We start from the raw sequence: 57671 nt of genomic DNA, 5'->3' as shown, positions 1-57671 counted from the left end.
AAAGTTGGCCTTTTTTGGGATATATTTCCGAATAAGCTTGTTTGCATTCTCAATGGCTCCTTTCTGCCAGGCTGAATAAGCATCCGTAAAATAAACCTTAACTGGCGGCCTACCTTTGAGGCTGAGTTGTTTGGTTATCTCCTGATGTGCTGCAAATTCACAACCGTTGTCGGTGGTAATCGTATGTATCGTTTGCCTATATGGGAACAGCAGGCGGATGACCGCCCGGGCCGTCGGTAGGGCTTTCCGTCCCTGAGGCAACTTTTCCATGAGTATGAAATTGGTCGAACGTTCGGTTAGGGTGACGATGGCATGACCGCAGGAGTCGATGATGGTGTCCATTTCCCAATCGCCGAATCGGGTTCCGTCTGCCTCCTTGGGGCGCTCGTGTATGCTTGTGCGGTTGGGTATATTGGTCGCTTTTGTCGGACACAGGATTTTGCCTCGCTTTTTGTATTTGAGCCCATGAGGCATATGCAGAGCCAGTTTCCCGGTCGTATCGGCATGGACATGGTTGTAGATGGTCTGCTTGGCGATGTGGATACCTTCTTTCCTGAGTACTCCCGCTATCTGGGCCGGAGACCATTCCTCCTCTTCGATCATGCGCTCAATTCGCCACCATAGATCTTCCGGTTTCCTGTGATGGCCCTTAAATCCGTGCTTGCGGCTATCACACTGCCTCTGAGCATATTTCCATATATACTCTCCTTCCGGCTTTGAGTTGCGCCTGATTTCCCGACTGACTGTCGATTTTGATACTCCTATTTCCTCTGCTATGCGAGAACGGCTCCATTTCCTTTTCAGACCAAGATATATTTCATATCTTTGGGCTTCGATTAGTTGATTTGACATGGCAATACAAAATTAATTAATCGTAGGGAGATTTCGGTCTCCCTTTTTTGTATTGCTGTTGGACGCTCTCAGGGGCTTTGCGCCCCCGCCGCTATGGCTTCCCCCGCAGTGTTTTTCATAGTTCTTGTTCCTTCCTTACTCGAAAAACGTTGCGTTTTGATTTGGATTCTTCAGGCATAAAAAAACCGCTGCCTTTTTGTGCAAAAGGTAGCGGCCTTGCTGGGGATTGCTCCCGAAATTGTTTACTTAACTTCGATCGATTTTCTTACACCGGCATTGTTTTCAACAGGCAGTTTGGGAAGTTCGACCGACAAAACGCCATGTTCGACATGAGCCGAAATTTTGTTTTTGTCGACATCGTCGGGCAGAATCATGGTCTGCTGGAATTTCGAATAAGAGAATTCGCGACGCAGATAGTGCTCTTTCTTCTTTTCGTCTTTGTTTTCGATTTTCTTCTCCATCGTGATTACGAGGTTGTCGTTCTCATCGACGTGAACTTGGAAATCGTCTTTCGTCATACCCGGAGCAGCCACTTCTACGCAGTAGTCGTTTTCATGTTCGATCACATTGATAGCAGGTGCTGTAGCATTGGCTTTTTCCATCCATTCATTATCAAAGAAATCATTGAAAATGTCGGGCAACCAACCTTGGTTTTTTCTCATGGGTACCATAATTATAATCTCCTATCTTTAAGTTGTTTATTATCTGTTTTGCTTTCGGCTCTCTTTCGATTACCGAAATCACCTATCTACTTGCAAAGGGTGTGCCAATACCCTTTGGCACCTGTTTTGCCCCGGATGTAGTGACAAGAGTGCGCCGAAGTGGACAGACTTGCGCCGAAGTGGCCTATTTGTCACATCGGGTGCGAGGCTTGTAAGGTTCGGGTGCGAGGCCTCGGACGGCAGAGTCTCACCGCCTTCTCCGGCGATACAGGCACATGCCGTAGATGATTGTCGAGGTAAGTGCTTCGGTCACCGGCATGGCCAGCCACATACCAGTGGTTCCCCACACGGCGGGGAGCAGGTAGAAGCATGGAATGAGGAGGATTACACCGCGCATCAGCACAAACAGAATCGACTCTCTTATCCGTTCCAGACTCTGGAAGTAGCCGATGACAGCCACGTTGGCAATGAAAAAGACGGTGCCTGTGCCCAGGTAGGGAAATCCCGCCGTAGCTATTCTTCCGGCTTGGCTCTGGGTGTCGACAAACAGCCCTACCAGTTCTCGTGGAAACAGAATAAACAGCAGCGACAGGCACACGCCGAACAGGGTTGCCGTGCGCAACAGCAGGCGGCGGGTCTCTCTCACTTTGTGCCAGAGGCCGGTGCCGTAGTTGTAGCTGATGATGGGTTGGGCCGACTGGGCTATGGCATTCCCGATCATGAAGAAGAAGGGGGCATAGTAGCAGGCAATGCCAAAGGCGCCTACGCCCGAATCGCCCAGATAGTGCATAAATTGCCAGTTGCCTATGTAGATAAAGATGGCCATTGTCAGTTCGCCCAGCAGCGACGACAAGCCTATCTTGCACTGGTAGCCGAGGTTTCGGCCGGCCAGGCGGAGGCTCTTGACGCTTGTTTTCAAGGCGATTATGCGTAGCGACCGGCCCATGAATAGCAGATAGTACAAGGCCATGACACCGCCGGCCACAATGCTGAGGGTAGTGGCTATTGCCGCCCCTTTTACTCCCATGCCAAGGGGGAAGATGAAGAGCCAGTCGAGCACGATATTCAGCAGGGCCGGCACAATGTTGCACCACATGGCAAAGCGGGGTGAGCCATCGAGGCGGATAATGAAGAGCCCTATCAGCATCCAGGTCTGGAAGACAAAGGCCGGCATAATCCATTGCAGGTAGTCGAGAACTTGCGGCATCAGGCTCTCCGACGAGCCCAGCAGCCGGGCCGTCTCGGCCGGGAATATCAGTACCAGCACCGTGAGTACGGTTATAAACAAGGTAGTCGCCAGCAGGGCTTGGGAAATGTTGAGCCGGGCAGTCTTCACCTTTTTATAAGAGAGGTGAATGGACGATACTACCGAGCAGCCGGAGCCGATCATGAGCCCCAGGCCGGCTACGAATTGGTAGATGGGAACGACCAGGTTTACGGCGGCAACCCCGTCGGCACCGGTGCCGTGCCCTACAAAGATACCGTCGATAGTACATACAGCCGACATGGCGAACGAACCCAGCAGGGTGGGAATCAGTAGTTTGCGGAAGAGTGTGGCGACAGGCTCTTTCTGAAAGTCGATAGCGTCTCGGTTCATACAAGCAGAGTTGTGTTTGTGGGTCTTTTACGAGGGGCAAAGGTAGTGAGATGTATCTTCCCGGAGGGGAGCAGAACCCCGACAAGTAGGGTACTTTTCCGAACAAAATGGGGCGTAAGTTGGGGAAATACCCTATTTTTGCATCTCAGAAAGGTATTTTTCAATATATGAAGTCGTTCAAGTACAGGCTCTCGCCCGAGGGCAGCGAATGCAGCTACGGCACAACCGACCTTCGCCCCTGTCTGGGGTGTCCTATCGAGGTCGAGGGGTGTGTGGTGCTGATGTGTACCGAGGGGGTAGCGCTTTTCTCCATCGACTTTCACAACTACACCTTCCGTCGGGGCGATTTGCTGGTGGTCATGTATGACCGCACGGTAATCCCGCTCAAGGTCTCGGCCGGATTCCGGGTCGAATGGGTATCGCTGTCGCTTTCGGTTTGCAACGATACCTTCTATAAAATCTCTTCGGTAAAGTTTTGGGACCGCTTCTATTTCTACCCGGTTTGCCGTCTGGAGCCTGAGCATCCACGGCTGGTCGAGTCTTGGCTGTTGCAGGTGAAGTGGATTGCCCGACACACGGAGGATACCTACCGCACCGAACTGTTGCAAAGTGTATTCTATCAGCTCATGCTCTCGCTCTGCTGCGAAATGGAGAGGCTGTCGCTGGCTTCGGGCAAGAGCGAGAAACGAAGTCATGCCTGGGTGGTCGCCAATGACTTTATGGTGCTGGTGGGTCGCCACTATGTCAAGCACCGCGACGTGGCCTATTATGCCACCCGCCTTTGTGTCAGTCCCGATTACCTCAATAAACTGTCGCTCAAATATATCTTGATGACCCCCAAGGAGTATATCAACCGGCAGTGTATTATGGCTATCAAGACCTATTTGAGTAGTACCGACCTGTCGGTCAAGAATATTGCCAACGAACTTAACTACGAGGATGCCTCGTATTTGTGCCGTTTCTTTCGTCGAATGACGGGTATGTCGCCTCTGGAATACCGCGAGCGGTTGGGCAAGCCGTGAGCGACCGGGGCCGGAAAAAGTCCGGGCGAGCTTGTTTCTCTGCATTCACCTTTCAGTATCTTTTACTAAGACAGGAGGCGGTTTGGCATAGTCAAATTTGAAAACGTGGTTTTCATTTGCCTTTGCAATCTTCTTTCGCTATCTTTGTTACACGAAGACAGGAGGCGGCTCGGCATGGTCAAATTTGAAAACAAAGTTTTCATTTGCCACTGCTCTCGCCTTTCACTATCTTTGAAGAAGACAGGATGCGGCTCGGCCCAGGCAAAGTTGAAAACTGCGTTTTCCATTTGCCTCTGCTCTCACCTTTCACTATCTTTGTATTTACATTATACATAAATGAGATGAAAACCATACGGGAAATATATCGCATAGGGTATGGCCCTTCGAGCAGCCATACGATGGGGCCGCGCAAGGCTTCGGAAATGTTTTTGGAACGCCATCGCGATGCGGCGGCATTCGAAGTGACGTTATACGGCAGTCTGGCCGCTACGGGGCGGGGCCACTTGACCGACGTGGCTATCCTCGACACGTTGCGTCCCCATGCGCCGGTCGAGATTGTGTGGAAGCCTTCGGTATTTCTGCCTTTTCACCCCAATGGCATGACCTTCCGCTCGAAGAACAGCCGGGGCGAGGTGACCGACGAATGGACGGTCTTCAGCATCGGAGGCGGTGCTTTGGCCGAAGAGGGGAAGGCTCTCGACGAGTCGCCCGAGCTGTATGAAATGAATCACATGACCGAGATACTCAACTGGTGCGAGCGCACGGGGCGCAGCTATTGGGAGTATGTGCAGGAGTGCGAGGACGATGACCTCTGGAACTACCTGGCCGAGGTGTGGGCGGTAATGCGCCAGGCCATCGAGCGGGGTCTCGACCAAGAGGGCGTGTTGCCGGGGCCGTTGAACCTGCGGCGCAAAGCCTCTTCCTACTATATAAAGGCCAAGGGGTATAAGGATAGCTTGAAGAGCCGTGGGCTGGTCTTTGCCTATGCCCTGGCCGTGAGCGAAGAGAATGCCTCGGGTGGCCGTATTGTCACGGCACCTACCTGCGGCTCGTGCGGGGTGGTACCTGCCGTGCTGTATCATTTGCAGAAGAGCCGCGACTTCAGCGACATGCGCATCCTGCGGGCGTTGGCTACGGCCGGTTTGGTGGGTAATATCGTGAAACAGAATGCCTCGATTTCGGGGGCCGAGGTGGGCTGCCAGGGCGAGGTAGGCGTGGCGTGTGCCATGGCTTCGGCGGCAGCCAGCCAACTGTTCGGGGGCAGCCCGGCACAGATCGAGTATGCCGCCGAGATGGGTCTCGAGCATCACCTGGGCATGACGTGCGACCCGGTGTGCGGCCTGGTGCAGATTCCCTGCATCGAGCGGAATGCCTATGCCGCGGCCCGGGCTCTCGATGCCAATATCTATTCGGCCTTTACCGATGGCAACCACCGGGTTTCGTTCGACAAGGTGGTGGCGGTAATGAAGCAGACCGGGCACGACCTGCCGTCGCTCTACAAGGAGACGGGCGAAGGTGGCTTGGCCAAGGATTACGAGCAGATGTAGCACCGGGAGGGCCGCGCTCGGCAACTGTCTTTATCCGATTGATTCGGGTAGATGGGGCCGGTGGCGATGGTTTGATGGAAAAAAATAATAGCCTCTTTTTCGCCGATAGTGAGCAAAAAGGAGGCTAAATTTGTTTTTGTAGCAAAGTTGAGTTATTTTTGTAGTTGTTTAAGCAATGATTCGTATATGAACTTTTCGGAATTAAATATAGAGATGCTCTTTGCTCTGATGAGCGGTAAGTTGTCGGCAGCCATCAATCGGAAGTTGCACCGCAGTTTTCGCAAGTTGTCAATCGACATTACACCCGAGCAATGGACGGTGCTCTACTATTTGTGGTCGCGCGACGGGGTAACTCAGCAAGAGTTGTGTAATGTCACTTTCAAAGACAAGCCGAGTATGACCCGGTTGATTGACAATCTGGAGAAACAGCAGCTGGTGGTTCGTTCGCCGGGTGTGAAAGATCGCCGTATCAACCTCATTCATCTCACGGACAAGGGGCGTGAACTCGAGGATGCTACCAAGCCGTTGGTAACGGCCATCATGCGTACCGCTCTCGAGGGATTTTCCGACAGCGAGGTCGAGATGGCCGGTGCGATGCTGGCCAAGGTCTTCGGCAATTTGAAAAACTCGTTGAACGACTAATCTTTAAAAAGACGATAGCGATGATCAAGTATGCCAAACTGTTTGTGGCGGTTTTGCTGTGTGGGCTGGCCGCAACCACATCATTCACCTTTGCACAGTACCAACCCGATCGCCTGGGCGAGGGGTTCGAATCGAAAACACTCGTCATGCCCGACGATTACAGCGGTCGGGTGGTGACTACGCTCGTGCGCAGTCTGTCGCCTTGCCCCAATGTGCATCGGGCCGTGCTCTACGTACACGGGTATAACGACTATTTTTTCCAAAAGGAGATGGCCCGGACCTTTACCGACTCGTGTTTCAACTTCTACGCCGTGGACCTGCGCAAGTATGGGCGTTCGCTTCTGCCGGAGCAAACCCCTTTCGAGGTGCGCGACTTGAGCGAGTATTTTGCCGATCTCGACACGGCGTTGACACTTGTCCGGCAGGAGGGCAATACCGAGGTTGTGCTGATGGGGCACTCGACCGGAGGGCTCATCACCTCGCTCTATTGCGAGGCGCATCGCGACTCCCTGCCGGTGCAGGGGCTTATCCTCAACAGCCCGTTCCTCGACATGAACATGAGCGGCTTTTACGAAAAGGTATTGGTGCCTTTGGTTTCGGCCTGGGGCGGTTGTTTCAAGAATACGAAAATCAGCCAGGGCAACTCCACTGCCTATGCCGAGAGTCTGTTGAAACAGTATCACGGCGAGTGGGACTACGACACCAACCTGAAGTTTATGGCCTCGCGGCCGGTCACCGCGGCCTGGGTACGGGCCATACATCGGGGGCATAACCAGGTGCACAAGGGGTTGCACATACCGTGTCCCATCCTGTTGATGTATTCGAGCCAGTCGGTGCAGGGCGACGAGTGGACCCCGCAGCACCAGTCGGGCGACGCGGTGCTCGATGTGAAAGATATAGCCCGCTACGGGCGTACGCTGGGGCCGCATGTCACCGAGTTTGAGGTGAAGGAGGGGTTGCACGACCTCGTGTTGTCGAAGCCGGCTGCACGGGCATCGGTCTATGCCGAGATATTCCGGTGGTTGCGCAGCAACGGGTTGGAGCGTTGAACTGCAGGAAATAAAAACTTATTATAAGAAGAACGGCCGGAGGTGTTTGCCCCGGCCGTTCTTCTTTTCGTCGTGATACGACTGTTATTGTTTCTTTGATTTCTGTTGTTTCTCCAGTTGCATTACCTGCTTGTCGGCCAGTTCGAGGGTACGGATGTTGAGCTGATATTCCCGGGTGAGGTCATCGACATTACGCATCAGAGTGTAGAGGTTGCGGGTCTCTTTCACCGCTTCGCGAGTCGTCCGGTCGAGAGCGAGCGTGTAACGGTTTCCGCCCAGATAGGTGAGGGTGATGGCCTTGTCGGTGTTGTCGGCAATAAGCGAAGCGACGGCCGAACATTGTCCATCCTTGTAGGTGACGATTTCGGTATACTTGCCGTTGTCGGTAAACCGGTAGTTGTTGGCTCCGTCGTATCCGATAGCCAGGGTCTCGGCCTTGCTCTTGTCGGGTAGGGTGACCCGTATCGAACTATGCTTCAGCGGGGTGCTGCCGTAGTATACGCTGGCCAGCTGCATCTGACCGTTTTCGGTAACCTGCACCTTCAGCTGGCTGCGGGTGATGGCGTTTTGTTTGGGCAGTTTGTTGTACACGTAGTTGCCTTCGGTCTGATATTTGGCATCTTTCTCGAAGCGGAATTTCTTTTTGGCTGCCTCGAGTTCGGCCTGTCTTACCTTGAGTACGCTGTCGATATAGAGCAGGTTTCGCTCGCTCTCTTTCTGCTTGACCCGGCACATGAGCAACATGCCCTCTCTGATCTGTTTGAAGGCTTTGGGGTATAGCTGCTCGATACTGTCTATCGCATTTCGGGCGCTTTCGTACTGTCCCGCCTCGAAGAGTTTCAAGGCTTTTTCGTATTGTTCGCCGGCTTCGTGGCTACCGTCGCCGCAGGCCGGAAAAAGAAGAATACAGGAGCATATCCAAAGGTAGAGGTATTTTGTCATATTCATATTGTGTTTTTAATGGGTCATTAACAGTTTATCGAACTCCGTTGTACATCTTTTACCCCTTTCACGGTCTTGAGCTTCTTGATGAGGCTGTTGAGGCTCGAGGTGTCGTCGACCATGACGGTGATGTGTCCCTGGAAGAGTCCGTCGTTCGAGTCGATCGAGATGTTGCGCATGTAGATGTTTTTCTCTTTCGAGATGATTGAGGTAATGTTGGTGACGATGCCGATGTCGTCGTTGCCCACGACACGCAGCACACAGACATATTTTGAGCCCATCTTTCCCGACCACCGGGCATTGACCACCCGATAGCGGTAGCGGCTGTAGATGTGGCGGGCATTGGGGCAGTCCTTGCGGTGTATCTTGATGGTCCCCTCGGTTGATACGAACCCGAAGATGTCGTCGCCGAAAATGGGGTTGCAACACTTGGCCAGCTTGTAGTCGATACCCTTCACGTCGCCGCCGATGATGAGCTCGTCCTCTTTCGAGTCGTCGTGCTCGCTGGGTTGCAGCGTGAACTCTTCGGCCGTGCGGGCTTCGTATTGCTCGTTGTTCTCTTTGTGTTCGATTTCGAGGTAGAGGTCGATGACTCGGTTCACGTCGATGCGCTCGGCGGCCAGCTCGTTGTAGAAGTCGGTCACGGTCTTGTAGCCCATCTTTTTGATGAGCTTCATCATGATGCCGTCTTCCATCTCCATCTTGCGATTCTTGAACCGGCGTTGCAGCAGCTCCTTGCCATACTCGGCATCTTTGTTCTGCTGTTCGTTGAGGGCCTGTTTTATCTTGACGCGCCCTTTCGAAGTGGAGGCAATGTTAAGCCAGTCTTGCTTGGGGGTCTGGTTGGGCGAGGTGAGTACCTCGATGGTATCGCCGCTTTTGAGCTTGTATTTGATGGTCTCTATCTTTCCGTTCACTCGGCCGCCCACGCATTTGCACCCCAGTCCCGTGTGGATGAGAAAGGCAAAGTCGAGCAGGGTAGCCCCCAGTGGCAGCTTGTAGAGGTCGCCCTTGGGAGTAAAGACAAACACCTCTTTGTCGTAGAGGTCCATCTTGAAGTCGCGCATCAGTTCCAGAGCACCGCCATGTTCGGCCGCTTCGAGCACTTCGCGCACGTTGTTCATCCAGTCGTCGAGCCCCGATTCGCTCTTGATACCCTTGTATTTCCAGTGGGCTGCCAGTCCGCGTTCGGCGATTTCGTCCATGCGTCGGGTACGTATCTGCACCTCGACCCATCGTTGTCCGGGCCCCAGCACGGTGATGTGCAGCGACTCGTACCCGTTCGACTTGGGTATCGACAGCCAGTCTTTCATTCGCTTGGGGTTGGGCTGGTACATGTCGGTCACAATCGAGTAGACTTTCCAGCAGTCGGCCTTCTCCTGGTCGAGCGGAGTCTCCAGAATCACCCGTATGGCAAACAGGTCGTAGATGTCTTCGAGGTCGGCCTTCTGTTTCTTCATCTTGTTCCAGATGGAGAAGATCGACTTCGTGCGACCCTTGATTTCGAAGTTGAGCCCCTCGGCCTCGAGTTTCTGTTTGACCGGCTCGATAAACTCGGTGATGTACTTGTCGCGGTTGCGCTTCGTTTCGTTGAGCTTGTGGGCTATCTGGTCGTAGATTTCGCGATTGGTATATTTGAGCGAGAGGTCCTCGAGCTCCGATTTGATGGAGTAGAGGCCCAGCCGGTGGGCCAGCGGTGCGTAGAGGTACGACGCCTCGCAGGCTACGTCGTAGCGATACTTCTCGTTGGGGTGGTGGTTGATCATCTTCATCACGCACAGACGGTCGGCAATCATGATGATAATCACCCGTATGTCTTCGGCAAAAGAGAGCAACAGCTTGCGGAAGTTCTCGCTCTCGACAGCCGCCTGCTTGGCATAGAGGCTGTTCGATTTGATAAGTCCCCGAATGAGTTGGGCAATGTCGTCGCCAAACTCTTTCTGTACAGTTTCGATAGTGAGAAATTCGCTCACTACCAGATTGAAAAGCAATACCGAGATGAGCATGCTGCGCTCCAGTCCCACCCGGTCGCACAGGATAAGCGCCGTATTCAAGTTGCGAACGACCGGATTGATGCCCTGTTTGTTGCGCTGGTAATGTCCTGTTTCTACCGCTTCGGTGATGAGTTTGCGCATGCGGGTGAAGTCGTTGAGCGACATCACCGGCCGGCTGTTGCGCAGAAGTTGCCGATAAACCGATAGGACATTTCCTCTTTCCTCGGGGGTGAAATAGCTTTTTTCGGGCATAAGTTGTGACTGTTATCGAAAAATTATGTCTCAAATATATATTTTTATAGTTAAAAGTGCACTTTTTTTTAGAGCTTTTTGTAGTTTTGGGAACAGAATTAAAATTCATTATTCATTATAGATATGTTTACAACAGAGGATTTAAACTTGTTTGCCGAAAAAGGTATCGATATACGGGTAGTCGAGGACCAGTTGGCATCTTTCAAAAGGGGATTCCCGTTCCTGAAAATCGCCTCCTCGGCATCGGTAGGGAATGGCATTTTGTCGCTCGATGAGCAACAGACGCAATATTACCTGGATCTTTGGGAAGGATACTTGAAAGACAATCACAAAGTGGTGAAGTTTGTTCCCGCATCGGGAGCGGCCAGCCGCATGTTCAAGGATTTGTTCGCTTTTCTGTCGGCCGAGTACACCGAACCGAAAACCGATTTTGAAAAGAAATTTTTCGACTCGATCGAGCACTTTGCCTTCTATGCCGATCTCGATGCCGCCTGTCTGAAAAACGAGGGTATGGGCATTGCCGACCTGGTGGCTGCCGGGCGCTACAAGGCTGTCGTGTCGAATCTGCTCGAGGCCAAGGGGCTCAACTACGGCTCGTTGCCCAAGGGGCTGCTCAAGTTCCACCACTATGCCACGACCAATCGCACGGCCATGGAGGAGCACCTCACCGAGGGGGCTCTCTATGCTGCCAGCTCCGATGGCGAGGTGAATATTCACTTCACGGTTTCGCACGAGCATCTGCCTCACTTCAAAGAGCTGGTCGCCTCGAAGAAGGTCGATTACGAGAAACGCTACGGGGTGCGCTACAACATCAGTTTCTCGGAGCAGAAACCCTCGACCGATACCATTGCCGTGGATATGAACGACGAGCCGTTCCGCGAAGAGAACGGTAAAATCTTGTTCCGTCCCGGTGGTCACGGTGCCCTGATTGAAAACCTCAACGACATCGATGCCGAGGTAATTTTCGTGAAGAATATCGACAATGTGGTGCCCGATCGCCTCAAAGAGCCCACCGTGCGCTACAAGAAAGTGATAGGCGGTGTGCTGGTGGCCTTGCAGGCCGAGGTCAATCGCTACACGGCCATGCTGAAGAGCGGCAAGTACACCATCGACGACTTGCGCGAAATGGTGAAGTTCCTGCAACAGAAGCTCTTTGTGCGAAACGAAGAGACCAAGAATCTCGAGGATGCCGAGTTGGCGCTCTATCTGTTGCGCAAGTTCGACCGTCCTATCCGGGTGTGCGGTATGGTGCGCAATTCGGGCGAGCCGGGTGGTGGTCCGTTTGTGGCATACAATCCCGACGGTACTACCTCGTTGCAGATTCTGGAGAGTTCGCAAATCGATATGGCCAACCCCGAAGCCAAGCGGCAATTCGAGGCCGGTACACACTTCAACCCGGTCGATCTGGTTTGTGCCGTGCGCGACGGTCAGGGTGTCAAGTACGATTTGCCTCGCTATGTCGACAAAAATACCGGATTCATTTCGCATAAGTCGAAAAATGGCCGCGAGTTGAAAGCTCTCGAGTTGCCGGGCTTGTGGAATGGCGCCATGAGCGACTGGAACACCGTGTTTGTCGAGGTTCCCGCCGAGACCTTCAACCCGGTGAAGACCGTGAACGACCTGTTGCGGCCTCAACATCAGTAAGCTATGTAACGGCTTAATAACGAATAGAGGGCGATATGCTGCGGCATATCGCCTTTTTTTTATAACTTTGTCACCGAAAAATTATTACTCGGGAAAATGGAAGCCTCGAGGGCTTGTAATTTCCTGCAAGAGTTAGATAGACGAAAAGAAAAATTTAAGGAAAAAAGATATGACATTTGAAGAATTCGGATTGTCGGAAGAGGTCATGCAAGGACTCGACGCCATGAATTTTCAAGAGGCGACCCCGGTTCAGGAACAGACCATTCCCGTGATATTGCAGAAAAAAGATTTGATTGCTTGTGCCCAGACGGGTACGGGTAAAACAGCTGCCTATATATTGCCTTTGTTGAACTTGCTTACCGAGTTTCCCGGCAGCGGCGACAAGGTGCGCGCGGTGATTGTGGCGCCTACGCGCGAGTTGGCCCAGCAGATTGACATGCAGTTTGCCGGCTTCTCCTATTTCTTGCCCATCTCTACGGCCGTAGTTTCGGGGGGTGGCGACGGTTCGTCGTGGGAGCAGCAGAAGCGGGGCCTGACCATGGGAGCCGATGTGATTATAGCCACGCCGGGCCGGCTCATCTCGCATCTGAATATCTCGAACATCGACTTTTCGGGAGTCGAGTATTTTATCCTCGACGAGGCCGACCGCATGCTCGATATGGGATTCTACGACGATATTATGAAGATAGGCAAGAGCCTGCCGGCCAAGCGACAGACGATTATGTTCTCGGCTACCATGCCGCCCAAGATTCGCCAGCTGGCCAAGAATATCATGGACAATCCCGTGGAGGTGAACGTGGCTATTTCGAAACCCAACGAAGCCATCGACCAGTCGGCCTATGTCTGCTACGAGAATCAGAAGATGGGGATTATAGATTACCTCTTCAGAGAGCCGACCGGAACGAAGACCATCATCTTCTCGTCGTCGAAGCAGAAGGTCAAGGAGCTGGCTTTTGCCTTGAAACGGAAAAAATACAGAGTGGCCGCCATGCACTCCGACCTGGAGCAGCCCGAGCGTGAGGCAGTGATGCTCGATTTCAAAAACAACAAGATAGATATTCTGGTGGCTACCGATGTCATTTCGCGAGGCATCGACATCGATCAGATCGGGTTGGTCATCAACTACGACGTGCCTCACGACCCCGAGGATTACATTCACCGCATCGGTCGTACGGCTCGTGCCAATGCCGAGGGTACTGCCATTACCTTCGTGTCGGAGAAGGAGCAGGGCAAGTTCAACCGCATCGAGACTTTTCTGGGCTATGAAATTGCCAAGCGCGAGATGCCCGAGGGGGTAGGTGAAGGGCCGGTATATGCTCCCAAGCAAGAGAAGGGTGGCCGTCACGGCCGGGGTGGAAACCGGGGAGGCGAGGGGCGTGGCCGCTCGCGCAATCGCCGTCGGGGCGACAAGGGTACCCCCAAAGACAATGCTGCCAAGAATACCGCCCCGAAGGGGGACAAGTCGGCTCCGGCTTCGGAGAAACCGGTTAAGGAGAAGAGCGAGAATACCGCTTCGCAGAATCAGAGTGGTTCGTCGTCGCGTCGTCGCAATCATCGCCGGCGCAAGCCTCGCTCGGGTAATAACGGCAATGGCGGTAACAACTCACCGAGCCAGGAGGCATAACGAATGTGATTTTGTAGACTATGGCTTTAGATTTATTTGTAAATAGTTTGTAAATCAAATACTTTTTTATTTGGATATATAAGTAGCGAATATATGGCGTTTGTTTTATAGCAAACGCCATTCGCGTTACATAGAGGTTTATCGTATGGATATGGATATTTATAAGTGTCTTGTAATCAGTGTGTTGTAGGTTTTACCGATTTTTATTCAAGTGGAGATATAAGTATCATTCATAATAGTACTATAAACCAGTTGATTATAATTTATACAGCTATAAAACCTTGCAAATGGAAAACTTTTGTCGTGTGGGGTATGTTTAGCACATGAAAGATAAAGTAATCATGGAGATTTCGGAGAAGAAAGCCCGTATTCGGGAGTTGTGGCAACTCTGTTTTCACGACGACGAGCAATTTGTCGACCTCTTGTTCGGCCACTTGTATCGCGATGAAAATGCCCTTTGTTTCGAGGAGCGGGGCGTGTTGACGTCGGCCTTGCAAATGCTCCCTTACCGCATGACCTATGGGGAGTCGGTGTTGGAGGTAAGTTATATTTCGGGAGCGGCTACTCGTCCCGAGTATCGCAACCGGGGATTGATGGGCCGGTTGTTGCGGGAGTCGTTCGAGACGATGCGGTCGCGTGCCATTCCGCTGTCGGCGCTCATCCCGGCCGAGCCGTGGTTGTATGGCTATTATGCCACCAAGGGGTATGCCCCGGTATTCTTTCGGCGCAAGAGTCACTTCACGGCCGTGCATCGTTTCGAGGGTGCCGGGTATCGGCGGGTGGCTCCGTCGCCCGATCGGCTTTACTCCTTTTTCGATACCCAGATGCGCCGCCGGCCTTGCTGCATGTTGCATGCGCGGAACGACTTTGAGGTGATTTGCGGCGACAACCGTCTCGACGGGGGCGAGGTGATTGCCTTGGCCGATGAGGCGGGTGAGCTTTCGGCGCTGGCTTTTGCCGTGCCATACGACGATGGCACACGGGTAAAAGAACTCTTGGCAGTCGACGACCAGGCTCGCGAAGCGGCCCTGCACGAGGTCGAACGCACGTTCCCCGGCCTGCCGGTTACGGTGGCGCTGCCACCCGATAGCGGGGAGGGGGTGTTGCAGCGCATGGGCATGATGCGCATCGTGGATGTGCCGGCCATGCTCTCGACTGTAGCGCAGAACCATCCTTCGCTGCAGGTGGTCGTGCGGGTGTCCGACCCGCTGTTGCCTGCGAATAACGGCGTTTATCGAATTGCCGATGGTGCGTGTGGTCGTGTAGAGGCCGATACGTGCGACTTCGATGTCGACGTGGCCGAGTTGGCACTTCTGGTATTTGGCGATTCCCGTCAGGATTCGCTCGTCGATTTCCCGGCCATGCCTCCCTATATGAGTCTCATGCTCGACTGAACCGGTGTGGAGCGGGGCTGCTTTTATCTCTCTTTATAGGGTTGAGGTCAGCCCCTTGATGGGTTTACAAAAAGAAGCGATACCCCACCGAGATGCCTATGTGGCGACTCTCGAAGGCACTCTCTGCGTCGCGAATGGAGTGGGTGAGCCCCCAGGTATAGCGGGCATCGACAAAGAGACCGGAATCAAATTCGTATCCCAGTCCGGCGACCACGCCCAGTTCGGCTCCTGCCGGTTGCTGAAAAGCCTCCACCCCTTTCCACGAATCGGTAGCGGCACACCCGATACTCAGTTGCGGACCGGCCTGAATGTTGAAACCGGCTACGGGGAAAAACTTGACCAGCAGCGGAATATCGATGTAGTGGATGCGGTACGAATACCCCTTGTACATCGTGTCGCCTCGCTCGTCGTTGAAGATAAGAGTCTTGTCTTTGTAGCCGTGTGTGGCGTAGAGCAGCTCGAGTTGCAGGTCGAAATAGGTATTGCATGTGTAGGTCGCTACTACTCCCGCTTGACCGCCCACGATATAGCTGGCCTTGTCGTTGAGTACGTTTTTGGGGTATCTCACCGTCGACCAGTTGATACCCGCTTTACCGCCTACACTCCATTGGGCCCGTGCCGGGATGGCGACCAGGCAAAGCAACAACAGTCCGACAACGTATTTGCGACAGAAATTAGAGGGGGTTAGGTAGGGTGTTTTCATGTGGCACATCTTGTTTTGACAGGTAGACAAATATAGTCGATTTCTTTGGTTTGGTAAAATTATTTTCGTTTCTTTACACGGGTGACTTTAATCAGAATCTAAACGCTTATAGCTATGACTACACTGGAATTTGTCTTGATCAGTATCCTCATTCCCGGGTTATTGGGCGGAATCTTTGCCCCTATGGTGGTGAAAGGGTGTAAAAGGCTCTATGCCAAGTGGTGCAACAGTCGTAAGCCATCTCGAGAATAAGTCTTGAGGAAAGTCCGGTATACTTGCAGACGGGGTGTGTATTTCCTGCTTTTTTTGTTTTTTACCTTTGAGGTGAGCAGAGATTGAGCAAACGGGAAAAACGGAGTTTTTCGTTTGCCTCTATGTCCATTTTCACTACCTTTGCGGCCGATATGCGTGAGCATGGTTTTCAAGAAAGGTAAAAAGATGAAACAGGAAGAGGAAGACAAGATTGTAGGAGATTTGAATTGGGACGGTCTGCACCGCCCGCGTATTTACTACGCCATGGCGACGACCTTTTGCGGGTTGTTCCTGTCGGTGCTCGACGGTTCTATCTGCAACGTGGCGTTGCCCAGTATAGCTCAGCAGCTGCACGTCTCGTCGTCCGATTCCATCTGGATCGTCAACTCTTTCCAGCTGATCATTATGATGACCCTGCTTCCCTTCTCGTCGATGGGCGAGCGTTGGGGCTACAAGCAGGTCTATCTGCGCGGAGTCGTGGTCTTCACCATCGGGTCTCTGCTCTGTGCCCTGTCGCACAACCTGCCGCTGCTGGTGGTCTCGCGGGTGTTTCAGGGATTCGGAGCCGCCATGATTATGAGCGTGAATACCTCTCTCATCAAGCTCATCTATCCCAAACACCGGTTGGGCGAGGGGGTAGGACTCAATGCTACGGTGGTGGCCATCGCTTCGGTCACCGGGCCTACATTGGCGGCCGCCATCCTGTCGTTTGCTTCGTGGCCGTGGCTCTTTGCCATCAATGTGCCGGTAGGTATCGCCACCTTTATCCTGGGACGCAAATATCTGCCCGACAATGCCGTGCGGCGTCTGGGGCATCGCTTCAACTGGAAGGAGGCTCTGCTCAATGCGGCCACCTTCGGGCTCTTCATCGGGTGTATCGAGGCTTATTCGCACGATGTGCCGGTGCGCTGGGTGTTGTGCGGTGTCGTGTTATTGGCCGTGGTGGCTGCCTTCTATGTGCGCATGCAGTTGGGTGAGCGCTATCCCATGCTTCCCTTCGACCTGCTCAAGATACCCATCTTCTCGATGTCGGTGATGACGAGTATTCTCTCCTTTACGGCACAGATGATGAGTCTGGTGGCCATGCCCTTCCTGCTGGTCAATACTTTCCACTACGATGCCGTGGGCACCGGGTTGTTGATGACCTCGTGGCCGCTGGTCATTGTCTTTGTAGCACCGCTGGCCGGTGTGCTCATTGGTAAGATTCACCCCGGAATCCTGGGTGGAGTGGGGTTGATTATCATGAGTATCGGCTGCTTCAGCCTCTCGTTCATTCCTACCGATGCCAATCACTTCGGGATTGTATGGCGGTTGATGCTCTGCGGTATGGGCTTCGGCTTTTTCCAGTCGCCCAACAACCACATGCTGCTCACCTCGGCACCTCCGCAACGTACCGGCAGCGCCAGCGGCATGCTCGCTACCGCCCGACTCACGGGGCAGACTATCGGGGCCGCCCTGGTCGCTCTGCTTTTCCATATCCATGGCGATACCGCACCGCACGATGCCATGCTTCTGGCCGGTATCCTCACCTTGTGCGGCGCGCTCTCTTCGGCCCTCCGTCTGCGGGTAAGTCTGCCGAAGTAGGGTGGTGGACCTGTGTCTTGTTTCGTGAAGAAGTTTATGTCTGAATTTATGGATTTCTCGAGAGGGGGGACCGTTGTCTTCTTGGGGTATCCATCTGAAAAAGGGGTATAAAAAAGAGCAAATCAACCTGCGCGATTTGCTCTTTTTCTGCGGAAAGAGAGGGATTCGAACCCTCGGTACCCGTAAGGGTACAACGGTTTTCGAGACCGTCCCGATCGACCACTCCGGCATCTTTCCAATGGTCTGTCGTTTTTGACGGGGGCAAAGGTACGGAAAAGATTCGATATGCAATGGCTTTAATTGTAAAAAAAAGCTAAATGCGGAAATTATTCTTTCTCCTCCCAGTTTTTATAGGGATTTTGGGCCAGGCAAGAGTTGTAGTAACGCGGGTCGCCGGTCACTTCGCGGCCGATGAACGGGGGCAACTGTACCGCTTCCGACTCCGATTGCAATTCAACTTCGGCCACAATCAGCCCTTCGTTGTCGCCCATAAATTCGTCAATCTCCCATGTGTGCCCGGCATAGGGGTAGAGGTATCGCCTCTTTTCGATGAGGCCCGACTGGCACAACGAGTCGAGCATTCGGGTAGCGTCGGCTACGGGTATGGGGTATTCGTACTCCTGCCGGGAGCAGCCGGTGGTGGTACCCTTGATGGTGATGAAGGCCTGGTCGCCGGCGATGCGTATGCGCACGGTGGCCGCAGGGGCTGCCGACAGGTATCCCTGTTTGTAGTAGGTGCAGCGGGTGGCTTGGGCGCGATACGAGGTATCGGTCACCCGATATTTGCGTTCGATCTCTATATTCATGAATTAACAAAAATAAATAGTGAACCGAATATAATACATTTATTTGGTTTAAGAGATGGAATAAAGATGCGGGCATTATTAAACATTGTTAAACCCGTGAACTGTTGGAGATAAAAGCCCGGTGAGCGGCAGTTTTTTTGTACTTTTGTCACCCGGATATTCGAGTGAATCGAATGGTGGTACCGGTTACTTTGTACAGTATTTGAGACTTTTATGGCAAAAAAGATATATGTGGTATTGGCCCTTTGCTTGTTGTGTGTAGGGCTTCCTGTTTCGGTTAAGGCACAACAGACGACGGTGGTGAAGGGAATCGTAAGGGACTCTATAACCCATGAACCCATATCCTATGCTTCGGTTTTTTTTGTGGGAAGTGACAAAGGTGTCATGACCGATGATGATGGCAAATTTGCTGTGGCCGTGCGCGATAACTTCCTGAATGTGCGTATTGCTACGCTGGGTTACCGTGAGAAGACGGTTTTCGTCAAGAAGGGTGCCGAGAACAATCTGGAGGTCGATTTGGTGCCGTCGGACTATACGCTGCAGGAGGTGGTGGTAAAGCCCAAGAAGGAGAAGTACAGCAAGAAGAATAACCCCGCGGTAGAGTTTGTCAAGAAGCTGATTGAGCGGCGCGACGTGGGCGACCCCAAGCGTCACGACTTTTTCAATTACGAGAAATACGAGAAGATGACTTTTGCCCTCAACGACTTTTCGGAGGAGCAAAAGAAGAAGTGGCTTTTCAAGAAATTCCAGTTTATATTCGACTATGTAGATACGTCGGAGGTGTCGGGAAAGCCTATCCTGACGGTTTCGATCAAGGAGAAGATTGCCGAGAACTACTACCGCCGTAGCCCCGAGACCGAGAAGTCGATTGTGACGGGTATCAAGCGGGCCGGTATCGACGAGATATTCAACGAGGAGAGCGTGCAGATGCTGTGCGACGACCTGTTCCGCGAAATCGATATTTTCAGAAACGACATCACGCTGCTGAACAACCGGTTTGTGAGCCCGTTGTCGAGCATTGGTACTTCGTTTTACAAATACTATCTGCTCGACACCATTCCCGTAGACGGGGTGCGCTGCATCGATTTGGGATTTGTCCCCTTCAACTCCGAGTCGTTTGGCTTCACGGGTCACATCTATGTGCCCGAGGGCGACTCGACCTATTTCATCAAGAAGGTGAAGCTGAACGTCCCCCGCGACATCAACCTCAACTATGTGGAGAACATGTATCTCGAGCAGGATTACAAGCAGCTGGACGACGGAACCCGCATCAAGACAAAGGACGATGCCATCATCGAGTTCAAGGTGATGCCGGCCACGCAGGGACTGTATGCCCGCCGTATGACCACATACGACAAGTTTTCGTTTACGCCGCCCGACGACTTGTCGGTCTACGACTTCGAGGGGCGCGAGCGGGTCGAGGTCGATGCACAGGCCAAGCCCGAGGAGTTTTGGGTCGATAACCGCCATGTGCCGGTGAAGAAGAAGGAGGGGGCGGTCGACAAGCTCCTGGCCCGGTTGCGCGAGGTGCCTGCCTTTTACTATACCGAGAAGGTGTTGGGTATACTCATAGCCGGGTATATCGAGACCAGCGAGGAGAGCAAGTTCGACTTCGGTCCCATGAATACCACCATCAGTGCCAACGAGGTGGAAGGGGCCCGTTTCAGAGTAGGCGGTGTCACTACCGCACAGCTCAATCCGCACTGGTTTGCCCGCGGATACGTGGCCTATGGTACGAAGGACGAGAAGATGAAATATTCGGGCGAGGTGGAATATTCGTTCAACAAGAAGAAGTTCCACTCGCGGGAGTTCCCCATTCACTCCATCAAGTTGAACCACACCTACGACATCGACCAGTTGGGACAGCAGTACATGTATACCAACAAGGATAATGTATTCCTCTCGCTCAAGCGCAAGTCGGACAACAAGGCTACCTATCTGCGCAAGACCGAGCTCTCGTACCTGCAGGAGCGCAAGGGCGGTTTTTCGTTCGGGTTGGGTATCCGCAACGAGATTCAGCAGATGGCAACCGAGCGTATTGCTTTCATCGACGGGTTCGGCAAAGAGACAAAAGATTACATGCAGACCTATTTCGATGTGAAGTTGCGGTTTGCCCCCAACGAGAAGTTCTACCAGACCCGCAGCAACCGCTATCCCATCAACCTCGACGCCCCGGTGCTCACCCTCTCGCACAGCTTTGCCTTCAAGGATGTGCTGGGCAGCCGCTACTCCTACAACCGCACCGAGTTCGGTATCCAGAAACGGTTCTGGTTCTCGGCCTTCGGCTACTTCGACGGTATCGTCAAGGCCGGCAAGGTGTGGGACAAGGTGCCTTTCCCCATGCTGTTGCTCCCCAACGCCAACCTCTCGTACACGATACAACCCGAGTCGTATGCCTTGATGAATGCTCTCGAATTTATCAACGACCAGTACGTGTCGTGGGACTTCACCTACAACGCCAACGGTGCTCTGTTCAACCGCATTCCGCTGCTCAAGTACATGAAGCTGCGCGAGGTCTTCTCGTTCCGAGGTCTCTACGGTTCGCTCAGCAAGAAGAACAACCCGCTCTACAATCAAGACCTCTTCGTCTTCCCCAAAGGTAGTACCGAGATGGACAAGATGCCCTACATGGAGTGCGGCGTGGGACTCGACAACATCTTTACCATCTTGCGGGTCGATTACGTGTGGCGGTTGACCTATCGCGACAGCCCCAACGTGAGCAAGAGCGGCGTGCGCATTTCGCTCCACTTCTCGTTCTAAACCGGGAGTCGCCGGGGGTACAGAAGGATATTTCGATTATCTCAAATCTATACGAAAGGGCTGCTTTGCCGTGAGCAAGGCGGCCCTTGTTGGTATCTCCTTTTACTACTTCTGTGTCGACTGGATTCCGAGTCGTATCGTGGGATAATCGACTTTATGGCGCCTATGCATTCGGTGTGAGTAGTCCAGCGAGGGGGGGGGAGGCAGTTGGCATCAATCCCTTGGCCGAACAAGGGTCTGATACAGGTAAAAAAATAACGGAGCCCGCAGTGTGGCGGACTCCGTCATGTGATGCGTGAGGAGCGATATTATTTGATGATACCGTCGCGGCGCATGAGGGCCTCGATGGTAGGCTCGCTGCCTTTGAAGCGTTTGTAGAGGGTCATGGGGTTCTCGGTACCGCCGCGTTTCAGGATGTTGTCGCGGAACGAAGCTGCGGTAGCCGGGTCGAAGATACCGTGGGCCTTGAACACGGCAAAGGCATCGGCGTCGAGCACCTCGGCCCATTTGTATCCGTAGTATCCGGCAGCATAACCGCCCGAGAAGATGTGACCGAATTGAGGAGCGATGAGGGTTCCCTCCACGTCGGGCAACACGAGGGTTTTGGCGATGGCCTGTTTCTCGAAGGCTACAGCGTCGTCGACAGGAGCTTCGATGGTGTGGTAGGCCATGTCGAGGAAGCCGAAGGTGAGCTGACGTACGCACAGGTAGGCGGCCAGGTATTGGCTCGACTCCTTGATTTTCTCAACCAGTTCGACCGGCATCTTTTCGCCTGTCTTGTAGTGAACGGCAAAACTGTCGAGGAACTCTTTCTCGGCGAGGAAGTTCTCGTTGAACTGCGAGGGCAGCTCTACGAAGTCGCGGTATACGTTGGTACCCGAGAGGGTCGAGTAGGTAACGTCGGAGAGCAGGCCGTGCAGGGCGTGGCCAAACTCGTGCAGGAAGGTCTCCACCTCGTCGTAGGTGAGCAGGGCGGGAGCATCGGCCGTGGGGCGCGAGAAGTTCATCACGATCGTTACCTGCGGACGGCTGTCGGTTCCGTCTTCCTCTTTCCATTGCCCTTTGAATTCGGTCATCCAGGCACCGGCACGTTTGGTCTCGCGGGGGAAGAAGTCGGTGTAGATTACACCCACATAGTTACCGTCGTTGTCGGTTACCTCGAAAGCCTCGACCTCGGGGTGGTATACGGGGATTTTGGGATTTTTCGTGAAGTGCAGGCCGTAGAGGCGGGTAGCCAGACCGAATACTCCCTTGATGGTGTTGTTCACCTCGAAGTAGGGGCGCAGCATCTCGTCGTTGAGGTCGTATTTGATGTGCTTGAGTTGCTCGGAGTAGTAGCTGAAGTCCCAGGGCATGAGCGTCATGTCTTTGCCCTCTTTACCAATGGCGAAACCCTGAATCTCTTTCACCTCTTGCAGGGCGGCCGGCTTGTAGGCGTCGAGCAGTTGGTTCAGCAGATTGTACACGTTGGCGCTGTTGCCGGCCATGGTGGTTTGCAGGTTGTATTCGGCGAAGTTGGGTTTACCGAAGAGCTTGGCAATCTCGAGGCGTACCTCGGCGATACGTTTCAGGATGGGGATGTTGTTGTATTCGCCCGATTGGTTGCGCGTGTTGTAGGCGCGATAGAGTTTCTCGCGCAGGTCGCGACGCGACGAATATTTCATAAAGGCGCTGTAACTGGGGTAGGAGAGGTTGACCATGTAACCCTCTTTGCCTTTGCTCTTGGCCAGAGCGGCAGCAGCGTCGCGGGCGCTTTGGGGCAGACCTTCGAGCTCATCCTCGGTGAGCATCATCGAGAAGAGGTTGGTATCCTTCAATACGTTCTGTCCGAAGTCGAGGGTGAGTTGGCTCAACTCCGACGAGAGTTTGCGATATTTTTCGCGGTCTTCGCCTTGCAATTCGGCTCCGCTCAGGGCAAACGACTCGTAGGTCTCCTTGAGCAGCATCTGTTGCTCGGGGGTGAGGTCGAGCTGGTCGCGACGGTCATACACGAACTTGATGCGTTCGAAGAGCTTCTCGTTCAGGCTGATGTTGTTGCTGTGCTCCGACAGCATGGGTTGTACGCGTTGCGAGATTTCCATCATCTCGTCGTTGCCCTCGGCGCTCAATACGGCAAAAAAGACGTTGGCCACGCGGTTGAGCATACGGCCGCTGCGGTCGAGTGCCTCGATGGTGTTCTCGAATGTGGGGGTCGAGCGCTGGTTCACGATGGCGTCGATCTCCTTTTGATTCTCTTCAATGGCTTTCTTGAAAGCCGGTTCGTAGTGCGACAGTTTTATCTTGTCGAACGGAACTGTTTGATGGGGCGTCTTGTAGGGCCCGAAAAAGGGGTTAGCAGCTTGTGCCATGATTGCAAAAACAGTTAAGGCTGATAATAATAAAATTTTTTTCATTACTACTGTGTTAGGTGATACAAATGGTAATTGTAACAAAGTTCACGATTTATAATCATTCTAACTAATCTTCGACCCTTAATAAATATTAAACAAATCGTTTCACCGGTTTAATTTCGCCCCGAAGGCCATTTTTATATTAGCTTTGCAGCTTATAAACAGTGCCGAATATGAAACGACGATTCTATTTTTTGGTGTGGATATATTGCTGGTTTCTCATCATGTTTGCCGTGCAAAAGCCCCTCTTCATGCTGTATCATTGGAATCTTTACGGCGACGAGCCTCTGTCGCAGTGGCTGGCGGTGATATGGCACGGCCGGGGACTCGACGCCTCGATGGCTGCCTATATTACGGCTTTGCCTGCTCTGCTCACTGCCGTTACCGTCTATTTGCGGGGCGCGTGGTGGAAACCGGTGTTCCGGGCCTACTTCGTGCTGATAGCCGCAGTGATCTCGGCCATCACCTTGAGCGATGCGGTGCTCTACAGCTTCTGGGGATTCCGCATCGATGCTACGCCGCTCTTCTATTTGGCCTCGCCGGCCGATGCCGTGGCCAGTATCCCGGTGTGGCAAACGGTGGTGATTCTGCTTCTTATCGTGGCCTATGCCGCGCTGCTCGTGTGGCCGTTGTGGCGCTGGTCGGGTAGGGTGGCCCAATGGGAGAAACCCCGTCGTCCACACCTTTCGTTTGCGGTCTTGCTGTTGCTCACGACGTCGTTGTTCATCCCCATACGAGGCGGCTTCACGGTCTCGACCATGAATGTGGGCAAGGCCTATTTCAGCGAGCGTATGGAGTTGAACCATGCCGCCATCAACCCGGTATTCAGTCTGATGTCGTCGCTCTCCAAGTCGGAGGATTTCTCGACACAATACCGTTTCTTCGAACCGGCCGAGGCCGATGCTCTGTTCGCACCGTTGCGGGGTGGCGGATCGTCGGTATTCCCGGCCGACTCGGCTCAATGGGTCGAGCCCGGTGCCAACGTGGTGCTGGTGGTGCTCGAGAGTTTCTCGGGAGCGGCCATGGAGAGCCTGGGCGGTCTGTCGGGGGTGATGCCCAATCTCGAGCAGATTGCCTCGGAGGGTATCCTCTTCACCCACTGCTATGCCAACAGTTTCCGTACCGACCGGGGGCTCACCTCGATTTTGAGCGGCTACCCGGCCCAGCCTACGGCCTCGATTATGAAATATCCCGCCAAGTCGCAGTCGCTTCCGGCCATCTCCAAGTCGTTGCGCAATGAGGGGTACGACACCCAGTTTATCTATGGCGGCGATGCCGACTTTACCAACATGCGCTCCTACTTCATCTCGATGGGCATGAACCGTATCGTGTGCGATAGCGACTTCCCGCTGAGCCAGCGGCTGAGCAAATGGGGCGTACCCGACCATGTGACGTTCGACGAGCTCTATCGTCTCATAGCCGAGCAGCCGGCCGATAAACCCTTTATGAAGATGTTTCTCACCCTCAGCAGCCACGAGCCGTTCGATGTGCCCATGCACCGCCTCGAGGACAAGTATCTGAACTCGGTCGCCTATACCGACAGTTGCCTCGGTGCGTTTGTATCGCGACTCAAGCAGCTCCCCGTGTGGAAGAACACCCTGCTGGTGTTCGTGGCCGATCACGCCTTCCGTTACCCCTACAACGTGCAGAATCACGACATCGACTATCACCACATACCGCTGGTGTGGGCCGGTGGAGCCGTACGCTCGCCGCGGGTAGTCGACGACTACATGTCGCAGATTGACCTGGCGGCTACGTTGCTGGCCCAGTTACATATCCCTTACGACGACTTTACCTTCAGCAAGAATCTGGCCGACCCCACGCGGGAGCGTTTTGCCTACTATACCTTCCCCGACGGGTTCGGATATGTCGACCGCGATGGCGCTGCCGTCTACGACTGTGCCGCACAGTCGGTGCTCGTCGAGCAGAACGACAGCAACGCCTTACGGTTGAAGCGGGGGAAAGCCTATTTGCAAAAACTCTACGACGACTTGGCTTCGCGATAAAACCGACACGAAATGGAAATAAGACCCACGACAATCGACGATTTGGAACAGGTGATGCCCGTGTTTGAGCAGGCCAAACGGTTCATGCGGCAGCACGGAAACCTCCACCAATGGACGGGTGGCTACCCCTCGCGCGAAATCATCCAGGCCGATATGGAGGCTGCCAGCAGCTTCGTCTGCCTCGACGACGAGGGGGCGATTGTGGGAACCTTCTGTTTCCGCTACGGTGTGGCGCCCGAGCCCACCTATGCCACCATCTACGACGGGGCCTGGCTCAACGACAAGCCCTACGGCGTGATACATCGCATCGCCTCGGCCGGTCGGGTGGGCGGTATCTTTGCCGCGGCTCTGGATTACTGTTGGGGCCATGTCGACAATATCCGCATCGATACCCATCGCGACAACCGGGTGATGCAGGAGTTGCTCGTGCGCCACGGCTTCAGCCGGTGCGGCATCATCTATCTGGCCAACGGCGACGAGCGCATCGCCTTTCAGCGGGAATTTCTTCGATAGCTTGTAATAAAAAAAGAGAGGGGGCGGAATTTTTTCCGCCCCCTCTCTGTATGGGTGAGACCTGTCGGTTGTGGTTACTTGACGGTCAGTTTGGTCGTGATTTGGTTCTTCTCGCCGGTAATGCGCATGAGGTAGATACCCGGGGCAATACCGTTCAGCGATACGGCCCTCTGTTCGCCGGCCACGACATCGCCAGCATAAAGGTTGAGCACCTGGGCTCCGTTGAGCGAGTAGAGGGCTACGGTTACCTGCTGGTCGTCGCTGGGCAACACGAAGTAGCAGCTCTCTGCAGCCGGGTTGGGATAGACCATCGAGCGGGTAGGAGCTCCGGTCTCTTCAATACCCGAGAGTTCGTTGAGGCAATAGACCAGACCGTTGTAGGCATCGATTTTGCCATAACCCCACTGGTTGTTGCCTACACCGGCAATGCTGCCCGTGTAGCTGTCGGTCTTGGCCGATTTGGCGAATACTTCGCGCACCTGCTCGGGGGTGAGGGTAGGCCGGGCCTGCAACCAGGTGGCCAATACGCCCGTTACCACCGGTGCAGCCATCGAGGTGCCCTCCATCGAACCGTAGTAATAATTGGTACCGTTTACGTAGTATTGGCCTACCACGGTTGCGTAATAGTCGCTGCGGCTGGTGCTGCAGGTCGAACTGTTATACGACGATACGATCATTGTACCCGGTGCGGCTATATCGGGTTTCATACGGCCGTCGGCCGTCGGTCCGTGGCTCGAGAAGGTGGCCAGTTGGTCTACCGTCTGGTAGGATTGGTTGTACATCGAGCTGTTTCTGTGTTCGATATAGTTGCTGCTGGTGTAGGCACCTACCGAGATGATTCGTGAGCCTGTTCCACCGATTTCGCCCATGCTGGAGTCGTTGTCGCCGTTGGTAAATCCGCTTATCCCGAAGTTGGAGAACGCGGTATACGGCGTGTTGGTCCAGGCATTGACGGTACACTCTTCGGTTGTCGATACCTCGAAGCCCACATGGTAATAGTTGCTCATCGGGATTACGTTCATATCGATTGTAATGTTGCCCTTCTGGTTATTGGGGTCGGTAGCCGTGGCGATATAGACTTCGCCGTAGGTACCGGTGGGGCTGGATATCTGTTTGCTGGAGCTGGTTGCTGTCGAAAATTCGCTGGAGGTATAGACCTCTTTCTGGTTGCGGGTATCGTAAACGATTACTTTGACCGATAAGGTCTTGTTGGCATCGCCCCAAATGTCGACGGTCGTATTTTGGTTCTGTCCCAGGTCGACCAGCGTCTTCAGTGAAGAGTCGTCGGTGGTCAGCGTCTTTTTTACGTGTATGTTGGTCTCGGCTTCGTTGCCGGCGGCACCTACCAGCAAGCGGCCTTCGCCTTGCAGCGAGTCACAGATGCGGTCGAAGGTCGAGGTTCCGTCGTGTGGCCCGATGTGGTATCCGAGGCTCATGTTGATGACGCAGGGTTTACCCACCGATTCGGCATAGTCGTAGATGTACTTGATACCGTCGCTGATGCTCGTGTTGCTGCTGCTGGTATCGTAGAGGTTGTAGCTTACAAACACCAGGTCGGCGTCGGGAGCCACGCCGTAGTATTCGTTACCGTGGTAGGCTCCGGCTGCGATACCGGCCACGTGGGTGGCGTGGCAGTCGGTCATATCCTGCTTGGCCGATACGATCGACTCGGAGGTCGTATATTCCCGGCCGTAGTAGTAACCCGAGGGAGGCGTACCCGTAGCGTTTTGGTTCCAGACTCTCTTCACGCGCAGGTTTTCGCCGGCCGTGTCGTAGAAGTTGATGTGGTTGTACTGGAAACCGCCGTCGATGATACCCACCACGACATCTTTACCCGTGTAGGCCTGGGTGAGGCTCGTGCCGGCGTGCAGGGCATCGACATTGGCGAAGGCGGCGCTACGTACCGTGTTCATGAGTTTATGTACCGGACGTCCAATCTCGATATACTCGACCGAGGGCAGTTGCGATACCGCCTCGAGGTTGTCGGCCGGAATGCGTACCGAGAGGATGGTACCGTATTGGGCATTGACGGTTACACCGTTGTCGGCCAGGCCTTCGAGGTCGTTTTCATCGTTAAGGTGGAGGAATGCCGAGACGATGGTCTGGCTATTCTCCTGGTCTACGGCATAGGTCGATTTCAGTTTGGCGCGTTGCATCGTAGGGGTCGATTCGTAACTGCGCAGAAAATTTTGAGTCGATGGCGACATCTTCTCTTCAGCGGTTGCGCCAAATTGACAGGCAAGCGCTAAGAGATAAACTGATAGTAATACTTTTTTCATCGATTTAGTTACTAAAACAATAGATAATTCGTAAAGGTTTAGTTATCGGGGACGTGCAGGCGACGATGCCTCGATATAGGTAATGCCCGGCAGGGTAACGAAGCGGGTAAGGCTTCGCAAGGGTACGGCAAAACTGTACATCGTCTCGTTGTACTTCACGCAATAGCCGCCCAGTTGGGTGAGGGCGTCGGCATCGAATTCGGCATCGGCGTGCAGAAATCCGGTGGCGAGGTATTGGCCGTTCTGGTTGCGCAGGGAGAAGCGTTGTGTCAGCAACGACGAGGGGGTATAGTCGTCGATAGTCTTGCCCGATTGTGCGAGGTCGGCTTGCCAGGCTTCCCAAAACATACGGAACGATGCAGATACGGGTAACTCCTGCGGCAGGGTGTAGTCGGTCGTCACGACCGTGTTTTCAGTCTTCGACATATTCTTGTTGGTGTGGCATCCTGCCAGGGCGATGATTGCCATCGCTGTGCATATAAATCTCCACATGGTGATAAATTTTTTATCATTAGGCGGGCAAATATAGAAATTTTTTCCTCTTCCTATTATTTTTACAACAAAAATATTATCACTTGTAAATTTTTATACACAGAATAGTAGCTATTTGGCAGGGCTGATAAGGGAAAAAGAACCAAATTTTACATTTATTGCCGTTTTAGCCGGGAGGCCAGCAGAGCATTCAGCTCCTCTTCCGAGGGGTTATTGGCCACGATGGTGCCGTCGGGGGCGATGAGGACGAAGTGGGGGATGCCTTGAATCACATACGACAGGATGGCGTCGGAGTCCCACCCCTTGGGGTCGCCCAGTTGCGGCCACGTCATCTGGTTCTCGCGCACATAGGTGAGCCAGGCTTCGCGATCGGTATCGAGCGAGATGCTCACTATCGAGAGTTGTCCGTTGCCGTATCGGCTGTACAACTGTTTCAGATAGGGAGTCTGTCGCTGGCAGGGCGGACACCACGAGGCCCAGAAGTCGAGCAGCACATACCGGCCGTGCCCTACGTATTGCGAGAGCGAGGCCATTGTTCCCTCGGGCGTTTGCAGGGTCAGGTCGGTGTAGGGCATGTCGGGGGCCACGTTTTTCAGGCGCGAGAGCATGTGCGACAGCTTCTGGATGGCCGGATTCTTTTTGAACGAGGTGGCGGCATTGGCGATGAGGCTACGTTGCTCGTCGGGCGAGAAGAGAAAGCTGTTTTGCAGAAACAGGTAGACCGAGGTCACGTTGTCGGTATTGGCCGCGATGTATTTGCGGGTCAGCCGTTCGAGCCCCTGCTGCTCTTTTTCGAAAGCCTGTTTCAGGGTGTTGAAGGTGCTGTCGGTGAGTTGTCCGGCGAGATAGTCCTTCAGGTAAAGTCGGGTAATCTCCTGTATGTGGCTGTCGAAGGTCTGACGTTGCTCCTCGTAGACTTGCAGCCGGTCGTTGAGCGGAGTGCCCGACAGGTGGGTGACCGAGTCGAATGTCACCTCGATGGTGCCGGGTTCGAGGGCGAGCAGCAGCGGGGGATATTGTGACGCCCGCTCGTCGCGGGGTACCAGTATGGCAATAGCCGGTTCTGTCTGGTCTCCTTCGAACGTAAAGGCGCCGTTTCGGACTACGGCGCTGTCGATGATTTCGAATTGTTGTCCGGTCAGCTTTTGCAGAAAGAGCGTAGTTCCGTCGGGGAGCAGTTGGGTGTGTCCCTCTATTTCGTATTTCCCGTTGCAGTTGGCCAGGCTTACCCCGATGGCGATATATCCGATCAGTCGTACTAATTTCATGGTCGTTTCATATTTCCGTTTATCTATAAACAGAAGATAATCAACAAGGTTTAGCCGACGTCGGGGATTAACAATTATCGGTCAGGCTCGACTTCTGCGGGGTGTCGGGGCGAGGGGGTTCGGTGATGAGGATTGTATGTGGAGGCCAGTCTTGGTGCATAATGGTCTCGAAGGAGATAAGGGAGGATTAGCGAAACCGTTTGAACAGACGGAATATTCGTGATACCAGTCGGAATCCCCACATGGCGCTCTCGAGCAGGGTGACACCGCCGAGCAGGTTGCTGCCGATGTATTTGGTAATTGATCGAGCTTCGGTAAAGGGCGAGATGACCTGTCGATAAGCCTCGTCGACACACTTTCGTTGTTCGGCAATAGCCGTTTTCAGGGCTTGTCGTCGAGCGGCAATCTCTTCGAGGGTAAGACCTTTGGATGGGGTTTTCGGTGTATCCATGTTATTGAGGAGTTTTGTCGTTATCTAATAGTACGCGCGAAATGAATCGGGTGATGGGGGCGAGGATGAGTTGCCGTTTGAAGATGACTACAATGGCAATGAGCACCAGGAACAGCGCACCGAGCAGGGCATAGCTGCCCACGATGCCCACGAGCGGTTCCAGCAGATAGACCAGGGCAAACGACAGGTATATGCCGGCCCCTACGGCCAGAACCAGAATGATGATAAAGAGTACCGACATGCCCAGAATGACCGAAATCTTTTCGGTGGCCGTCAGTTTGGCATAGTCGATTTGCAGGGTGAGGTATTTTTTACCTTCGTCGAATAGTCGCTTGAATGAGTTGTCGGGGGTATCGGGCATAATATAGCAGGGTTAGAGGAGATACATAAGGTATAGATACACAATGAGAGTATCAAGACTACCGAAGGTCTGTCTTGATATTCCCATTGTGGTAACGGGCGCAGTCTATTTTACGCCTTTCACTTCTTCGGCAATCTGGTCGACGAGTTGCTCCATCTCTTCTTTCTTTAGGTGGATACCCTTGTCGTGAAGCATTTTACAGATGCGAGCTCTCATGTCCGAGCCCTTTTCGGGGGCAAACAAGATGCCGGCCACAGCACCCACGGCGGCTCCGCCGAGGAATGCAAACAGTAAATTAAGACCTTTCATAATCTTTATCGTTTTTAATGTGACTATACAAAGATAACAAAGTATTTGGATTTTTGTTAGTCTGCGCGCCAAAGATTTTCGCTTTTATGAATTGTTTTACAAAAAAGTATAAAGGATAGAAGCGGGCCGAATCACGAATGGCGAAAGTTCGTATCTTTGCTTGATGCGAAGATAGGATACGGCTCGGCCAAGCAAATTGTGCAAGCATCTTTGCTTGTCTCTCGCCTTTCACTATCTTTCCAGAAGATAGGATGCGGCTCGGCAAAAAAACTCAAACAAGTTTGGCTTTTTTGCTCTCGCCTTTCACTATCTTTGCACTCACTTTGCCGGGCCGGGCGCGACCTCATGGGGCAACGCATCGGGAGGCATGTCGAAAAAGCAACAAAGGAACCAAAAGTTATTTCCGGGAACTATGTCTGAACAGTCAATCTTTATCAAAGGGGCACGCGTCAACAATCTGAAGAATATCGATATAGAGATACCTCGCAACCGCTTTATCGTCATTACGGGCCTGTCGGGCTCGGGCAAGTCGTCGCTGGCGTTCGATACGCTCTATGCCGAGGGGCAGCGGCGCTATGTCGAGAGTCTCTCGGCCTACGCCCGCCAGTTTCTGGGTCGGATGAGCAAGCCCGAGTGTGACTACATCAAGGGCATACCGCCAGCCATCGCTATCGAGCAGAAGGTCAACACCCGCAATCCGCGCTCGACGGTGGGCACCTCGACCGAGATATACGACTACCTGCGGTTGCTCTATGCCCGCATCGGCAAGACCTATTCGCCCATCTCGGGCGAACTGGTCAAGAAGCACCAGGTCGACGATGTGGTGAACTGTGCCCTCGGTTTCCCCGACGGTACCCGCTTTGCCTTGCTTACCAACCTGATTCTCCCCGAGGGGCGCGACCTGAAAACCCAGTTGCAGATATGGCAGAAGGAGGGTTTTCCGCGTGTCGAGGTCGAGGGCCGCTTCGTGGCGATAGAAGATTTGCTGGCCGGCGATACGCTGCCCGATGCGTCGAAGGTGCGCCTGGTAATCGACCGCTTGAGCGTGTCGCACGAGAACGATACCGTGAGCCGACTGGCCGACTCGGTCGAGACCGCCTTCTTCGAAGGGGGTGGGGAGTGCGTCGTACAGATGCACACGGCCGAAGGGGTGAAAGAGTTCCATTTTTCGAAACGGTTCGAGGCCGATGGCATCACCTTCAACGAGCCGAGCGACCTGATGTTCAACTTCAACAACCCCGTGGGCGCTTGTCCCGAGTGCGAAGGCTTCGGGCGGGTAATCGGTATCGACGAAGATCTGGTGGTGCCCAACAAGACCCTCTCGGTCTACGACGATGCGGTGATGTGCTGGCGGGGCGAGAAGATGAGCGAGTGGAAAAACGACCTTATCCGTCGGGCCGATTCGTTGCACTTCCCGATACATCGGCCCTACTACAAACTGACCGATCGCGAGAAAGATATATTGTGGCACGGCTCGGGCGACTTCGAGGGCATCGACGGTTTCTTTGCCATGCTCGAGGCCAATCAGTACAAGATACAATACCGGGTGATGCTCGCCCGCTATCGGGGCAAAACCATCTGTCCGGTGTGCAAGGGCAGCCGGTTGAAACCCGAGGCCGAATATGTGAAGGTGGGTGGCCGCTCTATCACCGAGCTGGTGAATCTGCCGGTAGGCGAACTGAAAGCCTTCTTCGACAACCTGCAGCTCGACGAGCACGACACGGCTATTGCCAAGCGATTGCTCACCGAAATCAAGAACCGTATCCGTTTCTTGCAGGAGGTGGGGCTCGACTACCTCACTCTCAATCGGTTGTCGTCGACTCTCTCGGGTGGTGAAAGCCAACGCATCAATCTGGCTACTTCGCTGGGCAGCAGTCTGGTAGGCTCGCTCTATATCCTCGACGAGCCCAGCATCGGCCTCCATTCGCGCGACACGCACCTGCTCATCAAGGTGCTCCGCGAGTTGCAGGAGCTGGGCAACACGGTGGTTGTGGTCGAACACGACGAGGAGATTATCCGGGCGGCCGACTACATTATCGACATCGGTCCGTTGGCCGGTCGGTTGGGCGGCGAGGTGGTCTATCAGGGCGACCTTTCGCGTCTGCCCAAGGCGACCCGCAGCTACACCATGCGCTACCTGACGGGCGAGTGCAAGATAGAGGTACCGGCCGTACGTCGCAAGTGGAACCAGTATATCGAGGTCGAAGGGGCTGCCCAGAACAACCTGAAGTCGGTCAATGTGCGGTTCCCGCTCCATGTAATGACCGTGGTTACCGGCGTGAGTGGCTCGGGCAAGTCGTCGCTCGTGCGCGATGTATTCTATCGTGGACTCTTGCGCTACTATGGCGAGGGGGGCGAGATGCCGGGAACCTACTCCCGCTTCACGGGCGATATGGACCGCATCAAGGCGGTTGAGTTTGTCGACCAGAATCCTATCGGCAAATCGACCCGTTCCAATCCCGCCACCTATTTGAAGGCGTTCGACGAGATACGCAAGCTCTTTGCCGACCAGCAGGGGGCTAAGCAGATGGGCTTTTCGCCGTCGTACTTCTCGTTCAACTCCGAGGGCGGCCGCTGCGAAGAGTGCAAGGGCGAGGGTACCATCACGGTCGAGATGCAGTTCATGGCCGACATCGTGCTGGAGTGCGAGGCTTGCCATGGCAAACGCTATAAACAAGATGTACTTGAAATCGAGTATCGGGGCAAAAACATAAGCGATGTGCTCGACATGACCATCAACCAGGCCATCGAGTTCTTCTCCGAGGTCGACGGCAGTCAGGAGAAGCGTATCGTCAAACGGCTGAAACCGTTGCAGGATGTGGGGCTGGGGTATATCAAGCTGGGGCAATCGTCATCGACCCTCTCGGGCGGTGAGAACCAGCGTGTGAAGTTGGCTTTCTTCCTCAGCAACGAACGGCAGGAGCCCACGCTCTTCATCTTCGACGAGCCCACTACGGGGCTCCATTTCCACGACATCAACACGCTGCTGAAGTCGTTCAACCAACTGATTGAGCGGGGACACACCGTGGTGATTATCGAGCACAACATGGACGTCATCAAGTGTGCCGACCACATTATCGACCTGGGCCCCGAAGGGGGCAAGGCCGGTGGCTACGTGGTATGTACAGGCACACCCGAAGAGGTGGCCCGTTGCGAGGCCTCCTATACGGGCAGATTCCTGAAAGAGAAGTTGGCGCTTTAGCGGATGCGGTCCATGCTGCGCACCAGTTGCTCGTCTTTGTTGATGGCGCGATAGGCCAGAATGTCGAGCACGAGTGCTACGAACGGCATCACAAGATAGGCCGACCACGACGTGTGCGTAGCGGCAAGGTCGTTCTGGAAGGTGTAACCGCTCAAGAAAATGATGATGTAGAAGGTCACCATAAAGAAGGCGTTGATCATGCAGACGCGAGCCTGGTTGGGCCGGTTCTTGTACAGGAAGATGGCGACGAGCGACAGTACGGTAATGACAGCACCCAATGCCAATACACCCCACGTGGCCGTGAATACCGAGGTTTGGGCAATTGTAGCTTCGGACCCGTCCGTAGCCGGTTCGGCCATTACGGTAGATACCCCTTGCGAGGTGAAGCTGTAAAGTCCGTCGGGGGTATCGAACTGAGCGATGGGACAGAAAAGGAACGTGGCCATCAGGGCAGCGGCCAGCAGCAGGTAAATAGTTTGAATACGTTGTATCATAGCTTGTTTATATGTTTTGTTATTTGTAGAAGACAGGATGCGTCTCGGTATGAAAATCAAGCGAGCTCGTTTTTCGGTTTCCGACTTTCTCTATCTTTATGCAAAGATAATGAAAGGTGAGCGCAGAGGCAAATGGAAAACGAAGTTTTCAACATTTGTCTATGCCGAACCGACTCCTATCTTATCCAAAGATAAAAAAAAGTGAACGCAGAAAGTCAAGTTTACTTGAACTTTATGCTGAACCATATCTTATCTTCTACAAAGATAGTGTAAAGCCATTGTAGAAACAAATTTTGAAAGATTGAGATTTTGCAGATAACTCTCTTTAGGGAGGAAAGTGTATTCGAGCATGCGGGTATGTGCCGCAAGGTAAGGGCAATAGGAAAATGATTTTTCCCGGCACACTATTTGCAAGTTAAGTTTGTTATATTGGAGAAAGCTCCTTAATTTTACTACGGATTTAGAATAGAACAGATGATTACGACCGAGATTGAAAAACAGCGACACGAAATATATGGACTGTTGGCCGAGCGCCGTTTGAAGGATGCCTTTGGCAAGCTGGCCGTTCTGGTGAACGAATTGCAAGATTGGATCAGCCGTGACAAACTCAACGAGATGGAGATGTCGTACAAGTATATGATACAGTACATGCTCGACGGAGTGGAAGACCCTGAGCGCAAACGTATCTACGACCACCTGGTGGTGTCGGCCTATATGCTTACCGACCGCGTGTCCGACGAACTGGTTGCCCGGGTCTCTCCGTCCCAGTATTACGGTTGGCGCCGCTATGTGAAAGCCAGTAGGGCCAACGAGACTCTGGCCTCGCAGTGCGACCGATGCGACCAGGCGCTCAACGACCTGTCGCTGGCCTCGCTGCTGAGCGAGCAGGAACGCGATGCTGCCAAAATCAAATCGTTGAAGCATCGGGTCGAGGATGAAGCCGGCACGCTCTTTATGGATGTGTGGACCAACTATCCGGCACGAGAGGAGGATTATTCCACCTTGCGCGAGGCGCTTTATGCCAATCGTTTCCCCGACGACCTGGTGTCGCTGCTGATTTCGGCCCTGTTGCTGAATCTGCTGCATCGGTTCGACGAGGAGAAACTGCTTCTTCTCCTCGACGGTTATCGGCACATCTCGCCCGAGATACAGTTGCGTTCACTCTGTGCCGCCCTCATGGTGATGTATATCTATCGCGAGCGGTTGCCGCTCTTTCCGAGTGTGCAGCATCGCATCGACGCCTTGAGCGAGGAGCCTCGTTTCAAGAACGACGTGCGCACGGTCTTTCTGCAACTGATTAAAACCCAGGAGACCGAGAAGATTACCCGCAAGATGACCGAGGAGCTGCTCCCCGAGATGATGAAATTGGGCCCGTCGCTCTATAAGAAAATCAAACAGGAGGACTTGATGAACGACATCAATGCGCTCGAGGAGAATCCCGAGTGGCAGGATATGCTCGACAAGACGGGCATTGCCGACAAACTGAAAGAGTTGACCGACCTGCAGATGGAGGGGGCCGATGTCTTTATGAGTACCTTCTCTCATTTGAAGAGCTTCCCCTTCTTCCAGTCGATACAAAACTGGTTCATGCCCTTCAATCCCGACCACACGGCTCTCTCGGGTCTGCTCGAGGGGCAGGGGGGCGCCATGTTCAAGAAGATGCTTTCGGCTTCGTCGCTCTTGTGCAACTCCGACAAGTATTCGTTCTGCCTCAGTCTGTCGCAAGTGCCCGAGTCGCAACGTCAGTTGATGATGGGGCAGTTTGGGGCCGAGAACGCCGCCGTGCAGGAGATGGCCAACCAGGAGCTGATGAAGAAGGAACTGAGTCGCGAGAATATCTCGAACCGGTACATTCAGGATTTGTATCGCTTCTTCAAACTCTATATCCGTCGGTCGGAGTTTACCGACCCCTTTGCCGGACACATCAACCTGCTGCATGTCTCTACGCTCGAGTCGCTGTTGAGCGGGCAGGAGAGCCTGCGGCTCATCGGCGAATATTATTTCCGTCGCGGGTATTACGACGATGCGCTCGAACTCTTCGAACGGCTCTCGGCTACCTATCACTCCGATGCCGAGATATACCAGAAGATAGGGTTCTGCTACCAGAAGCAGGGCGACTATGCCGAGGCGCTCGAGGCCTTCCTCAAGGCCGAGATTATCGCCCCCGACAACTTCTGGACCATCCGGCGCATTGCTACCTGCTACCGTAATCTGAAGAAGCCCGAGATGGCCCTCTCGTATTACCATCGGGCCGAAAAGATACAGCCCGACAATCTGTCGGTGCAGATGAACATAGGCCATTGCTATGTCGAGCAGAAAGATTATGAGGAGGCTCTGAAGTATTACTTCAAGGTCGACTATCTCGACCCCGACGGCGGGAAGGCCTGGCAACCCATTGCCTGGTGCTCGTTCCTGGTGGGGAAGAAGGATCAGGCGCGCCGCTATTACGAGAAGATTCTGGCCGGGAAGCCCACGGCACTCGACTATCTCAATGCCGGGCATGTGGAGTTTTCGCTGGGTCATATCCGGCAGGCCATCGATTACTATCGCCGCAGCATCGAGCTCGACGGGGGCGATACCGCCAAGTTTATGGCCAACTTCAAGCAGGATGTGCCCGATCTCGTAGCCTCGGGCATTGCCGCGAGTGATATACCCATTTTGCTCGACCAGCTGATGTATGGCATTACCGATACCCATTAAAGGTTGTCGGGTAGAAAGAGCTGGGGAATGCTGCCGGTATCTCAGATTGTAGAGTATTCTCTTTTTGATGTATAGCTTGAGAGAAGATGGAGTGTGAAAAGTCCGTTTTCATTTGTCTCTGCTCTCACCTTTTACTATCTTTGAATAAGATAGGGGCGGTTCGGCATAGCCAAAAGATGAAAACTTTGTTTTCTTTTTGTCTCTGCTCTCACCTTTTACTATCTTTGCGCCCTTGTACAGAAGAGAATAAATGGATATGAAACGAATTGTATGTTTGTTGCTTTTCTGGGCTGCCCTTTCGCATCTGCCCATGTGGGGAGCGTCGCTCACCGACTATCGTGAAAAATTGTACAACCTGTTTATCGAGCAGAAGATTCCGCAGTGGAGTGGGGTGTTGTCGCAAATGAGTGCCGACAAATCGTGCGAGACCCTTGACGGGCGGCACGAAATCTTGTGCGGATATTACGGTCTGGTAGGCCATCTGGTCGACAAGAAACGCAAGACCGAAGCCCAATCGAATCTGAAAACGGCCTTGGCTCTGGCCGAGAAGTATCAGAAACTCTACCCGCACGACGCCCGTTTCAAGGCATTGTATGCCAATCTGCTGGGCCTTAAGATAGCGCTTTCGCCCTTGAAGGCTACCACTTTGGCTTCCGATATGTTATCGTCGGCCCGTGAGGCCTACAAGATGGCTCCCGACGACAGTTGGGTCTCCATATTATACGGTAATATTCTTTTTTATATGCCGGGTATGTTTGGTGGCGACAAGGCGCAGGGGTTGAGTTGCTATCAGCACGCTCGCCAGGGGATGGAGAAGAATCTCTCGGCCAACTCTCACAACTGGCTCTATGTGCAACTGCTGGTGACTATCGGTGTCGTCAACGAGAAGAACGAACATTACGAGCAGGCGTTGGCCATGTATAAGAACATCATGAACAAATACCCCAATTATGCCTTTGTGCGCGATGTCCTCTATCCGCGTGCACAGAAAGCTATGCGGGAGAAAAAATAGGCTATGAACGATTATATGCAGGTGCGGCTCGAGGTAGAGCCGTGTAGCGAGGTGGCTACCGATGTGCTGGCCGCCATGTTGGGCGAGATTGGTTACGAGAGTTTTGTTCCCGACGAGACGGGTGTGACGGCTTTTGTTCCGCAGGGTACCTACGACGAGCCACAGCTCGAAGCGGTGCTGGCCCAGTTCCCGCTCGAGGGGGTAAAGGTGACTCGGCAGACAACCTTTGTGCCGGGTCAAGACTGGAACGAAGAGTGGGAGAAACACTACTTCAAACCCATTGTCGTGGGCGACGAGTGTGTGATACACAGCACTTTTCACAAAGATGTGCCCCAGGCTCGCTACGATGTGCTCATCGACCCGAAAATGGCATTCGGCACGGGACATCACGAGACTACGACCCTCATGTTGCAGGCCATATTGGCCACCGACTTTACCGGTTGCTCGGTGCTCGATATGGGGTGTGGAACCGCTGTGTTGGCTATCCTGGCCGGCATGAAGGGGGCTTCGCCGGTGGTCGCTGTCGACATCGACGAGTTTGCCACCGAAAATGCCCAGGAGAATGTGCGCTTGAACGGAGAGCCCGACATCGAGGTGCGTCTGGGTGGTATCGAGGTACTGAAGCAAGAGACCTTCGACTTTATCTTTGCCAACATCAACCGCAACATTCTGCTGTCCGATATGCACGCCTATGCAGAACGAATGAAGAGTGGGTCGCATCTCTTTATGAGTGGATTTTATGTTGAAGATATTCCGGCCATCCGGTCCGAGGCCGAGCGTCTGGGGCTGCGGTTTGCAGGTCATGCCGAGAAAAACCGGTGGGCCCGGGTCGAATGTGTGAAAGATTGACGAGCGATGATGCGTAAGATTTGGCGTTGGACAAAACGGCTTGTGTTGTTTTTCTTTCTCTCGACCATCATTGTCGTGCTGCTGTATCGGTTTGTCCCCGTGTATGTAACCCCTTTGATGGTTATCCGCACGGTCGAGCAACTGGTCGATGGGAAGAAGGTCGAGTGGCACCACCGGTGGGTACCTATCGAGAAGATGTCGCGCTATATGCCCATGGCAGTGATTGCCTCGGAAGACAATCGCTTTATGACCCATCACGGATTCGACTTCGAGGAGCTGCGAAAAGTTATCGAGGAGAACAAGCACCGCAAGCGTCCGCGGGGAGCCAGCACCATCACGCAGCAGACAGCCAAGAATGTGTTCCTCTGGCCCGGTCACTCCTATGTGCGCAAAGGGTTTGAAGCTTATTTCACCGTACTTATCGAGCTCTTCTGGGGGAAGGAGCGTATCATGGAAGTCTATCTCAACTCCATAGAGACCGGCAAGGGCATTTATGGGGTAGAGGCGGTCGCGCAGCAGCATTTCCACAAAACGGCTGCTCGGCTCACTCGGTCGCAATGTGCACTGATTGCCGCTACGTTGCCCAATCCGCGCCGGTTCAATTCGGCTGCGCCGTCGGGGTATATGTTGCGCCGGCAGGCACAAATCGTGTCGTTGATGGGGAAGATAGCACCTGTCGATTTTACACACTAAAATCGGTAGAAGCAAAGATCGTTTTGCAAGTTATAAGTGGATTGGATGGGGGGCTAATAGGAATGGTTTTGTTCCAACTCTTGTTGCAGTATTTCGATTCTTTTCCGGTAATTGTTGATAAGGTTTTGCAGCAGTTCGATCTCTTGCTGTTTCGATTCGTAAATAGCACTCTTTTTGTTTACTGATTTTGTGATGTTTTTATATAATTTAAGGGGTTCGTCGGCGGTTGCAGCCCCGTTCCCTTCGTCGAAGACATACTGGTTAGGACTAATAAAATAGGCCTCCCGGCTCTCGTCGCAATTGATAAAAGTAAAGAAATCGGTGATGGGTAGATTCCAATGATTGGCAATGGTGAGCAATACATTGATGTTCATGTTGCCACCTCTTACGGCTTTGCCTATGGTATTCTTGTCCAGCCCCAGTTCTTTAGCGGCCTCTTTGTAGGTAATCCCTTTCTGGTGCAAGAATTTTCGCAGCAGATCTCCAGTATAAACAAGTTTCTTACCCTCTTTCATATGGACACGGAGTGTAAACAGTTAAATCCTATTCGAACCTATTATGTTGGTTTGTGTTCTACTAATATACAAAAAAAATCGACAACTGCGTGGTGACGGTAGTTCTGGCGGGTAACCAGGGGGTGAGACCGCAATACGAAGCCGGTTTGTCCCAAAGGTAGGGGTGTTCATAAAAATTACAGAAAAAATTCTTTATTTCAAACTATTTGTACTACTTTTGTTCTCAGATGTCTGGTGCAAGTATTTTGTGCCGGGCCTATTTTGTGAATAATCCAATCCAATAGTTTGGCTTAAACAACTTAACTAATAACAACTATGGCAGAAAGTAAAGAAAAACTGTTTGACCAGTTCCCTCCGGTCTCCACACAAGAATGGAAAGACAAGGTTATCGCCGACCTGAAAGGAGCTGATTTTGACAAAAAGCTCGTATGGAGGACAAACGAAGGGTTTAACGTAAACCCCATGTATCGTGCCGAAGACATTGCGAACCTGCACACGACCGATTCGCTTCCCGGTGAATATCCTTACGTGCGTGGCACTCGTACTGACAACAACTGGCTGGTACGTCAGGACATCAAAGTGACCGATGTCAAAGAGGCCAACGCCAAGGCTCTGGACATCCTGACGAAGGGTGTCGAGTCGCTGGGCTTTGAGCTCCCGAAAGATTTGATTTCGGTAGAGAATATGGAAACTTTGCTGCATGGTATCGAGTTGGAGAAAGTCGAGTTGAACTTCTCCTCTTGCATGAAAAGCACAGTGAAACTTGCCGAAACGGTAGCCGCCTATTTGAAAAAGAGTGGAGCCGACCTTTCGAAAGTTTCGGGTTCTATCCGATTCAATCCGTTTAAGCGCATGTTGACCAAAGGCCGCGACTTTGCCGACTATGCCGATGAGGCCGTTGCCGTAATCGAAGCCGTGAAAGAGTTGCCGCTCTTCAGAGTGCTGGCTGTCGATGCCGTGATGCTGAACAATGCCGGTTCGTTCATTTCGCAGGAGCTGGGTTTCGCCCTGGCTTGGGGTAACGAATGGTTGGCCGCTCTTACCGAGAAAGGTCTCTCGGTCGATGAGGTTGCCAATCGAATCAAATTCAACTTCGGCATCTCGTCCAACTACTTCATGGAGTTGGCCAAGTTCCGTGCCGCCCGCATGTTGTGGGCTCAGATTGTAAAACAATACAATCCCGCTTGCGACTGTGCCTGCAAGATGAAGGCTCATGCTCAGACTTCGGAATTCAACCAAACCGTATTCGATGCTTATGTCAATCTGCTCCGCTCGCAAACCGAGACCATGTCGGCTGCTTTGGCTGGTGTAGATTCGATTACGACCACTCCCTTCGATAAAGCCTACAAGGAGCCCGATGAATTTTCGGAGCGTATCGCCCGCAACCAGCAACTGTTGCTCAAGGAGGAGTCGCATATCAACCGCATTACCGACCCGGGAGCCGGCTCGTACTATGTAGAGACCCTCACCGTGTCGATTGCCGAGCAGGCTTGGAAACTCTTCCTCGAAGTAGAGGAGAAGGGCGGTTTCTACAAAGCCGTGAAAGAGGGCTTTGTTCAAAATCAGGTCAACGCTTCGGCCGAGACCCGTCACACCAATGTGGCTCGCCGCAAAGAGATTCTGTTGGGTACCAACCAATATCCCAACTTCAACGAGGTAGCCGGCGACAAGATTGCCAAAGGCGAGGCTTGTGGCTGCGGTTGCAGCAAACACGAAGGCGAGCACCATTGCGAACCCGAATTCCCGGTACTGAATACCAAACGTGCCGCCAGCGATTTCGAAGCCTTGCGCCTGGCTACCGAGCACTCGGGCAAGCGTCCGTCGGTATTCATGCTTACCATCGGCAACCTGGCCATGCGTCTGGCCCGTTCGCAATTCTCTGCCAACTTCTTTGCTTGTGCCGGATACAAGATTATCGACAACCTCGGTTTCGAAACCGTACAAGCCGGTATCGATGCCGCCCTCGAAGCTAAAGCCGATATAGTGGTACTTTGCTCGAGCGACGACGAATATGCCCAATATGCCCCCGAAGCCTTCAAGCTGCTCGACGGCCGTGCGCTCTTCGTCGTAGCCGGTGCCCCCGCTTGTATGGACGATTTGAAAGCTCAGGGTATTACCGAGTTTATCCACGTACGTTCCAACGTGCTCGATACGTTGAGATCGTTTAACGAGAAACTCTCGATTTAAAAGTCGTACAATTTTGTATCACTCAAAGAAAAACAGAAAACTATGAGACCTAATTTCAAGAACATAGATATTACAAAGGATGCTTTCGCTCACTCGGCAGGGAAAGTAGTCAGCGAGGGTGAAAACTGGATAACCCCGGAACAGATCCCCGTAAAACCCATTTATACCAAAGAAGACCTCGAGGGTCTTGAACACCTCAACTACGTAGCCGGTATTCCGCCCTTCCTGCGTGGCCCGTACAGCGGCATGTATGCGATTCGTCCCTGGACTATCCGTCAGTATGCCGGTTTCTCCACCGCCGAAGAATCCAACGCATTCTATCGTCGTAACCTGGCTTCGGGTCAGAAAGGTCTTTCGGTAGCATTCGACCTCCCTACACACCGCGGATACGATGCCGATCACGAGCGTGTAGTAGGCGACGTAGGTAAAGCCGGTGTTTCCATCTGCTCGCTCGAGGATATGAAGGTGCTCTTCGACGGTATCCCCTTGAACAAGATGTCGGTGTCGATGACCATGAACGGCGCCGTGTTGCCCATTCTGGCCTTCTACATCAACGCCGGTCTGGAGCAGGGTGCCAAACTCGAAGAGATGGCCGGTACCATCCAGAACGATATCCTCAAGGAGTTCATGGTGCGTAACACCTATATCTATCCGCCCGAATTTTCGATGCGAATCATTGCCGACATCTTCGAGTTCACGTCGCAATACATGCCCAAGTTCAACTCGATTTCAATTTCGGGTTACCACATGCAAGAGGCCGGTGCCACGGCCGACATCGAGCTGGCCTACACGTTGGCCGACGGTCTCGAGTACCTGCGCGCCGGTATCAATGCCGGTATGGACATCGACTCGTTTGCACCGCGTTTGTCGTTCTTCTGGGCTATCGGCATGAACTTCTTCATGGAGATTGCCAAGATGCGTGCCGCCCGTATGTTGTGGGCTAAGATTGTAAAACAGTTCAATCCCAAGAACCCCAAATCGCTGGCTCTGCGTACGCACTCGCAAACTTCGGGTTGGTCGCTCACCGAGCAAGACCCCTTCAACAACGTAGGCCGTACCTGTATCGAGGCCATGGGCGCCGCTCTGGGTCACACCCAGTCGTTGCACACCAACGCCCTCGACGAGGCCATCGCATTGCCTACCGACTTCTCGGCCCGTATCGCCCGTAATACTCAGATTTATATTCAGGAAGAGACCTACATTACCAAAGAAATCGACCCGTGGGCCGGTTCGTACTATGTAGAGGCTCTGACCAACGAGCTCGCTCACAAGGCTTGGGAACACATTCAGGAAATCGAGAAGCTGGGCGGTATGGCCAAGGCTATCGAGACCGGTATCCCCAAACTCCGTATCGAGGAGGCTGCCGCTCGTACACAGGCTCGTATCGACTCGGGCAAACAGACTATCGTGGGTGTGAACAAATATCGTCTCGAGAAAGAGGCTCCCATCGACATCCTCGAGGTGGACAACACCGCCGTGCGTAAAGAGCAGATCGAGCGCTTGCAATACCTGAAGTCGCACCGCGACAACGAGGCCGTACAAGCTGCCCTCGATGCCATTACCGAGTGCGTGAAGACCAAACAGGGCAACTTGCTCGACTTGGCCGTGAAAGCCGCCAAGGTGCGCGCTACGTTGGGCGAAATCTCCTACGCTTGCGAAAAAGTGGTAGGTCGTTATAAAGCAGTAATCAGAACTATTTCAGGCGTGTATTCTTCAGAAACCAAAAAAGATGCCGATTTCGTTCGGGCAACGGAATTGTGCGAAAAATTTGCCAAGAAAGAGGGCCGTCAACCGCGTATCATGATTGCGAAGATGGGACAGGATGGTCACGACCGTGGTGCCAAGGTGGTAGCTACGGGATATGCCGACTGTGGCTTCGACGTAGATATGGGCCCGTTGTTCCAGACTCCGGCCGAGGCTGCTCGCCAGGCTGTCGAGAACGACGTGCATGTGCTGGGCGTCTCTTCACTGGCTGCCGGTCACAAGACTTTGATTCCGCAGGTAATCGAGGAGTTGAAGAAACTGGGTCGTGAAGATATTGTAGTCATTGCCGGTGGTGTAATTCCTCCCCAGGATTACGACTTCCTTTACAAGGCCGGTGTGGCAGCTATCTTCGGTCCCGGTACTTCGGTAGCCAAGGCTGCTTGTCAGATTCTCGAAATTCTTCTCGACGAATAATTCTTTTGCAGAAGATATTGTTTCAGGGCAAGGCGCACCCGCAATGGGTGTGCCTTGCTTTTTTATTTAAAAAAATAATATAAAATAATTGTATGTAATTCGAAAAATAACCAAATTTACACCATGAAATAACCGCTTAATTGATATATATGAAAAATAGCATCGCACTGGCAGCCTGCCTTTCGCTCGGCTTAGTCGCTCAAGCCGAGAAACCCCAGTGGGGTACCCCCGACACGATAGCACACTATCCCATAGGACCGGGGGCGGTGTATACCCACATCGAGTTTACTCAGAAACCTATCCAGCTCTTTCAGGTTACACTCGACCTGAACGACGAGTATAATGCCGTGGAGGTATATCCGTCGAACGGGAAGACTCCCGATGCCACGCGTGAGACCACCTCGTCGCAGTGTCGTAGCAATTCGTACGAAGGTCACCGGGCCTTCTTCGGTGTGAACCACGATTTGTTCCATTACAGCGGCCAGACTACGGCGGCGGGAATCAACGTGCGCAATGGCGAAATCATCAGCCATTACGGCGATTACGGACGGTCGGTCCTCTCGATCAACAAGGACAAGGTGGCCGAGGTATTTCCGCCCTGCTACGAGGCCAAGGTCATTTGCCCGGACCAGACCGAAATCAAAATCGACAACGTCAACGAGTCGGCCTACGGGATACAGTCTTACCGGAATTGTGTTCTCTTCAATACATACAGCAGCCTCACCCTTACGACCGAGGGACTCTATGCCAAGCTGGAGCCGCAGGGCGAGTGGATTATCAACGGTGAGCCTACCCCTTGCCGGGTGGTCTCGATAGACCACACCCCCATACAGCCCGACGGGAAGAGCCATATTCTCTTCATGCGCAACGATGCCGCTACCCAGTTCGAGAGTCGGGTGCAGGTAGGCGATGTGGTGCAGATCGACCAGCGTTTTGTCAATACCACCTTTCCCAATTCGGGACTGTCGGTTCCGCCGGCCCAGCAGGTGCTGCAGGCCTTCCACGGTTGGCCCAGCGTCATCTTGAACGGCGAGCTGCACGACAAGGAGTATAACGACTTCGTGACTCCGGGGCGTGAATTTCAGGACTATCCCTGCACGCTGGTGGGAATCACCAAAGACGGCAAGAAGCTCTTCATCATCACGGCCGACAAGGGCTCGATGGTCGAGGATGCCTACTATCTGGTAGAGCAGGGGGCTTGGAATGTGGTCAACTTCGACGGTGGCGGATCGGCCACGATGGTGGTATACGACCAGGTGGTCAATTCGCCCACCGATGGCAAGGAGCGTGCCGTGATGGACTCGTTCCAGGGCATCTCGCTGGCTCCCGACGACCCTGTCTTTTCGTTCCTCTCCTTCTCTAAACCCTCGATAAAGACTCACCCCCTGGGGGTAACACCACTGCGATTGCTGGCTCATAACCGCTACGGTATCGTCATCGACGACGACTGCCGCGAGGTCGAGTTCTCGTGCGAGCCCGAGGAGCTGGGCTATGTCAACAGCCGTGGCGAGTTCTGTGCCGGGCCGGTGGCCATGTCGGGTACGATAACGGCCCGCCGGGGCGACTCGACCTGCAAGATGCGGGTAACGATGAGTGGCACTACCGGCGAGCCTCGCCTCTGTATCGACAGTCTTTATATCGACGACATCCGGGAGTATCCCATCGAACTCGAGGCCGAAGCCAGTGGTGAGACCTATCGGGTGAACCCCGAGATATTGACGTGGAGCGTGACCGGCGACGACTGTTGCCAAGTGGTCGAAGGAGCTGTCAAGGGCGTGAAGAGCGGCCGGGCCATGTTGCGAGGCAGCTACGAAGGTACGACCGTCGAGTTTCCCGTGGTGGTCGAAATCGGGGCGGGCGAAATGGTGCACGAAGATTTTGCCGACGTTGCATCGCTGCCGGTAACCGCCAGTTCGGCCGTAGCTCAGATGCGTTTCGATTCGTCGATACTACCGGCCGGGTGGAGCGACGGCAATACCCTCGTCTTCGACCTGAATACGGGGCGGGCACCCAATATCGTGATTGACCACTCGATGCGTTTCTTCGGTTTGCCCGATTCGGTATCGATGCAGATTAAAAACTGGGATTCGATTATCAGCTCCATATCGTGCGAGTTTACCTGCCCGACCGGCTCGTGGATACATACCCTTACTCCCGAGGCCGACAGCGACTCGGTCTATGTAGTACCGTTGTCCGACCGGGGCGTGAGCGATTTCCCCGTGACGCTCGATAATCTCAAGATTTATCTCTCGACCCAGCAGAAGGGGACCGACCGGAAGATTTCGTTCCGCGATTTCAAGGCCTATTATCCGCACGAAGCCACCGACGGCATTGTGGCGCCCGTTCGGGAGCCGGGTCTTACGGTGTTCAAGAGTTCGCCCGAGAGCCTCATGATAGAAGGCCTTGCGACATACGAGGGGAGTGCCAGTGTCACCTTGTCGGACATGAACGGGCGTCGGCTGGTTATGCTCGAGACATCGGTTTCGCCGTCGGGTACCTGCGAGGTGTTGCTTCCGACTACACTCTCTCGAGGTGTTTATCTGGTTGGTGTACAGACTGAGACCGGCTTTCGGGTAGCGAAACTGGTGTGGTAAACTCTCGCGACAAACACATCAGGGCAGGCGCTTCGACACAATAGTTGGAGCGCTTGTCTTTTTTATTTAAATTTATTCGTATATTTACTCACTTTTCTAAACCTGATAATATGAAGAAAGTCTTTATCACCTTGTGCGCGAGTGCCTTTCTGGGCGTATCTTCGCTTTTTGCCTTACCGGCGAGGTCTATCCCCGAGACCGTAACCCAGCCCGACGGGACGGTAGTTACCGTTCGAGTGGTCGGCGATGAGTTTTATCATTATCAAATGACTGCCGATGGTATTCCGGTTGTTCGGGATGCCGATGGTTTTTATCGGTATGCCGAACTGGCTCCCGACGGTACGGCGGTGGCCGGGCAAGTGATAGCCCGCGATGCCCATCTGCGTACGGCTTCGGATAAGGTCTATCTCGAACAGTTGGCTGCCCGGAAGGTGTCGCAGGGTATGGTTGCCCAACGTCAGTTGAAGCGGCAGCAGAAGCTGCGCTCGGTTGCCCGCCGGACTACACAGGCAACTACGGGCGACGATGTACATGGACTGGTGTTGCTGGTCGAGTTTAGCGACAAGAAATTCGACCCGACGAACACCCTTGAAGATTTCAAGGAGATGATGAACAAGGAGGGCTACGACTATCAAGGAGCCATAGGCAGTGCGCGCGATTACTTCATTGCGCAGTCAGACGGACAGTTCCGTCCCACCTTCGACGTGGTGGGCCCCATTACTCTCGACAGGGCGATGGCCTACTACGGAGGAAACGACAAGTATACGGGTAACGACAGCCGCCCCGAAGATATGGTTATCGACGCTTGTCGCAAGGTAGAGTCGACGGTCGATTTCTCCATCTACGACCGCGACAACGACGGCTTTGTCGACTTGGTCTATGTCATTTATGCCGGTTACGGCGAGTCGGCCAACGATAACGCCGGTTCGCTCGACGACACCATCTGGCCCCACGCCTGGTATATCTACCAGGGTGCCGGGAAAGAGGTTTCGGTCGATGGCAAACTGCTCGACGCATACGCCTGTTCGGCCGAGTTGCAGGGTAATACCGGGACCTATCGTGATGGTATCGGTTCGTTCTGCCACGAGTACAGTCACACGTTGGGTTTGCCCGACTTCTACGATACCAGCGGTTCCAACTATGGAATGAGTACCTGGAGCCTGATGGATTATGGTTGCTACAACGGTCCCGATATGAATGACGACGGCCATAGCGACGGTTCTGTCCCCGTAGGCTACACCGCGTATGAACGCGAATTTTGCGGCTGGCTCACCATCGAAGAGCTGACCTCGCCGGCTACCGTTTCGCTCGAAAATCTGGCCGACAGCAAAAAGGCCTACAAGATTGTATCGAGCGACAAGAATCAATACTTCACCCTCGAGAACCGCCAGCAGACGGGGTGGGATACCTACATGGCCTCTTCGGGTCTGATGATTCTGAAGGTCGATTACGACCGGATGATTTGGGATAACAATATCATAAATTGCGAGCTTACCCGCCAGCGCATGACCATCATGCCGGCCGATAACCATCGTAGCTTCTACGACGAGACGGGAGACCTCTATCCCTACAAGAATAACAACTCGTTTACCGACCAGAGCACACCGGCGGCAGTGACCAATACAGGACTGTTGCTGGGTAAGCCGGTAACCAATATTACCCAGACAGACGGGGTGATTACCTTCGATTTCATGGGCGGCTCGGCCATCGATGCTCCTGTGGCCAACGAGGCTACCGGCATAACCGCCACCGGCTTTACGGCCAACTGGTCGCCAGTCGAGGGGGCTGCCAGTTATACGCTCCATGTCGACCGCCGTCAGCCATCGGCCGGGGGAGAGATTCTGTTGTCGGAAGATTTTGCCAAGTGTACGGTTGCAGGTACGGCCAATCTGGGTGGAACCAATGCCTTCCAGACCGTAGACGGCCAATATTTCCAGACTTCGGGCTGGAGCGGCAAATACCTCTATCCCGAGGTGGGTATGATGAAGATGGGCAACTCGTCGAACGGTGGTGCCCTGTGTACCCCGGCTATCGACTTGTCGTCCAACGGAGGGACGTTTACGGTTCAATTTGCGGCTTCGCGTTACGACAACGATAAGGAGAAGAGTGTGATGAAAGTCTATCTCGAGGGCGACGAGGCTCATGCCCAAACGACCGAAATGCTGCCGCTCGATCCCATGAACACCTATACGTTGACCTTTACCGGTGGTACCGAAAGCAGTAAGATTGTATTCGAGTCGACCGCCGACAGCGGCAAGAAGCGGGCCTATATCGACAATATCGTGGTGTACAGCGGCGAGGTTCAGCCCGAAGCCATGGCCAAGCCGGCGGCGGTTGCAGCCGAGTGGCCCCTGGAGATAACGGGAATTACCGAGACCTCCTACACGCTTACCGCTCTCGAGCCGGGCTATCTCTATTCGTATAAGGTAAAGGCCGTGACGGCCGAGAACGAAGAGGGGGCTTACTCCAATGTGGTGAAGGTCGACTTGAGTTCGGGTATCTGCGATATTCTCGAGGTCAACCACCGCATCTATGCCGCCGAGGGTGGTATCGTGATTGAGTGCGAAACCGCTCAACCGGTCGAGATTGTCAACCTGGCCGGTCAGGTGGTTGCGTCGACCGAGGTAAACGGCCGGACCGTAGTGCCGGTGCCGGCAGCCGGGGTTTACATCGTGCGTTGCGGTGCAGCGGCTACCCGCGTGATGGTACGCTAACAAGAATTGTCTCTATATGAAGAAGACCGGGGTCTGTGTTCGACGACCTCGGTCTTCTCTCTTTTTGTGGTTATGTAGAATTGAGAACTCAGATGCTTGCCTTGCGATTGCTCAGGCGGCTCTTCTCGGCCATGAAACCCATGATATGGCTCTCGACCGAAACCTCGATGGGGCTCGACAGGTAGCTGGGGTCGTTGTTGCCCACGGCGTTGATGAAGTCGCGGACCAGGCACAGGTCGCCGCCGCCGTGACCGTGGCCCACATAGGTCTTGACCTCTTCGACCTTGGCATCCCATACCCGCTTTTTCCCGCTGCGGAAATCGGTCACCGTGAAGGCACTCATGTCGCCCTCGATTTCGCCCCGGGTGGCCATGATTCGGGTACGCCGTCCGCCCTTGGCCATGAAGGCCTCCATCGAGAAGTTGGCCGTGACGCCGTTCTGGAACTCCATACTGGTCACGTAGTGGTCGCACTGGTCGTTGTCCATCTGGAATACACAGCGCCCGTAGTTGGTGGTGCGCAGTACCTGCCGGATGGCATCGTCTTGCCGGCTGCGCTCCTTGGGCAGGTCGAAGGCATAGATGTGTTGCCGTTTCTTGATGTAGATATCCAGAGCCGAGTAGGGGCATTCACTCTCGTAAGGACAGTTGTCGATACAGCGTTCGGCGGCCCCTTTGGGCATGTTTTCGCGCTTGAAATAGGTAAGTGAGCCATAGGCGGCAATCGACTTGCAGGGCGAGCCTACCAGCCACCGGATGATGTCGAGGTCGTGGCACGACTTGGCCAGGATAATCGGGGTCGTCTCGCGCGAGTTGTGCCAGTTGCCCCGCACAAACGAGTGAGCCATGTGGGCATACTGTATGGGCTCGAGGTGCTGTATGCTGATGAGTTGCCCGATTTCGCCCGAGTCGATAATCTGTTTCAGGGCAATGAAGTAAGGGGCATAGCGCAGCACGTGGCATACCCCCACGATGGCCTTCTTTTTCAGGGCCAGGTCGCGTATGTCGGTGCACTCTTTTTCGGTGGGGGCAATCGGTTTTTCGAGCAGGATGTGGTAGCCCATTTCGAGAGCCTTCATGCAAGGCTCGTAGTGCAGGTTGTCGGGCAGGCTGAGCACAATGGCATCGGCCATCTTGGGGCGGGCGAGGGCCTCTTTCCAATCGGTGAACCTGTTCTCCTGAGGCACGTTGTGGTCTTCGCTCATGTTCTCCAGCCGCAGCCGGTTGATGTCGGCCACACCCACGATTTTCATACAGTCGGGGTAGCGTTTGGCATAGCCGGCGTAGACGTTTCCGCGGTTGCCGGCACCGAGTACGAGAAAGGTCACCGGTCGGTCGACCGAGGCTTTCAAATCTTTTATCTGGGCATCGATATGTTGTACGTTGTCCGATTTTCCGTTGGCCAGAATCGAAGGCGCAAAGGCCGCACCAACGGCAGTGAGTCCCATAAGTTTTAAGAATTCCGAGCGTTTCATGTGTTAGATTTGTTTGAAAAGTGCTACAAATATAAAAAAGATAAAAATTCGAAACAATGTATTTCTGTTTTATTTTCGATTTATGTATATTTTATTTCGAATTTTATATTGTAACCCTCTTTTCTAATTTTTGTTAGCGCTATTGGGGATAAGGAAATGAATCGCTATATTTACTTATCGAAAACAAACAGACCTCTATGGAGCAGAATGATTGGCATGCGATTGTGGCAAAGCCGAGCCGAAAGGAGTCGATGGCTGCGGCTGTGGCCGAGTTGTTGCAACGGGACCCGAGTCTCGATGCCGTGATGGATATGGCGTTGGGGCAGGGGGCCGAAGCCTTTCGAGCGTCGCGATGTGTGGCGTGGGTTTACGAGTGGGACCGGGCTCTTTTTGCTCCATACAAGAGGCGGTTCGTATCCGATTTCGACCGCGTGGCTCATCCCGGGGTACGGCGCATATACGGCAGCCTCATGCACCATTTGTTGGAGCGGGGTGAGTATCGCCCCGACTGCAAAGCCGCCGAGCATCTGGCCGAGGTGGTGTGTAGCTGGAGCATAGAGCCCGGTGTAAAGGTGTCGACGCTCGTATGGACGCTCGCTGTTCTCGGACTGTTGGCCCGGCAAGTCGAGTGGGCCGACGATATGATAGCCCAACTCGTGGTCTTGAACGATCTGGACCGTTCGCCGGGCATGCGGGCCTTGCTGCGGCGGGTGCGAGCCAATCATTTAAAATAGCTTAAATGTATCTGATTCGCCCCGAGAACACGGGGTTATGAATTACATTTGTAGAGAGAAACCTGTGGTGGAAAGGAGATTTTATGATGAGAAAGTTTTTGTTTTTAATGGCTGCGGTCTCCCTGTTATTGACGGGTTGCCGATCGGTATCGGTCCTTTCGTTCGATGTGTGGCGACCGGCTAAAGTTACCTTCCCGCCGACCATCCAGCGCGTGACGGTCGTGAACAATTCGGCAGAGCCCAATGAAAAGGTAGGGAACAAATATACCGATATGTCGGGGCGTGAGTATACGCTGGTCGTTCCCCACGACAGCACCACCTATCGGTTGGCCGAGTGCATAGCTCTCGACTTGGCCGATGCGCACTACTTCCCCGAAATTACGATTTTCTACGACGACTCCATCACCTTGCCCAAGAGTCTCTATCCGTTGTTGTCGGCCGAACAGTTGGCCGTGATACGGGGTGGAGCCGACCAGACGGCGGTCGTATCGCTAGACCACACCGATATGGCCGTGAACATGGTGGACCAGACGGTGGTGGATGCCATGGGCGAAACCGTGTTCGTGACCGACCTCTCGGTGGCTACGACGTTGGGGGTGCGGGTCTACTGGCCCGATAAGGCCGAGCCTACTACCCAGATGGTGAGCGATACGGTCTACTGGCAATCGTTTGGCTATACGCCCGACGATGCCCACAGTTCGCTGCCTCAGACGGCCGGCTTCATTCAAGAGGCCATGCACCGCGTTTCCAAGCGGGTGCGCGATCTCTTCATCCCGCATGTCGATAATGTAGAGCGGTATATCTACACCTCTACCGAACCGGCCTTGAAAGATGCCTATGACTTCTGGCAGCAGAAGAAATACACCGAGGCTTCGTATCTGTGGGAGTATGTCTACGAGGAGCAGAAGAGCACGACTCACCGGGCTATGGCTGCGGCCAACCTGGCGGTCTATAACGAACTGTTCGACCATTACGACGCTGCTATCGAGTGGGTAGAGAAGGCCATTTCGCTTTTTGAAAAGAGGGCGAACGGCGAGACAGCCGATGTGGCCATGCTGAAAGATTACAAGCGACAACTGCTCGAGCGGAGAAACGACAACTCTACCCTGCAACAGCAGATGTAGTTGTGGGTATGAAAATAGAAAAAGATTGGCGGGAGACCGAGTGTGTGAAACTCTTCTCCCGCCAATCTTTTTTGTGGCGTATCGGGGGCTTCGGTTAGCGTTCGAACAGTACCGTTACCGAGCCCGAACCTACGGCAGATGCCAGTCCGTCCGGGTTGTCTACCCGTCCGATGCGGGTGTAGCTGTATGAGGTCGAGAAGGTTTTGTAGAACAGCACAACGCACGACGAACCGTAGAGCATGATGTCGCCCGTCTGTATGGTACCCGGCGACGAGGCCTGAACAGGCAGGCTCTGGTCGAGGTATACATACTTTTCGTTGTTGTTCAGTTCGCTCATCGACAAGCTCATCGGCAGCATGGCGGCGAAGGCTTGGGCCGTAGCGTTATCGGCCAGTGTGGCCGTGAAGGTAGAGTTTCCTATTTTCAGTGTCATGGTTCGAGTGGTTTCGGGGCTGTCGCCGTTGTTATCGTCATTGTCTTCGTTATCACCGGGTGTATTGCCGGTATTGTCGCTGCTGTTGCTACTGCCTCCCGTCGGGGTATTGATTGTAGTCGTGGGGTCGTCGTTGCGATCGCACGCGGTAAAGGCCGGGCACGCGGTTGCGGCAAAGAGCAGGGCCAATGTCAAAAATAGCGGTCTCATACGCGTTATGCTTTAGATTCCTCTTCGGTTTCGATTACATGGATTAACCGGGCCGGAACACCGCCGACAACCGTGTTGGCTGCCACGTCTTTAGTCACAACGGCACCGGCTGCCACTACGGCATTGTCGCCGATGGTGACCCCTTGCAGGATGGTAGCGTTGGCACCTACCCACACGTTACGTCCCAACACGATAGGGGCGGGGTAGGTGGTTTTGCGGTCCTTGGGGGCGAGCCCATGGTTGAGTGTGGCAAATACGACGCCGTGCCCGATTTGGCAGCCGTCGCCGAGGGTGATGCCGCCGTGGTCCTGGAAGTGGCAACAGTCGTTGATAAAGACCTCTTCGCCCAGGTGTATGTTCTTGCCGAAGTCGGCATAGAGCGGTGGGAATACCCGAACCGTTGCCGGTATGGGTTGGCCGGTAAGTTGGGCAAGCAGTTCGCGTATCTCGTCGGGGGTGTGGTACGAGCCGTTCATCTGGCAGGTAATGCGCCGGGCCTCGTCGCTCATCTCGTTCATAAACTGTCCGATCTCGGGGCCGCAAAGCGGTTTGCGTTCGGCCGTATGTTTCAGAAATTCTTCGAGAGTCATGGCTGTCTCCTTATTTTAAGTATTGACGGAAGAATGCTTCGATTTTGTCGAAGGGAATGATGTCGGTGCGGTCGTACAGGTCGACGTGCGAGGCGCCCGGGATAATCAGCAGTTCCTTGTTGTCTCCGGTCAGTTTCTTGAAGGCATCCTGGCTGAAGTAGAGCGAGTGGGCCTTCTCGCCGTGAATCATGAGCACGGCACTGCGAATCTCGTTGCTGTACGTCAGCAGGGGCGTGTTGATGAACGAGAGGGCCGAGGTGACATTCCAGCCGCCGTTGGAGTTGAGCGAGCGTTTGTGGTATCCCCGCGGAGTTTTGTAATAGGCATAGTAGTCTTTGACAAACTGCGGAGCATCGTCGGGCAGCGGGTCTACCACGCCACCGGCCAAGGCATATGAGCCGTTGCGGGCATCTTCGGTGCGCTGGGCGTTGAGTTTCTGGCGCAGGGCGTAGCGTTGGTCGGCATCCATCGAGTCGAAATAGCCGTTGGCATTGACCCGGCTCATGTCGTACATGGTCGAGGTGACCGTAGCCTTGATGCGGGTATCGATGGCTGCAGCGTTGAGGGCCATGCCGCCCCAGCCGCAAATGCCCAGGATACCGATGCGCTCGGGGTCCACGTCGTCGCGTATCGACAGGAAGTCGACTGCGGCGCTGAAGTCTTCGGTATTGATGTCGGGCGAAGCCACATACCGGGGCTCGCCGCTACTCTCGCCCGTGTAGGAGGGGTCGAATGCCAGGGTGATGAATCCGCGTTCGGCTAGAGTCTGGGCATAGAGACCCGAGGCCTGCTCCTTCACGGCACCGAAGGGGCCCGATATGGCGATGGCCGGCATCTTGCCCTCGGCGTTTTTGGGGATATACATATCGGCGGCCAGTGTGATGCCGAACCGGTTCTTGAACTCTACACGCTCGACCGTTACCCGGTCGCTCGGTGCAAACGTCTTGTCGTTCTCTTGTGCTTGAATCGTAGTCATTGCAAACAGAATTAAAAACAGGGTAATGATAAAATTTTTCGTATTCATTGTCTCTCCATGAGTGAAGGGTGGGTTCGAGTCCCTTTTCTCGAGTACAAAAATAGAGGGTATTTCCCGCTTGGGTTGTATACGATTTACGGTATTTCATACCTGAATCTTGGTTTCCCGAGTGGCCTGTTCCCGGTTGTTGTCGATAAGGAATCTCGGCTTTACCCCTTACCACGAAGAGAGTCCTGTTTCTATCCGGTTTGCCGGTCAATCGAATATGACACCGGGGTTCATCTCGGCCGGTGAGCGCCAGCGGATGCCGTAGTCTTGGAAGAGAATGCGTTGAAGCGTGGGCCAATAGACAAAGCAGAATCCCATGCCGCGAGGTTCGTCGGCCAGCAGGGCGTGAGCTTTCTCGTCGGCTTCCGCAATGACCTCTTCATATTCGGCCGTCCATTCTATGGGGTCTTTGCGCAGGTGGCCGTCCTCCTCAATATCGTCGAAGCGTTTCTGGTCGGCCGCCATGATGTTGAGCGCGTAGCGTGTGATTTCGGCATTGAGTGGGTCGATGCCCATCTCCAGGTCTTCGGCCCGGTCGTCGCCGACTCCTTCGATGGCCTCGCGCTCGAGTTCCATCAGCCGCAGGCTGAGGCGCGGGTGGTCATATAGGGCCATTCGGGCCCGGTGGCATACGTTCCCGGCCATTACCCGCTTCTCTTCGTCCTCGATAATTGCCGGGATGTATTTGGCAATCTCCCGGCACAAAGCGGCGTTTTTCCAAGAGGGGCCGAAATCCATGATGTATTCTTCGCACAGCAGCGCATCGGCACAAACCAGTTCGACGATGGCATCGGCATTGCCGGCATCTTTCTGCAACACGTCGAGTTGTTGGCGTCGTATCTCTTCCAAATCGGCAACCTGGTAAATTTTGCCGTCTATTTCTTGAGCCATGGTTGAGTGTAGTTAGGGAGTTAGCAAATTATATTTCACAATCGTATTGACGGGCAACGGCCTCGTAGCTGGCGATGAGTTCGGGGTCGGCCTGGTCGTCCTTGAGCATGTTCAGATAGGCGATAATCGATAGTCGGTGCCCTCGGTTGGCCGCTAGGCAATATTGCGAGAGGGCTGTCTTGTGGAAATTGTCGGCGCGTTCGTGGTCACCCTCCTTGCTCACGATTTCCGAGGCTATGTCGCAAATCCATCCCATGTAGTAGCGGCACCACAGCGAGCCGGCGTCGAGACCCTTCTGCATGTAGTCTACCAGGTTGTCGTCGAAGAAGCTCATGCCGTTCCTGAGGAAGTAGTTCATCAATACCAACCCGAGAATCTCGTAGCTCTCTTCGGCATCGGAATGCTCGTCGTAATATTTCGACAGCAAGTCGGCATACTCGGCCATCCGGGCATCCTTGTCGGGGTCGTCCATATCGGCCAGCCAGTCGTTGAGCAGGTTCTGTCCCTTGATGAGCAATCCCTCCCACGTACCGTCGGCAATCATCTGCTCGAGCAGTTCGCCGGCCATCTTCTCCTTGTGTCGGAAACCGTAGCGGGCCACGGCATCGAATATGCCCATGTCGGCACCATTCTCGCGGGCTATGGCGGCATAGCGGCA

General features: G+C 53.8%; 44 protein-coding genes and 1 tRNA gene (2 of these 45 only partly in view). 22 read left to right on the top strand and 23 right to left on the bottom strand.

Going from position 1 to position 57671, the window contains the following annotated elements; all coding sequences use genetic code 11:
- The 3 genes from ABGT88_RS08995 to ABGT88_RS08985 form a co-directional block, all read right to left on the bottom strand.
- Positions 1 to 852, bottom strand: partial view of an IS30 family transposase gene (locus ABGT88_RS08995; RefSeq protein ID WP_346699950.1) — the 5' portion only. It extends 114 nt beyond the left edge of the window; 852 of the gene's 966 nt are visible here — the first part of the coding sequence; it begins with the start codon at positions 850 to 852; its stop codon lies off the left edge, out of view.
- 242 nt (positions 853 to 1094) lie between these two features.
- Entirely contained in the window at positions 1095 to 1523 is a 429-nt protein-coding gene (locus ABGT88_RS08990; protein WP_087407287.1) for an Hsp20/alpha crystallin family protein, read from the bottom strand.
- Positions 1524 to 1761: 238 nt separating this feature from the next.
- Positions 1762 to 3111: an MATE family efflux transporter gene (locus tag ABGT88_RS08985; protein ID WP_258327490.1), complete on the bottom strand. Its 1350-nt coding sequence runs from the start codon at positions 3109 to 3111 to the stop codon at positions 1762 to 1764.
- Positions 3112 to 3278: 167 nt separating this feature from the next.
- On the opposite strand from ABGT88_RS08985, the gene ABGT88_RS08980 reads away from it, so the two are divergent.
- The 4 genes from ABGT88_RS08980 to ABGT88_RS08965 all read left to right on the top strand — a co-directional run bounded on the left by ABGT88_RS08980 (position 3279) and on the right by ABGT88_RS08965 (position 7371).
- The gene (locus ABGT88_RS08980; RefSeq protein WP_158096814.1) at positions 3279 to 4133 is read left to right on the top strand and encodes an AraC family transcriptional regulator; all 855 of its coding nucleotides are present in this window, start codon (positions 3279 to 3281) and stop codon (positions 4131 to 4133) included.
- Between the two features lie 341 nt (positions 4134 to 4474).
- Complete coding sequence (locus ABGT88_RS08975) at positions 4475 to 5680, top strand: L-serine ammonia-lyase (protein ID WP_087407749.1); 1206 nt, start codon at positions 4475 to 4477, stop codon at positions 5678 to 5680.
- 186 nt (positions 5681 to 5866) lie between these two features.
- The gene (locus ABGT88_RS08970; RefSeq protein WP_258327488.1) at positions 5867 to 6322 is read left to right on the top strand and encodes a MarR family winged helix-turn-helix transcriptional regulator; all 456 of its coding nucleotides are present in this window, start codon (positions 5867 to 5869) and stop codon (positions 6320 to 6322) included.
- 20 nt (positions 6323 to 6342) lie between these two features.
- Complete coding sequence (locus ABGT88_RS08965) at positions 6343 to 7371, top strand: alpha/beta hydrolase (RefSeq protein ID WP_346701625.1); 1029 nt, start codon at positions 6343 to 6345, stop codon at positions 7369 to 7371.
- Between the two features lie 84 nt (positions 7372 to 7455).
- Here the strand turns inward: ABGT88_RS08965 and ABGT88_RS08960 are convergent, their stop codons facing one another.
- Together ABGT88_RS08960 and ABGT88_RS08955 are read right to left on the bottom strand one after the other, a co-directional pair.
- On the bottom strand, positions 7456 to 8319 hold the full coding sequence (locus tag ABGT88_RS08960) for a hypothetical protein (protein ID WP_087407292.1): 864 nt from the start codon (positions 8317 to 8319) through the stop codon (positions 7456 to 7458).
- Positions 8320 to 8339: 20 nt separating this feature from the next.
- Complete coding sequence (locus tag ABGT88_RS08955) at positions 8340 to 10559, bottom strand: bifunctional (p)ppGpp synthetase/guanosine-3',5'-bis(diphosphate) 3'-pyrophosphohydrolase (protein ID WP_087407293.1); 2220 nt, start codon at positions 10557 to 10559, stop codon at positions 8340 to 8342.
- A 123-nt stretch (positions 10560 to 10682) separates the two neighbouring features.
- Here ABGT88_RS08955 and ABGT88_RS08950 point away from each other — a divergent pair, with 123 nt between their 5' ends.
- From ABGT88_RS08950 to ABGT88_RS08940, 3 genes are all read left to right on the top strand, one after another.
- Positions 10683 to 12203, top strand: coding sequence for a DUF4301 family protein (locus tag ABGT88_RS08950; protein ID WP_298661811.1), 1521 nt, complete (start codon positions 10683 to 10685; stop codon positions 12201 to 12203).
- A gap of 169 nt (positions 12204 to 12372) precedes the next feature.
- On the top strand, positions 12373 to 13827 hold the full coding sequence (locus ABGT88_RS08945) for a DEAD/DEAH box helicase (protein ID WP_346701622.1): 1455 nt from the start codon (positions 12373 to 12375) through the stop codon (positions 13825 to 13827).
- Positions 13828 to 14150: 323 nt separating this feature from the next.
- Positions 14151 to 15221, top strand: a complete 1071-nt coding sequence (locus tag ABGT88_RS08940; protein ID WP_346701620.1) for a GNAT family N-acetyltransferase — start codon at positions 14151 to 14153, stop codon at positions 15219 to 15221.
- 64 nt (positions 15222 to 15285) lie between these two features.
- Here ABGT88_RS08940 and ABGT88_RS08935 read toward each other — a convergent pair whose 3' ends face one another.
- Positions 15286 to 15924 carry a porin family protein gene (locus tag ABGT88_RS08935; RefSeq protein ID WP_258327483.1) on the bottom strand — a complete coding sequence of 213 codons (639 nt, stop codon included), beginning with the start codon at positions 15922 to 15924 and terminating at the stop codon, positions 15286 to 15288.
- Between the two features lie 438 nt (positions 15925 to 16362).
- Between ABGT88_RS08935 and ABGT88_RS08930 the strand changes: the two genes are divergently transcribed.
- Positions 16363 to 17760, top strand: coding sequence for an MFS transporter (locus tag ABGT88_RS08930; protein ID WP_346701618.1), 1398 nt, complete (start codon positions 16363 to 16365; stop codon positions 17758 to 17760).
- Positions 17761 to 17910: 150 nt separating this feature from the next.
- Here ABGT88_RS08930 and ABGT88_RS08925 read toward each other — a convergent pair.
- Both ABGT88_RS08925 and ABGT88_RS08920 read right to left on the bottom strand, forming a co-directional pair.
- A tRNA-Ser gene (locus tag ABGT88_RS08925) sits at positions 17911 to 17997 on the bottom strand.
- An 89-nt stretch (positions 17998 to 18086) separates the two neighbouring features.
- On the bottom strand, positions 18087 to 18566 hold the full coding sequence (locus ABGT88_RS08920; protein ID WP_087407300.1) for a CYTH domain-containing protein: 480 nt from the start codon (positions 18564 to 18566) through the stop codon (positions 18087 to 18089).
- Between the two features lie 213 nt (positions 18567 to 18779).
- Here ABGT88_RS08920 and ABGT88_RS08915 point away from each other — a divergent pair, with 213 nt between their 5' ends.
- On the top strand, positions 18780 to 21326 hold the full coding sequence (locus ABGT88_RS08915; protein ID WP_346701616.1) for a DUF5686 family protein: 2547 nt from the start codon (positions 18780 to 18782) through the stop codon (positions 21324 to 21326).
- Positions 21327 to 21634: 308 nt separating this feature from the next.
- Here the strand turns inward: ABGT88_RS08915 and ABGT88_RS08910 are convergent, their stop codons facing one another.
- Positions 21635 to 23719: a M3 family metallopeptidase gene (locus ABGT88_RS08910; RefSeq protein WP_258327480.1), complete on the bottom strand. Its 2085-nt coding sequence runs from the start codon at positions 23717 to 23719 to the stop codon at positions 21635 to 21637.
- Between the two features lie 170 nt (positions 23720 to 23889).
- Here ABGT88_RS08910 and ABGT88_RS08905 point away from each other — a divergent pair, with 170 nt between their 5' ends.
- Both ABGT88_RS08905 and ABGT88_RS08900 read left to right on the top strand, forming a co-directional pair.
- On the top strand, positions 23890 to 25722 hold the full coding sequence (locus ABGT88_RS08905) for a sulfatase-like hydrolase/transferase (protein ID WP_346701613.1): 1833 nt from the start codon (positions 23890 to 23892) through the stop codon (positions 25720 to 25722).
- 12 nt (positions 25723 to 25734) lie between these two features.
- Positions 25735 to 26235 carry a GNAT family N-acetyltransferase gene (locus ABGT88_RS08900; protein ID WP_087407304.1) on the top strand — a complete coding sequence of 167 codons (501 nt, stop codon included), beginning with the start codon at positions 25735 to 25737 and terminating at the stop codon, positions 26233 to 26235.
- 74 nt (positions 26236 to 26309) lie between these two features.
- On the opposite strand, the gene ABGT88_RS08895 is transcribed toward ABGT88_RS08900, so the two are convergent.
- The 6 genes from ABGT88_RS08895 to ABGT88_RS08870 all read right to left on the bottom strand — a co-directional run bounded on the left by ABGT88_RS08895 (position 26310) and on the right by ABGT88_RS08870 (position 31395).
- The gene (locus ABGT88_RS08895; RefSeq protein WP_346701611.1) at positions 26310 to 28442 is read right to left on the bottom strand and encodes a S8 family peptidase; all 2133 of its coding nucleotides are present in this window, start codon (positions 28440 to 28442) and stop codon (positions 26310 to 26312) included.
- A 114-nt stretch (positions 28443 to 28556) separates the two neighbouring features.
- On the bottom strand, positions 28557 to 29006 hold the full coding sequence (locus tag ABGT88_RS08890) for a hypothetical protein (RefSeq protein ID WP_143240865.1): 450 nt from the start codon (positions 29004 to 29006) through the stop codon (positions 28557 to 28559).
- 155 nt (positions 29007 to 29161) lie between these two features.
- Positions 29162 to 30274: a TlpA disulfide reductase family protein gene (locus ABGT88_RS08885; protein WP_258327478.1), complete on the bottom strand. Its 1113-nt coding sequence runs from the start codon at positions 30272 to 30274 to the stop codon at positions 29162 to 29164.
- Between the two features lie 187 nt (positions 30275 to 30461).
- The gene (locus ABGT88_RS08880; RefSeq protein WP_087407310.1) at positions 30462 to 30725 is read right to left on the bottom strand and encodes a hypothetical protein; all 264 of its coding nucleotides are present in this window, start codon (positions 30723 to 30725) and stop codon (positions 30462 to 30464) included.
- A gap of 1 nt (position 30726) precedes the next feature.
- The gene (locus ABGT88_RS08875) at positions 30727 to 31086 is read right to left on the bottom strand and encodes a phage holin family protein (protein WP_087407311.1); all 360 of its coding nucleotides are present in this window, start codon (positions 31084 to 31086) and stop codon (positions 30727 to 30729) included.
- A 105-nt stretch (positions 31087 to 31191) separates the two neighbouring features.
- Positions 31192 to 31395, bottom strand: a complete 204-nt coding sequence (locus ABGT88_RS08870; protein WP_087407312.1) for a YtxH domain-containing protein — start codon at positions 31393 to 31395, stop codon at positions 31192 to 31194.
- Positions 31396 to 31807: 412 nt separating this feature from the next.
- Between ABGT88_RS08870 and uvrA the strand changes: the two genes are divergently transcribed.
- Positions 31808 to 34597 carry an excinuclease ABC subunit UvrA gene (gene uvrA / locus ABGT88_RS08865; RefSeq protein ID WP_087407314.1) on the top strand — a complete coding sequence of 930 codons (2790 nt, stop codon included), beginning with the start codon at positions 31808 to 31810 and terminating at the stop codon, positions 34595 to 34597.
- Here uvrA and ABGT88_RS08860 read toward each other — a convergent pair.
- On the bottom strand, positions 34594 to 35091 hold the full coding sequence (locus ABGT88_RS08860; RefSeq protein ID WP_087407315.1) for a DUF4293 domain-containing protein: 498 nt from the start codon (positions 35089 to 35091) through the stop codon (positions 34594 to 34596). The two genes, uvrA and ABGT88_RS08860, sit on opposite strands and share 4 nt — an antisense overlap.
- Positions 35092 to 35565: 474 nt before the next feature.
- Here ABGT88_RS08860 and ABGT88_RS08855 point away from each other — a divergent pair, with 474 nt between their 5' ends.
- The 4 genes from ABGT88_RS08855 (at position 35566) to mtgA (ending at position 40345) form a co-directional block, all read left to right on the top strand.
- Positions 35566 to 37791, top strand: a complete 2226-nt coding sequence (locus ABGT88_RS08855; protein WP_087407316.1) for a lipopolysaccharide assembly protein LapB — start codon at positions 35566 to 35568, stop codon at positions 37789 to 37791.
- A gap of 256 nt (positions 37792 to 38047) precedes the next feature.
- On the top strand, positions 38048 to 38803 hold the full coding sequence (locus ABGT88_RS08850; RefSeq protein WP_162611663.1) for a hypothetical protein: 756 nt from the start codon (positions 38048 to 38050) through the stop codon (positions 38801 to 38803).
- Between the two features lie 3 nt (positions 38804 to 38806).
- Complete coding sequence (prmA, locus tag ABGT88_RS08845; RefSeq protein ID WP_087407318.1) at positions 38807 to 39652, top strand: 50S ribosomal protein L11 methyltransferase; 846 nt, start codon at positions 38807 to 38809, stop codon at positions 39650 to 39652.
- A 6-nt stretch (positions 39653 to 39658) separates the two neighbouring features.
- Positions 39659 to 40345 (top strand): monofunctional biosynthetic peptidoglycan transglycosylase, encoded by a 687-nt coding sequence (gene mtgA, locus ABGT88_RS08840; protein WP_087407319.1) that lies wholly within the window; start codon positions 39659 to 39661, stop codon positions 40343 to 40345.
- 53 nt (positions 40346 to 40398) lie between these two features.
- On the opposite strand, the gene ABGT88_RS08835 is transcribed toward mtgA, so the two are convergent.
- Positions 40399 to 40860 (bottom strand): helix-turn-helix domain-containing protein, encoded by a 462-nt coding sequence (locus tag ABGT88_RS08835; RefSeq protein WP_087407320.1) that lies wholly within the window; start codon positions 40858 to 40860, stop codon positions 40399 to 40401.
- Positions 40861 to 41175: 315 nt separating this feature from the next.
- Between ABGT88_RS08835 and mutA the strand changes: the two genes are divergently transcribed.
- The 4 genes from mutA to ABGT88_RS08815 all read left to right on the top strand — a co-directional run bounded on the left by mutA (position 41176) and on the right by ABGT88_RS08815 (position 50533).
- A complete protein-coding gene (gene mutA, locus ABGT88_RS08830; RefSeq protein WP_258327474.1) occupies positions 41176 to 43047 on the top strand; it encodes a methylmalonyl-CoA mutase small subunit in 1872 nt (623 codons plus the stop codon).
- 42 nt (positions 43048 to 43089) lie between these two features.
- Positions 43090 to 45225, top strand: coding sequence for a methylmalonyl-CoA mutase (gene scpA / locus ABGT88_RS08825; protein ID WP_346701604.1), 2136 nt, complete (start codon positions 43090 to 43092; stop codon positions 45223 to 45225).
- A gap of 149 nt (positions 45226 to 45374) precedes the next feature.
- Positions 45375 to 47819, top strand: coding sequence for a phosphodiester glycosidase family protein (locus ABGT88_RS08820; protein ID WP_346701602.1), 2445 nt, complete (start codon positions 45375 to 45377; stop codon positions 47817 to 47819).
- A 110-nt stretch (positions 47820 to 47929) separates the two neighbouring features.
- Positions 47930 to 50533, top strand: a complete 2604-nt coding sequence (locus ABGT88_RS08815; RefSeq protein WP_346701600.1) for a M6 family metalloprotease domain-containing protein — start codon at positions 47930 to 47932, stop codon at positions 50531 to 50533.
- Between the two features lie 88 nt (positions 50534 to 50621).
- Here ABGT88_RS08815 and ABGT88_RS08810 read toward each other — a convergent pair whose 3' ends face one another.
- Positions 50622 to 52007: a Gfo/Idh/MocA family protein gene (locus tag ABGT88_RS08810; protein WP_087407325.1), complete on the bottom strand. Its 1386-nt coding sequence runs from the start codon at positions 52005 to 52007 to the stop codon at positions 50622 to 50624.
- A gap of 197 nt (positions 52008 to 52204) precedes the next feature.
- Here ABGT88_RS08810 and ABGT88_RS08805 point away from each other — a divergent pair, with 197 nt between their 5' ends.
- Complete coding sequence (locus ABGT88_RS08805) at positions 52205 to 52741, top strand: hypothetical protein (RefSeq protein ID WP_087407326.1); 537 nt, start codon at positions 52205 to 52207, stop codon at positions 52739 to 52741.
- 83 nt (positions 52742 to 52824) lie between these two features.
- Positions 52825 to 53865, top strand: coding sequence for a DUF6340 family protein (locus ABGT88_RS08800; RefSeq protein ID WP_346701597.1), 1041 nt, complete (start codon positions 52825 to 52827; stop codon positions 53863 to 53865).
- Between the two features lie 94 nt (positions 53866 to 53959).
- On the opposite strand, the gene ABGT88_RS08795 is transcribed toward ABGT88_RS08800, so the two are convergent.
- From ABGT88_RS08795 to ABGT88_RS08775, 5 genes are all read right to left on the bottom strand, one after another.
- Positions 53960 to 54508: a cyclophilin-like fold protein gene (locus ABGT88_RS08795; protein ID WP_346701595.1), complete on the bottom strand. Its 549-nt coding sequence runs from the start codon at positions 54506 to 54508 to the stop codon at positions 53960 to 53962.
- A 5-nt stretch (positions 54509 to 54513) separates the two neighbouring features.
- Positions 54514 to 55098 (bottom strand): DapH/DapD/GlmU-related protein, encoded by a 585-nt coding sequence (locus ABGT88_RS08790; RefSeq protein ID WP_087407329.1) that lies wholly within the window; start codon positions 55096 to 55098, stop codon positions 54514 to 54516.
- A gap of 10 nt (positions 55099 to 55108) precedes the next feature.
- On the bottom strand, positions 55109 to 56074 hold the full coding sequence (locus ABGT88_RS08785; RefSeq protein WP_241147775.1) for an alpha/beta hydrolase: 966 nt from the start codon (positions 56072 to 56074) through the stop codon (positions 55109 to 55111).
- Positions 56075 to 56329: 255 nt separating this feature from the next.
- Positions 56330 to 57013 carry a hypothetical protein gene (locus ABGT88_RS08780; RefSeq protein ID WP_258327466.1) on the bottom strand — a complete coding sequence of 228 codons (684 nt, stop codon included), beginning with the start codon at positions 57011 to 57013 and terminating at the stop codon, positions 56330 to 56332.
- Positions 57014 to 57041: 28 nt separating this feature from the next.
- On the bottom strand, positions 57042 to 57671 hold the 3' portion of the coding sequence (locus ABGT88_RS08775; protein WP_346701593.1) for a hypothetical protein. The gene runs 657 nt beyond the window's last position; the window shows 630 of its 1287 coding nt (coding positions 658-1287); its start codon lies beyond the right edge, outside the window; its stop codon occupies positions 57042 to 57044.

This window comes from Barnesiella sp. An22, assembly GCF_963931395.1.
Taxonomy (GTDB): domain Bacteria; phylum Bacteroidota; class Bacteroidia; order Bacteroidales; family Barnesiellaceae; genus Barnesiella; species Barnesiella merdigallinarum.
Note: the sequence above shows the minus strand (reverse complement) of the source record. Positions and strands in the feature narration are given on the sequence as shown.

Excerpts from the sequence above, each read along its gene's own strand:
- ABGT88_RS08870 (WP_087407312.1), bottom strand. The coding sequence starts at position 31,395 with ATGAAAGGTCTTAATTTACTGTTTGCATTCCTCGGCGGAGCCGCCGTG.
- ABGT88_RS08860 (WP_087407315.1), bottom strand. The coding sequence starts at position 35,091 with ATGATACAACGTATTCAAACTATTTACCTGCTGCTGGCCGCTGCCCTG.
- ABGT88_RS08940 (WP_346701620.1), top strand. The coding sequence starts at position 14,151 with ATGAAAGATAAAGTAATCATGGAGATTTCGGAGAAGAAAGCCCGTATT.
- ABGT88_RS08930 (WP_346701618.1), top strand. The coding sequence starts at position 16,363 with ATGAAACAGGAAGAGGAAGACAAGATTGTAGGAGATTTGAATTGGGAC.
- ABGT88_RS08905 (WP_346701613.1), top strand. The coding sequence starts at position 23,890 with ATGAAACGACGATTCTATTTTTTGGTGTGGATATATTGCTGGTTTCTC.
- ABGT88_RS08920 (WP_087407300.1), bottom strand. The coding sequence starts at position 18,566 with ATGAATATAGAGATCGAACGCAAATATCGGGTGACCGATACCTCGTAT.
- ABGT88_RS08910 (WP_258327480.1), bottom strand. The coding sequence starts at position 23,719 with ATGAAAAAAATTTTATTATTATCAGCCTTAACTGTTTTTGCAATCATG.
- ABGT88_RS08890 (WP_143240865.1), bottom strand. The coding sequence starts at position 29,006 with ATGTGGAGATTTATATGCACAGCGATGGCAATCATCGCCCTGGCAGGA.
- mutA (WP_258327474.1), top strand. The coding sequence starts at position 41,176 with ATGGCAGAAAGTAAAGAAAAACTGTTTGACCAGTTCCCTCCGGTCTCC.
- ABGT88_RS08855 (WP_087407316.1), top strand. The coding sequence starts at position 35,566 with ATGATTACGACCGAGATTGAAAAACAGCGACACGAAATATATGGACTG.
- ABGT88_RS08950 (WP_298661811.1), top strand. The coding sequence starts at position 10,683 with ATGTTTACAACAGAGGATTTAAACTTGTTTGCCGAAAAAGGTATCGAT.
- uvrA (WP_087407314.1), top strand. The coding sequence starts at position 31,808 with ATGTCTGAACAGTCAATCTTTATCAAAGGGGCACGCGTCAACAATCTG.
- ABGT88_RS08850 (WP_162611663.1), top strand. The coding sequence starts at position 38,048 with ATGAAACGAATTGTATGTTTGTTGCTTTTCTGGGCTGCCCTTTCGCAT.
- mtgA (WP_087407319.1), top strand. The coding sequence starts at position 39,659 with ATGATGCGTAAGATTTGGCGTTGGACAAAACGGCTTGTGTTGTTTTTC.
- ABGT88_RS08785 (WP_241147775.1), bottom strand. The coding sequence starts at position 56,074 with ATGACTACGATTCAAGCACAAGAGAACGACAAGACGTTTGCACCGAGC.
- ABGT88_RS08800 (WP_346701597.1), top strand. The coding sequence starts at position 52,825 with ATGATGAGAAAGTTTTTGTTTTTAATGGCTGCGGTCTCCCTGTTATTG.
- ABGT88_RS08945 (WP_346701622.1), top strand. The coding sequence starts at position 12,373 with ATGACATTTGAAGAATTCGGATTGTCGGAAGAGGTCATGCAAGGACTC.
- ABGT88_RS08960 (WP_087407292.1), bottom strand. The coding sequence starts at position 8,319 with ATGAATATGACAAAATACCTCTACCTTTGGATATGCTCCTGTATTCTT.
- ABGT88_RS08970 (WP_258327488.1), top strand. The coding sequence starts at position 5,867 with ATGAACTTTTCGGAATTAAATATAGAGATGCTCTTTGCTCTGATGAGC.
- prmA (WP_087407318.1), top strand. The coding sequence starts at position 38,807 with ATGAACGATTATATGCAGGTGCGGCTCGAGGTAGAGCCGTGTAGCGAG.
- ABGT88_RS08810 (WP_087407325.1), bottom strand. The coding sequence starts at position 52,007 with ATGAAACGCTCGGAATTCTTAAAACTTATGGGACTCACTGCCGTTGGT.
- ABGT88_RS08795 (WP_346701595.1), bottom strand. The coding sequence starts at position 54,508 with ATGAGACCGCTATTTTTGACATTGGCCCTGCTCTTTGCCGCAACCGCG.
- ABGT88_RS08780 (WP_258327466.1), bottom strand. The coding sequence starts at position 57,013 with ATGGCTCAAGAAATAGACGGCAAAATTTACCAGGTTGCCGATTTGGAA.
- ABGT88_RS08975 (WP_087407749.1), top strand. The coding sequence starts at position 4,475 with ATGAAAACCATACGGGAAATATATCGCATAGGGTATGGCCCTTCGAGC.
- ABGT88_RS08985 (WP_258327490.1), bottom strand. The coding sequence starts at position 3,111 with ATGAACCGAGACGCTATCGACTTTCAGAAAGAGCCTGTCGCCACACTC.
- ABGT88_RS08915 (WP_346701616.1), top strand. The coding sequence starts at position 18,780 with ATGGCAAAAAAGATATATGTGGTATTGGCCCTTTGCTTGTTGTGTGTA.
- ABGT88_RS08955 (WP_087407293.1), bottom strand. The coding sequence starts at position 10,559 with ATGCCCGAAAAAAGCTATTTCACCCCCGAGGAAAGAGGAAATGTCCTA.
- ABGT88_RS08980 (WP_158096814.1), top strand. The coding sequence starts at position 3,279 with ATGAAGTCGTTCAAGTACAGGCTCTCGCCCGAGGGCAGCGAATGCAGC.
- ABGT88_RS08885 (WP_258327478.1), bottom strand. The coding sequence starts at position 30,274 with ATGAAATTAGTACGACTGATCGGATATATCGCCATCGGGGTAAGCCTG.
- ABGT88_RS08875 (WP_087407311.1), bottom strand. The coding sequence starts at position 31,086 with ATGCCCGATACCCCCGACAACTCATTCAAGCGACTATTCGACGAAGGT.
- ABGT88_RS08790 (WP_087407329.1), bottom strand. The coding sequence starts at position 55,098 with ATGACTCTCGAAGAATTTCTGAAACATACGGCCGAACGCAAACCGCTT.
- ABGT88_RS08935 (WP_258327483.1), bottom strand. The coding sequence starts at position 15,924 with ATGAAAACACCCTACCTAACCCCCTCTAATTTCTGTCGCAAATACGTT.
- ABGT88_RS08990 (WP_087407287.1), bottom strand. The coding sequence starts at position 1,523 with ATGGTACCCATGAGAAAAAACCAAGGTTGGTTGCCCGACATTTTCAAT.
- ABGT88_RS08815 (WP_346701600.1), top strand. The coding sequence starts at position 47,930 with ATGAAGAAAGTCTTTATCACCTTGTGCGCGAGTGCCTTTCTGGGCGTA.
- ABGT88_RS08895 (WP_346701611.1), bottom strand. The coding sequence starts at position 28,442 with ATGTCGCCATCGACTCAAAATTTTCTGCGCAGTTACGAATCGACCCCT.
- ABGT88_RS08900 (WP_087407304.1), top strand. The coding sequence starts at position 25,735 with ATGGAAATAAGACCCACGACAATCGACGATTTGGAACAGGTGATGCCC.
- ABGT88_RS08880 (WP_087407310.1), bottom strand. The coding sequence starts at position 30,725 with ATGGATACACCGAAAACCCCATCCAAAGGTCTTACCCTCGAAGAGATT.
- ABGT88_RS08805 (WP_087407326.1), top strand. The coding sequence starts at position 52,205 with ATGGAGCAGAATGATTGGCATGCGATTGTGGCAAAGCCGAGCCGAAAG.
- scpA (WP_346701604.1), top strand. The coding sequence starts at position 43,090 with ATGAGACCTAATTTCAAGAACATAGATATTACAAAGGATGCTTTCGCT.
- ABGT88_RS08835 (WP_087407320.1), bottom strand. The coding sequence starts at position 40,860 with ATGAAAGAGGGTAAGAAACTTGTTTATACTGGAGATCTGCTGCGAAAA.
- ABGT88_RS08965 (WP_346701625.1), top strand. The coding sequence starts at position 6,343 with ATGATCAAGTATGCCAAACTGTTTGTGGCGGTTTTGCTGTGTGGGCTG.
- ABGT88_RS08820 (WP_346701602.1), top strand. The coding sequence starts at position 45,375 with ATGAAAAATAGCATCGCACTGGCAGCCTGCCTTTCGCTCGGCTTAGTC.